Source organism: Streptomyces sp. NPDC001153 (assembly GCF_053598315.1).
Genome location: NZ_JBSFJZ010000022.1, coordinates 112928 through 165070, shown reverse-complemented (window position 1 = coordinate 165070; position 52143 = coordinate 112928). Strand labels below are relative to the sequence as shown.

47 protein-coding genes (1 of these 47 running past the window's edge) are annotated in these 52143 nt (G+C 71.2%); 22 read left to right on the top strand and 25 right to left on the bottom strand.

Features of this window, described 5'->3' with window-relative positions:
* Nucleotides 1–136: 136 nt before the first annotated feature.
* Nucleotides 137–532 carry a superoxide dismutase, Ni gene (sodN, locus tag ACWDEN_RS25250; RefSeq protein ID WP_351613554.1) on the bottom strand — a complete coding sequence of 132 codons (396 nt, stop codon included), beginning with the start codon at nt 530–532 and terminating at the stop codon, nt 137–139.
* A gap of 145 nt (nt 533–677) precedes the next feature.
* Between sodN and sodX the strand changes: the two genes are divergently transcribed.
* Complete coding sequence (sodX, locus tag ACWDEN_RS25245) at nt 678–1112, top strand: nickel-type superoxide dismutase maturation protease (protein WP_450860191.1); 435 nt, start codon at nt 678–680, stop codon at nt 1110–1112.
* On the opposite strand, the gene ACWDEN_RS25240 is transcribed toward sodX, so the two are convergent.
* Entirely contained in the window at nt 1016–1642 is a 627-nt protein-coding gene (locus ACWDEN_RS25240) for a CGNR zinc finger domain-containing protein (RefSeq protein WP_351613557.1), read from the bottom strand. The two genes, sodX and ACWDEN_RS25240, sit on opposite strands and share 97 nt — an antisense overlap.
* Nucleotides 1643–1739: 97 nt before the next feature.
* On the opposite strand from ACWDEN_RS25240, the gene ACWDEN_RS25235 reads away from it, so the two are divergent.
* The 5 genes from ACWDEN_RS25235 to ACWDEN_RS25215 all read left to right on the top strand — a co-directional run bounded on the left by ACWDEN_RS25235 (nt 1740) and on the right by ACWDEN_RS25215 (nt 6290).
* Nucleotides 1740–2498, top strand: coding sequence for a class I SAM-dependent methyltransferase (locus tag ACWDEN_RS25235; RefSeq protein ID WP_450860187.1), 759 nt, complete (start codon nt 1740–1742; stop codon nt 2496–2498).
* Nucleotides 2499–3040: 542 nt separating this feature from the next.
* Entirely contained in the window at nt 3041–4264 is a 1224-nt protein-coding gene (locus ACWDEN_RS25230) for an NAD(P)-dependent malic enzyme (RefSeq protein ID WP_450860186.1), read from the top strand.
* A gap of 171 nt (nt 4265–4435) precedes the next feature.
* Nucleotides 4436–5401 (top strand): zinc-binding dehydrogenase, encoded by a 966-nt coding sequence (locus ACWDEN_RS25225; protein ID WP_450860185.1) that lies wholly within the window; start codon nt 4436–4438, stop codon nt 5399–5401.
* 113 nt (nt 5402–5514) lie between these two features.
* Complete coding sequence (locus tag ACWDEN_RS25220; RefSeq protein WP_018571396.1) at nt 5515–5724, top strand: helix-turn-helix domain-containing protein; 210 nt, start codon at nt 5515–5517, stop codon at nt 5722–5724.
* Nucleotides 5724–6290 carry a Clp protease N-terminal domain-containing protein gene (locus tag ACWDEN_RS25215; protein ID WP_450860184.1) on the top strand — a complete coding sequence of 189 codons (567 nt, stop codon included), beginning with the start codon at nt 5724–5726 and terminating at the stop codon, nt 6288–6290. Before ACWDEN_RS25220 ends, ACWDEN_RS25215 begins: the two co-directional genes overlap by 1 nt.
* A 127-nt stretch (nt 6291–6417) precedes the next feature.
* Here ACWDEN_RS25215 and ACWDEN_RS25210 read toward each other — a convergent pair whose 3' ends face one another.
* The 7 genes from ACWDEN_RS25210 to ACWDEN_RS25180 all read right to left on the bottom strand — a co-directional run bounded on the left by ACWDEN_RS25210 (nt 6418) and on the right by ACWDEN_RS25180 (nt 15746).
* Nucleotides 6418–7476: a PadR family transcriptional regulator gene (locus ACWDEN_RS25210; RefSeq protein ID WP_351613569.1), complete on the bottom strand. Its 1059-nt coding sequence runs from the start codon at nt 7474–7476 to the stop codon at nt 6418–6420.
* Nucleotide 7477: 1 nt separating this feature from the next.
* Nucleotides 7478–8416, bottom strand: coding sequence for a DUF4097 family beta strand repeat-containing protein (locus ACWDEN_RS25205; protein WP_450860183.1), 939 nt, complete (start codon nt 8414–8416; stop codon nt 7478–7480).
* A gap of 229 nt (nt 8417–8645) precedes the next feature.
* Nucleotides 8646–8825: a DUF6104 family protein gene (locus tag ACWDEN_RS25200; protein ID WP_028420339.1), complete on the bottom strand. Its 180-nt coding sequence runs from the start codon at nt 8823–8825 to the stop codon at nt 8646–8648.
* Nucleotides 8826–8980: 155 nt separating this feature from the next.
* The gene (locus ACWDEN_RS25195) at nt 8981–12799 is read right to left on the bottom strand and encodes a multifunctional oxoglutarate decarboxylase/oxoglutarate dehydrogenase thiamine pyrophosphate-binding subunit/dihydrolipoyllysine-residue succinyltransferase subunit (RefSeq protein WP_450860182.1); all 3819 of its coding nucleotides are present in this window, start codon (nt 12797–12799) and stop codon (nt 8981–8983) included.
* 303 nt (nt 12800–13102) lie between these two features.
* Complete coding sequence (locus tag ACWDEN_RS25190; RefSeq protein WP_450860181.1) at nt 13103–14218, bottom strand: HAMP domain-containing sensor histidine kinase; 1116 nt, start codon at nt 14216–14218, stop codon at nt 13103–13105.
* The gene (locus tag ACWDEN_RS25185) at nt 14215–14955 is read right to left on the bottom strand and encodes a response regulator transcription factor (protein WP_351623052.1); all 741 of its coding nucleotides are present in this window, start codon (nt 14953–14955) and stop codon (nt 14215–14217) included. The genes ACWDEN_RS25190 and ACWDEN_RS25185 overlap by 4 nt, the downstream gene beginning before the upstream one ends.
* Nucleotides 14956–15068: 113 nt before the next feature.
* Nucleotides 15069–15746: a spermine/spermidine synthase domain-containing protein gene (locus ACWDEN_RS25180; protein WP_450860180.1), complete on the bottom strand. Its 678-nt coding sequence runs from the start codon at nt 15744–15746 to the stop codon at nt 15069–15071.
* A gap of 197 nt (nt 15747–15943) precedes the next feature.
* Here ACWDEN_RS25180 and ACWDEN_RS25175 point away from each other — a divergent pair, with 197 nt between their 5' ends.
* The 6 genes from ACWDEN_RS25175 to ACWDEN_RS25150 all read left to right on the top strand — a co-directional run bounded on the left by ACWDEN_RS25175 (nt 15944) and on the right by ACWDEN_RS25150 (nt 22374).
* Complete coding sequence (locus ACWDEN_RS25175; RefSeq protein WP_450860179.1) at nt 15944–16786, top strand: rhomboid-like protein; 843 nt, start codon at nt 15944–15946, stop codon at nt 16784–16786.
* Nucleotides 16787–16989: 203 nt separating this feature from the next.
* Entirely contained in the window at nt 16990–19410 is a 2421-nt protein-coding gene (gene lon, locus ACWDEN_RS25170) for an endopeptidase La (protein ID WP_450860178.1), read from the top strand.
* Nucleotides 19411–19530: 120 nt separating this feature from the next.
* Complete coding sequence (locus ACWDEN_RS25165) at nt 19531–20481, top strand: serine/threonine-protein kinase (RefSeq protein WP_351623063.1); 951 nt, start codon at nt 19531–19533, stop codon at nt 20479–20481.
* 203 nt (nt 20482–20684) lie between these two features.
* Entirely contained in the window at nt 20685–21281 is a 597-nt protein-coding gene (locus ACWDEN_RS25160; RefSeq protein ID WP_450860177.1) for a hypothetical protein, read from the top strand.
* 134 nt (nt 21282–21415) lie between these two features.
* The gene (locus ACWDEN_RS25155) at nt 21416–21847 is read left to right on the top strand and encodes a hypothetical protein (protein ID WP_450860176.1); all 432 of its coding nucleotides are present in this window, start codon (nt 21416–21418) and stop codon (nt 21845–21847) included.
* A gap of 14 nt (nt 21848–21861) precedes the next feature.
* The gene (locus tag ACWDEN_RS25150; RefSeq protein WP_351612641.1) at nt 21862–22374 is read left to right on the top strand and encodes a hypothetical protein; all 513 of its coding nucleotides are present in this window, start codon (nt 21862–21864) and stop codon (nt 22372–22374) included.
* 1 nt (nt 22375) lies between these two features.
* Here ACWDEN_RS25150 and ACWDEN_RS25145 read toward each other — a convergent pair whose 3' ends face one another.
* Nucleotides 22376–24751 carry a SpoIIE family protein phosphatase gene (locus tag ACWDEN_RS25145; RefSeq protein ID WP_450860175.1) on the bottom strand — a complete coding sequence of 792 codons (2376 nt, stop codon included), beginning with the start codon at nt 24749–24751 and terminating at the stop codon, nt 22376–22378.
* Between the two features lie 303 nt (nt 24752–25054).
* Entirely contained in the window at nt 25055–25897 is an 843-nt protein-coding gene (locus ACWDEN_RS25140; protein WP_351612646.1) for a lysozyme, read from the bottom strand.
* Nucleotides 25898–26134: 237 nt separating this feature from the next.
* Between ACWDEN_RS25140 and ACWDEN_RS25135 the strand changes: the two genes are divergently transcribed.
* A complete protein-coding gene (locus ACWDEN_RS25135; protein WP_450860174.1) occupies nt 26135–26626 on the top strand; it encodes a MarR family winged helix-turn-helix transcriptional regulator in 492 nt (163 codons plus the stop codon).
* A 119-nt stretch (nt 26627–26745) separates the two neighbouring features.
* Here ACWDEN_RS25135 and ACWDEN_RS25130 read toward each other — a convergent pair whose 3' ends face one another.
* On the bottom strand, nt 26746–27534 hold the full coding sequence (locus ACWDEN_RS25130) for a protein phosphatase 2C domain-containing protein (RefSeq protein WP_450860173.1): 789 nt from the start codon (nt 27532–27534) through the stop codon (nt 26746–26748).
* A gap of 452 nt (nt 27535–27986) precedes the next feature.
* Between ACWDEN_RS25130 and ACWDEN_RS25125 the strand changes: the two genes are divergently transcribed.
* From ACWDEN_RS25125 to ACWDEN_RS25105, 5 genes are read left to right on the top strand one after another with little or no spacing between them, the layout of a single operon-like run.
* The gene (locus ACWDEN_RS25125; protein WP_450860172.1) at nt 27987–31373 is read left to right on the top strand and encodes a nitrate- and nitrite sensing domain-containing protein; all 3387 of its coding nucleotides are present in this window, start codon (nt 27987–27989) and stop codon (nt 31371–31373) included.
* Nucleotides 31370–31882: a roadblock/LC7 domain-containing protein gene (locus ACWDEN_RS25120; protein WP_351612651.1), complete on the top strand. Its 513-nt coding sequence runs from the start codon at nt 31370–31372 to the stop codon at nt 31880–31882. The genes ACWDEN_RS25125 and ACWDEN_RS25120 overlap by 4 nt, the downstream gene beginning before the upstream one ends.
* Nucleotides 31879–32289, top strand: a complete 411-nt coding sequence (locus tag ACWDEN_RS25115; protein ID WP_351612653.1) for a DUF742 domain-containing protein — start codon at nt 31879–31881, stop codon at nt 32287–32289. The genes ACWDEN_RS25120 and ACWDEN_RS25115 overlap by 4 nt, the downstream gene beginning before the upstream one ends.
* Nucleotides 32270–32929, top strand: a complete 660-nt coding sequence (locus ACWDEN_RS25110) for a GTP-binding protein (RefSeq protein WP_450860171.1) — start codon at nt 32270–32272, stop codon at nt 32927–32929. The genes ACWDEN_RS25115 and ACWDEN_RS25110 overlap by 20 nt, the downstream gene beginning before the upstream one ends.
* 35 nt (nt 32930–32964) lie before the next feature.
* Entirely contained in the window at nt 32965–34218 is a 1254-nt protein-coding gene (locus tag ACWDEN_RS25105) for a styrene monooxygenase/indole monooxygenase family protein (RefSeq protein WP_351612658.1), read from the top strand.
* On the opposite strand, the gene ACWDEN_RS25100 is transcribed toward ACWDEN_RS25105, so the two are convergent.
* From ACWDEN_RS25100 to ACWDEN_RS25085, 4 genes are all read right to left on the bottom strand, one after another.
* A complete protein-coding gene (locus ACWDEN_RS25100) occupies nt 34191–35264 on the bottom strand; it encodes a C40 family peptidase (protein ID WP_351612661.1) in 1074 nt (357 codons plus the stop codon). The two genes, ACWDEN_RS25105 and ACWDEN_RS25100, sit on opposite strands and share 28 nt — an antisense overlap.
* 123 nt (nt 35265–35387) lie before the next feature.
* Entirely contained in the window at nt 35388–35690 is a 303-nt protein-coding gene (locus ACWDEN_RS25095) for a hypothetical protein (RefSeq protein WP_450860170.1), read from the bottom strand.
* Between the two features lie 4 nt (nt 35691–35694).
* The gene (locus ACWDEN_RS25090; protein WP_450860169.1) at nt 35695–36351 is read right to left on the bottom strand and encodes a TetR/AcrR family transcriptional regulator; all 657 of its coding nucleotides are present in this window, start codon (nt 36349–36351) and stop codon (nt 35695–35697) included.
* A 127-nt stretch (nt 36352–36478) separates the two neighbouring features.
* Nucleotides 36479–37417, bottom strand: a complete 939-nt coding sequence (locus ACWDEN_RS25085; RefSeq protein WP_351612669.1) for an AurF N-oxygenase family protein — start codon at nt 37415–37417, stop codon at nt 36479–36481.
* A 123-nt stretch (nt 37418–37540) separates the two neighbouring features.
* Between ACWDEN_RS25085 and ACWDEN_RS25080 the strand changes: the two genes are divergently transcribed.
* Entirely contained in the window at nt 37541–38650 is a 1110-nt protein-coding gene (locus tag ACWDEN_RS25080) for a ferritin-like domain-containing protein (protein WP_351612672.1), read from the top strand.
* Between the two features lie 650 nt (nt 38651–39300).
* Nucleotides 39301–40173: a hypothetical protein gene (locus ACWDEN_RS25075; protein WP_450860190.1), complete on the top strand. Its 873-nt coding sequence runs from the start codon at nt 39301–39303 to the stop codon at nt 40171–40173.
* 37 nt (nt 40174–40210) lie between these two features.
* Here the strand turns inward: ACWDEN_RS25075 and ACWDEN_RS25070 are convergent, their stop codons facing one another.
* The 5 genes from ACWDEN_RS25070 to ACWDEN_RS25050 all read right to left on the bottom strand — a co-directional run bounded on the left by ACWDEN_RS25070 (nt 40211) and on the right by ACWDEN_RS25050 (nt 45911).
* The gene (locus tag ACWDEN_RS25070) at nt 40211–41668 is read right to left on the bottom strand and encodes a penicillin-binding transpeptidase domain-containing protein (protein ID WP_351612761.1); all 1458 of its coding nucleotides are present in this window, start codon (nt 41666–41668) and stop codon (nt 40211–40213) included.
* Between the two features lie 52 nt (nt 41669–41720).
* Nucleotides 41721–43100 carry an FtsW/RodA/SpoVE family cell cycle protein gene (locus ACWDEN_RS25065; RefSeq protein WP_351612675.1) on the bottom strand — a complete coding sequence of 460 codons (1380 nt, stop codon included), beginning with the start codon at nt 43098–43100 and terminating at the stop codon, nt 41721–41723.
* A 108-nt stretch (nt 43101–43208) separates the two neighbouring features.
* Nucleotides 43209–44459 carry a HAMP domain-containing sensor histidine kinase gene (locus ACWDEN_RS25060; RefSeq protein ID WP_351612678.1) on the bottom strand — a complete coding sequence of 417 codons (1251 nt, stop codon included), beginning with the start codon at nt 44457–44459 and terminating at the stop codon, nt 43209–43211.
* Nucleotides 44456–45220, bottom strand: a complete 765-nt coding sequence (locus ACWDEN_RS25055) for a hypothetical protein (protein ID WP_351612680.1) — start codon at nt 45218–45220, stop codon at nt 44456–44458. Before ACWDEN_RS25055 ends, ACWDEN_RS25060 begins: the two co-directional genes overlap by 4 nt.
* Nucleotides 45221–45401: 181 nt before the next feature.
* The gene (locus ACWDEN_RS25050; protein WP_351612682.1) at nt 45402–45911 is read right to left on the bottom strand and encodes a protein-tyrosine phosphatase family protein; all 510 of its coding nucleotides are present in this window, start codon (nt 45909–45911) and stop codon (nt 45402–45404) included.
* A 100-nt stretch (nt 45912–46011) separates the two neighbouring features.
* Between ACWDEN_RS25050 and ACWDEN_RS25045 the strand changes: the two genes are divergently transcribed.
* On the top strand, nt 46012–46815 hold the full coding sequence (locus tag ACWDEN_RS25045) for a nuclease-related domain-containing protein (protein ID WP_450860168.1): 804 nt from the start codon (nt 46012–46014) through the stop codon (nt 46813–46815).
* Nucleotides 46816–46882: 67 nt separating this feature from the next.
* Here the strand turns inward: ACWDEN_RS25045 and ligD are convergent, their stop codons facing one another.
* The gene (gene ligD, locus ACWDEN_RS25040) at nt 46883–47770 is read right to left on the bottom strand and encodes a non-homologous end-joining DNA ligase (protein WP_450860167.1); all 888 of its coding nucleotides are present in this window, start codon (nt 47768–47770) and stop codon (nt 46883–46885) included.
* Between the two features lie 98 nt (nt 47771–47868).
* On the opposite strand from ligD, the gene ku reads away from it, so the two are divergent.
* Nucleotides 47869–48906 carry a non-homologous end joining protein Ku gene (ku, locus tag ACWDEN_RS25035; RefSeq protein ID WP_450860166.1) on the top strand — a complete coding sequence of 346 codons (1038 nt, stop codon included), beginning with the start codon at nt 47869–47871 and terminating at the stop codon, nt 48904–48906.
* A 51-nt stretch (nt 48907–48957) separates the two neighbouring features.
* On the opposite strand, the gene ACWDEN_RS25030 is transcribed toward ku, so the two are convergent.
* The 3 genes from ACWDEN_RS25030 to ACWDEN_RS25020 form a co-directional block, all read right to left on the bottom strand.
* Nucleotides 48958–49716 (bottom strand): hypothetical protein, encoded by a 759-nt coding sequence (locus ACWDEN_RS25030; protein ID WP_450860165.1) that lies wholly within the window; start codon nt 49714–49716, stop codon nt 48958–48960.
* Between the two features lie 419 nt (nt 49717–50135).
* Nucleotides 50136–50657, bottom strand: coding sequence for a hypothetical protein (locus tag ACWDEN_RS25025; protein WP_450860164.1), 522 nt, complete (start codon nt 50655–50657; stop codon nt 50136–50138).
* Between the two features lie 81 nt (nt 50658–50738).
* Nucleotides 50739–52143, bottom strand: the 3' portion of a protein-coding gene (locus ACWDEN_RS25020; protein ID WP_450860163.1) for an alpha/beta hydrolase. 425 nt of this gene lie beyond the right edge of the window; the window shows 1405 of its 1830 coding nt (coding positions 426–1830); its start codon lies beyond the right edge, outside the window — the gene reads right to left on this strand; its stop codon occupies nt 50739–50741.

The window sequence follows — 52143 nt, the reverse complement described above, 5'->3', positions numbered from 1 at the left end:
AGGGCCCGCACCCGCACCAGCCACTTCGCAGCACTCCGCCCCGCCGACCAGCCGGTCGACGGGGCGAAGCAAGGCCCGAATTAACCAACAGCGTCGGAGAAACCGGCCGGGCCCCTGCCAAGCAGGACAGAAAGCCTCAGGCCTTCTTGGTCTCCCAGAAGATCTTGTCGATCTGGGCGATGTAGTCCAGCGCCTTCTGGCCCGTCGCCGGGTCGGTGGACGCCTTGGCGGCCGACAGGGCCTTCAGGGTGTCGTTGACCAGCTGGTGCAGCTCCGGGTACTTCTCGAAGTGCGGGGCCTTGAAGTAGTCGCTCCAGAGCACGGAGACGTGGTGCTTGGCGAGCTCCGCGCGCTGCTCCTTGATGACGGTGGCACGCGCCTGGTAGTGGGGGTCGTCGTTGCCGGCCATCTTGTCCTGGATGGCCTTCACCGACTCCGCCTCGATGCGGGCCTGGGCCGGGTCGTACACGCCGCAGGGCAGGTCGCAGTGGGCGCTGACCTTGACCTTGGGGGCAAACAGGCGGGAAAGCATGGAGCATTCCTTCCTCGTGATCGTCTTCTCAGGTGCGACATTACTCCCTGAGGAAGGCGATTTCTCGGGTGCCCCCTAGGGCTTAGGACAAAAGTCCAGGGTCAGACTGAGACTGGTGGAGGAACGGACCGGGGAGGTGCCGGGGATGCCGGAGCTGTCGCAGGAGACCGAGCGGGGGAGGGCCGTGGCGCCGTTCGGAGTGGCGGAAGTGACCGGGCCGTCCATGGTGCCCACGCTCCGTCACGGGGACCGGCTGCTCGTGCAGTACGGCGCGACGGTCAGGGCGGGCGACGTCGTCGTCCTGCGGCATCCGTTCCAGCAGGACCTGCTCGTCGTCAAGCGTGCCGTGGAGCGCCGTGAGGGCGGCTGGTGGGTGCTCGGGGACAACCCGTACGCGGGCGGGGACAGTACGGACTACGGGGTCGTACCCGATGAGCTCGTTCTCGGGCGCGCGCGCTTCCGGTACCGGCCGCTGCCCGTCGGTCAGCGCTCGCCGCTCGCGCTGGTGCGCTGGGCGCTCTCGGCGGCGAGGCCGCTGCTGCCCGACCGGTCGGCCTCCAGGCGCTTGCGGGCCCGGTAGGCGGCCACGTTCGCGCGGGTCGCGCAGCGGTCGGAGCAGTAGCGCCGGGAGCGGTTGGTGGAGGTGTCGAGGTAGGCGTTGCGGCAGGGGGCGGCCTCGCACAGGCCGAGGCGGTCGACGCCGTACTCGGTGAGGTGGAAGGCCAGGCCCATCGCGGCGATCGCCGCGTAGCCCGCCGTCGCGTTCGACGGGTGATCGGCGAGGTGCATGTGCCACAGCGGGCGGCCGTCCTCGTCCCGGTGGTCGTGGCCCGAGATCTGGGGCGACACCGGGAACTCCAGCAGGAGTGAGTTCAGGAGGTCGACGGCGAGGGTCTCGTCGCCCTTGTCCGCCGCTTCGAAGACCGCGCGCAGACGGGCGCGCACCGAGCGGAAGCGCGTGACGTCGGCGTCGGTGGCGCGGCGGGCCGCCGACATGTCACCGAACAGGTCGCGGACGGCCTCGACCGAGGTCAGCGAGTCCTTGCCCCGGGCCGGTTCCTCGCTGTTGACGAGTCGGACGGCGTAATCCGAGTAATAGGCCAGTTCCACTTGTAGTCCTTACGGGGGCGCTTTATGGTCATGTCTGCGGTCGGGTAAGAGCCGGTCGTGCTTTCAGGGTATTACGCAGTCAAGGGGGACAGACTTCATGACGATGAGCACGGGTACCGACTGGGCCGCGTGGCAGGAGAGCTGGGACCGGCAGCAGGCGTGGTACATGCCGGACCGGGAGGAGCGGTTCCGGATCATGCTCGACATGGTCGAGGCGCTGGTCGGTACGGCGCCGCGCGTCCTCGACCTCGCCTGCGGCACCGGCAGCATCACCGCCCGGCTGCTGGCGCGCTTCCCGGAGGCCACCAGCACCGGCGTCGACCTCGACCCGGCCCTGCTCGCCATCGCGCGCGGCACCTTCGAAGGCGACGAGCGCGTCTCCTTCGTCACCGCCGACCTCAAGGACCGTGACTGGCCGGCGAAGCTGCCGTACGACTCCTACGACGCCGTCCTGACCGCCACGGCCCTGCACTGGCTGCACAGCGAACCCCTCGCGGCCCTCTACGGTCAGGTCGCGGAGCTGGTCCGCGACGGCGGTGTCTTCATGAACGCGGACCACATGATCGACGACCGCACGCCCAGGATCAACGCGGCCGAGCGCGCCCAGCGGCACGCCCGCATGGATCAGGCCAAGCGGGACGGTGTCCTGGACTGGGCCGAATGGTGGCGGCTCGCGGCGCAGGACCCGGTCCTCGCCGAGCCCACCGCCCGCCGCTTCGAGATCTACGGTGAGCACGCCGACGGGGACACGCCCTCGGCCGCCTGGCACGCCCGCACGCTGCTGGCCCGGGGCTTCACCGAGGCCCGGCCGGTGTGGTGCTCGCCGTCGGACACGCTGCTGCTCGCCGTGAGGTAGCCGTCAAGCGTGCTGGTCTGCTGTGGCGGTATGCGCAACGGCCGCCGGTGTCGGACCCCGTGGGTTTACCGCATCTTGTCGTGCGGACTGCGCCGTCCGGGGGTGCCGCCATGTCAAAATCGGATAACGGGTCACCCCCGAACCGCATCAGGCCGGTACATCCTCGGTCGTTCACCACCGGACCATCTGCGGAAACCCAGCTCTCCGGCCGGAGAATCTTCGGCATGTCTCACGATGTGGTCAGCGCGGGCGCCGGCGTACCAGCGGCTTTCACATCCCCGGCCCGCTTGTCAGCCGCGCGTCATCTCGCCGTGGCTTTGCGGTTCCGCGATGTGACCTTGCACCTAATGGACTCGTCGTGGGCACCGTCCGTCCGGTAAGAAGGTTCTTTACACCCCTCATCCGGGGCTCAGGGCGCGTGTGCGGCGCGCCCGTCGCGTATGGCCCGTACGTATCAGCAATCGGGCGGTACGCGGTGCCCGCCCACCCCTCACCAGGAGTGGTCGACCCTCAAACCATGCATACCTAAGGGGTACAACAAAGTGGCAGCGGAGATCGTCAATCCTCGCAGCGACAGCAATACGGATCAGGACGGCGGGGCCGAGCCCCTGGATTCCTTCGATCCGGTGTTCGCGCTGCACCGTGGCGGCAAGATGGCCGTGCAGGCCACCGTGCCGGTCCGCGACAAGGACGACCTTTCCCTCGCGTACACGCCCGGCGTCGCGCGCGTGTGCACCGCGATCGCGGAGCAGCCGGAGCTGGTCAACGACTACACGTGGAAGTCCTCGGTGGTCGCCGTCGTGACCGACGGTACGGCCGTGCTCGGACTCGGGGACATCGGTCCCCAGGCCTCCCTCCCCGTGATGGAGGGCAAGGCGATCCTCTTCAAGCAGTTCGGCGGCGTCGACGCGGTGCCGATCGCGCTCGACTGCACCGACGTGGACGACATCGTCGAGACCGTCGTCCGGCTCGCCCCGTCCTTCGGCGGAGTGAACCTGGAGGACATCTCGGCACCCCGGTGCTTCGAGATCGAGCGCCGGCTCCAGGAGCGCCTGGACATCCCGGTCTTCCACGACGACCAGCACGGTACGGCCGTCGTGACGCTCGCGGCGCTGCGGAACGCGGCGCGGCTCAGCGGGCGGGAGATCGGGCAGCTGCGGGCCGTCATCTCGGGCGCCGGCGCGGCCGGTGTCGCCATCGCCAAGATGCTGGTCGAGGCCGGCGTCGGCGACGTGGCCGTGGCGGACCGCAAGGGCGTCGTGTCGGCGGACCGGGAGGACCTGACCCCGGTCAAGCAGGAGCTCGCGGGCTTCACCAACAAGGCCGGCATCAGCGGCTCGCTGGAGGACGCCCTCGTGGGCGCCGACGTCTTCATCGGCGTCTCCGGCGGCACGGTCCCGGAGGAGGCCGTGGCCTCCATGGCCGAGGGCGCCTTCGTGTTCGCGATGGCCAACCCGAACCCCGAGGTGCACCCGGACGTCGCGCACAAGTACGCGGCGGTCGTCGCCACGGGGCGGTCCGACTTCCCGAACCAGATCAACAACGTGCTGGCGTTCCCCGGAATCTTCGCGGGCGCGCTGCAGGTGCGGGCCTCTCGGATCACCGAGGGGATGAAGATCGCCGCGGCGGAGGCGCTGGCCGCGGTGGTCGGGGATGACCTTGCCGCCGACTATGTGATTCCTTCGCCGTTCGACGAGCGGGTCGCTCCGGCGGTCACCGCGGCGGTCGCGGCTGCCGCGCGCGCCGAGGGTGTTGCTCGTCGCTGACGTTGCGTGGAAATGGCCCCGTCCGTGTGGGCGGGGCCATTTTTCTTGCCCACCCGCCCGCCCGAAAGACGTCCCGTCGGCCTGCGCCGCATGGGTGGCCCTGCGCAAGAGGGCATGTGTCACAGGTCCTCACGGTTCCGCTGGCTGATCAGCGCACCTATCGTCGGCTGCATGTTCGCTGTCTACGCCGCCCGAATCGACCGCGACCAGCCGCTCAACGGCCTGGAGTTGGGGGAGCGCCCGGCTCCCGAGGCCCGGCCCGGCTGGAGCACCGTCACGGTGCGCGCCGCCTCCCTCAACCACCACGACCTCTGGTCCCTGCGGGGCGTCGGCCTCGCGGAGGACAAGCTGCCGATGATCCTCGGCTGCGACGCCGCAGGCGTCGACGAGGACGGCAACGAGGTCGTCCTGCACTCCGTCATCGGCCAGACCGGCCACGGCGTCGGCCCCGACGAGCCGCGCTCCATCCTCACCGAGCGCTACCAGGGCACCTTCGCCGAACAGGTCGCCGTGCCGACCTGGAACGTGCTGCCCAAGCCCAAGGAGCTGTCCTTCGCCGAGGCGGCCTGTCTGCCGACCGCCTGGCTGACGGCCTACCGGATGCTGTTCACCAACGCCGGGGTGCGGCCCGGTGACTCGGTCCTCGTGCAGGGCGCGGGCGGCGGTGTCGCCACGGCCGCGATCGTGCTCGGCAAGGCGGCGGGTCTGCGCGTCTTCGCGACCAGCCGGGACGAGGCCAAGCGGAAGCGGGCCCTCGAACTGGGGGCCGTCGAGGCGGTGGAGCCGGGGGCGCGGCTGCCGCAGCGGGTGGACGCCGTGATCGAGACCGTGGGCGCCGCGACCTGGTCCCACTCGGTGAAGTCGCTGCGGCCCGGCGGCACGATCGTCATCTCCGGTGCCACCAGCGGGGACCGGCCCTCGCATGCCGAACTGACCCGGATCTTCTTCCTTGAGCTGAAGGTCGTCGGCTCCACCATGGGCACCAAGGAGGAGCTGGAGGACCTGCTCTCCTTCTGCGCCGCGACCGGGGTGCGGCCCGTCATCGACGAGGAACTTCCGCTGGACCGCGCCCGCGAGGGCTTCGAACGGCTCGCGTCGGGGGAGCAGTTCGGGAAGATCGTGCTCACTCATTCCTGAGGTCCTCGACCAGAGCGGTCGTCGGGCGGGTCCGGGTGTCCGGGCCCGCCTTTTGCGTGCCCGGCTTGTCAACGCCGGTTGACATGAGGGCGCTGTCAACGTAGGTTGACATCATGACCGAGGCAACCGATCTCGCCGAGCGCGCCGGCGACCGAGATCCGCGGGTCGGACTGCGGGCCGTGGCCGCGCTGCGCAGGCTGCTGGAGCAGCTGGAGGCGGTACAGGTGCGCAGTGCGCGCAATCAGGGCTGGTCGTGGCAGGAGATCGCCGCGGAGCTCGGAGTCAGCAGGCAGGCCGTGCACAAGAAGTACGGGAGGCAGTGATGTTCGAACGCTTCACCAAGGACGCCCGCGAGGTCGTGAAGGGCGCGTTCGTCCACTGCCAAGGCTCGGGTGAACAGACCGTCGGCGCCGAGCACCTGCTGCTCGCCCTTCTCGACCGGGAGGGCAGCCGCGCCTCCTTCGCGCTGGCCGCGCTGGGGCTCGGGGAGCGCAAGGCGTCCGTACGGCAGGAGTTGGAGGAGGCGCGGCGGCGGGGCGGGCTGTCACGGGCCGACTCGGACGCGCTGGCCGGGCTGGGCATCGATGTGTCGGAGATCGTCGCCCGGGTCGAGGAGGTGCACGGAGTCGGGGCGATGTCCGGCGACCCGGAGGACCGCCGCCGGTGGCCGGGACGGCGGCCGGGCTTCGGCCGGGGTGCCAGGAACGTCCTGGAGAGGGCGCTGCGGGTAGCCGTCGGGCACCGCGACCGGTACATCGGGGACGAGCACCTTCTGCTCGCGCTGACCGTCCTGCCCGGGGTGGTGGGAGAGGTGCTCGCGGACCACGGGGTGACGCACGCGTCGGTGACCCGTGTGCTGTACGGCGCGGGAGAGGCGCAGGCCGGCTGAGGCACCGGTCGGCTGAGGCACCGGCCGGATCCCGCCGCCACCCCGGACAGGACGGCCGGCCTTTCGGTGTCCGCCGTCCTGTTCCCGCCGGTCAGGCCTTCGGCGTCCGGCGCTCCGCTCTCGCCCGTCAGGCCTTCGGTGTGCCCAGGAGCGCGCCGATATGGGCCGCTGCCGTGGACAGGTGGCGGCGGGCCTCCCGGAGCTGGGTGGGGGTGACTCCGTGGTCGCGGGCCGCGTCGCGGATGTCGTCGCGGAAGCGGTCCAGGAGGCGGTCCAGGTCGCGGGCCGGGTCGCCGGTGGGGTCCTCGTGGGCCCAGGTGGGTTCGTACTCTGCCGGGAAGTCCTCGGCGGGAGAGACGTAGTGCGCGTCAGGCGGTGTCGTGGCGGCGGGCCTCGGGGCGGCGGGCTTCGGGGCCGGTTCCCCTGATGTGCGGGGGGAGCCCCAGTGCTTGCCGAAGTCGCCCAGCTCCCTGGCCAGTTCGGACAGACCCTCGCGGACGCCCGTCGGCCAGTCGCCCTGGGCGAAGTGGTCCTGCACGCGGTCCTGGACCTGGCGGGCGATGCGCTGCATCTCCTCCTGTGCCTGGGCCCGCGCCCGCGCCTGCGCCTCCTCGGCCTGGCGGCGGGCCCGCTGGGCCTCCTCGCGGGCCCGGCGGCTCTCGTCCTTGGCGCGGCGGGCCTGGTCCTTCCACTCCTGCTTGACCCGGCGCATCTCCTCCTTGGCGGCCCGCCAGGCCTCCTTGTCGCCGAGGTCGCCGTACTCCCCGACGGGGCCCGCGCCGCCCGCCTTCGTGCCCCGGCGGGCCTCGGAGGCGGCCGCGCGCATCTCGCGGCGCAGATCGCCGGCCGCGCCGCGCACGTCGGCCCTGATCTCGGCGGCCAGTTCCGCGACCGACTCGCGGATCTCCAGCTCCAGGTCGGCCAACTCCTCGCTGCGGTCGGCCAGTTCCGCGCGGCCCGCGTCCGTGATGGCGTACACCTTGCGGCCGCCCTCGGTGGTGTGCGTGACCAGGCCCTCGGCCTCCAGCTTGGCCAGCCGGGGGTAGACCGTGCCCGCCGAGGGGGCGTACAGCCCCTGGAAGCGCTCCTCCAGGAGCCTGATCACCTCGTAGCCGTGGCGCGGGGCCTCGTCCAGCAGCTTGAGCAGGTACAGGCGGAGACGCCCGTGGGCGAAGACGGGAGGCATGTCAGAGCACCTTCTTGTCGGTCGTGCCGTCGGCCGGGGCGTCGGCGGCGGGGGCGGTGCCGGGGTCCCGCGGGGCCGCGGAGGGGGCCGAGGGGTCTGTGGGCCGGGCCTCCCGCGGGGTGTCCGCCTCGTCCTCGCGCGGCGGGCGGCGCAGCAGGGCGATCGAGCCGGAGACCGTGGTGGCCCGGAGCCTGCCCGTGCCCGCGCCGAGGCGTCCGGTGATCTTGTGGGCGCCCCACTGGCCGTGCACCCGCAGTCCGTCGAAGGCGTTGGAGATCGTGCCGCTCGCGGTGTTCGCCTCCACCTCGGCGTCCGCCGGGTGCGGCAGGCGGATGGCGATCTCGCCGGAGACGCTGGTGAGGCTGACCTCCGTCGGGCCGTCCGGGTCCAGGTCGACGATCATGGAGCCGCTGACGGAGTCGGCGCGGACGGAGCGGCCGGAGCCCTCGACCACCGTCAGGTCTCCCGAGACCGAGTTGAACCGCAGGTCGCCGGTGACCGCCTGGGCCTCCAGGTTGCCCGACACGGTGTCCGCGCGGACCGGGCCCGAGACGCCGACCAGGGTCGTGTCGCCGGTCACCCCCTTGACCACCGCCGGGCCGCGGATGCCGGAGACGACCGCGCCGGCGCCGACCACGCCCACTTCCACGCGGGTGTCGGCGGGCACCGCCAGGGAGACGACCGCGCTGCGCCGCCAGCCCTTGCGGTCGAGCCACTTGAGGAAGCCCTTCCAGGGCAGGTCCTCGTAGGCCACCGTGAGGGTGCCGTCCTCCTGGGTGACCACGAGGGGCGGGCCTTCGATCTCCGAGATCTCGAGGCGGGCGGAACCTTCGTCCGTGCCCACCACGTTCACCGTTCCGTTGACGATGCGGACCTGGAGGTCGCTCACGCGGGCGTCGAAGGTCAGCTTCTGGGGCTCGTTGACGGACCACTCGGGCATGGGGACTCCTCGGCCTGGCACAGTCACACGACACGTCATATCGCGTCCTCTGGTGAACACGATATATCGTGGCTCGCGGAAGTCAAGGCACCCTTTCGTGTGAGCCCCGGGCTTCCTGCGCCGGGCGTGGGATGCGTTCCTGCGGGCCGTCTTCACGCGCGCGTGGGTCTTCCGCCCCGAGGGCTCCCGCGAAAAAAAGGGCGCCGCCAGGGCGCCCACACCGAGGTGGCTACTCGTCGTCCTCGTCGTCCAACCGGGCCAGCCACGTCGCGAGCCGCTCCACCGGCACCTCGAAGTCCGGATTCAGATCGACGAACGTCCGCAACTGCTCGGCGAGCCACTCGAAGGTGATCTCCTCCTCGCCGCGCCGCTTCTCCAGTTCTTCGATGCCTCGGTCGGTGAAGTACAACTCTTGCTCCTGATGAGGACGGGCTGACGCCGTCGACGTTACTTCTTCAGGGTAGGCGGTACCGTCCCGTCCACACGCCGTTCTCAACCAGCCCCCGGGCATGCCAGGGGCCCGGCACCGAGCAAGAACTCGACACCGGGCCCCTTGCCCAAGGCCTACGCCTCGAAGACCTCACGCACCAGCTGCTCCTGCTCGGCCTGGTGGCGCTTGGCAGAGCCCACCGCCGGGGACGAGGAGTGCGGCCGCGAGATGCGCCGCAGGCGGTCGCCGTGCGGCACGTCCGCGCCGACCGCGAGGTCCAGGTGGTCGATCAGGTTCAGGGCGATGAACGGCCACGCACCCTGGTTCGCCGGTTCCTCCTGTGCCCACAGGTACTTCTCGGCGTTCGGGTACTTCTTGATCTCCGCCTGGAGCTCGGAACCCGGCAGCGGGTACAGCCGCTCGAGGCGGATGATCGCCGTGTCCGTGGCACCGCGCTTGACCCGCTCGGCCTCCAGGTCGTAGTAGACCTTGCCCGCGCAGAAGACGACCTTGCGCACCGCGGCCGGGTCGACCGTCGAGTCGCCGATGACGGGGCGGAACTGGCCCGACGTGAACTCCTCCGTCTTCGACGCGGCGGCCTTCAGGCGCAGCATCGACTTCGGGGTGAAGACCACCAGCGGCTTGTGGTGCGGGTTGTGCACCTGCCACCGCAGGAGGTGGAAGTAGTTCGACGGCAGGGTCGGCATCGCGACCGTCATGTTGTTCTGGGCGCACAGCTGGAGGAACCGCTCGACACGGGCCGAGGAGTGGTCCGGGCCCTGGCCCTCGTAGCCGTGGGGGAGCAGGAGCGTGACGCCGGACGTCTGGCCCCACTTCTGCTCCGCCGCCGAGATGTACTCGTCGACGACCGTCTGCGCGCCGTTGACGAAGTCGCCGAACTGCGCCTCCCACATCACGAGCGCGTCGGGGCGGGCCAGCGAGTAGCCGTACTCGAAGCCCATGACCGCGTACTCGGACAGCAGGGAGTTGTAGACGTTGTAGCGCGCCTGGTCCTCGGCGAGGTACTGGAGCGGGGTGTACTCCTCGCCCGTCTCGCGGTCGATGAGAACCGCGTGGCGCTGGCCGAAGGTGCCCCGCTGGGAGTCCTGGCCGGACAGCCGGACCGGGGTGCCCTCCAGCAGCAGGGAGCCGATGGCCAGGGTCTCGCCCATGCCCCAGTCGATCGTGCCGTCCTCGACCATCGTCGTCCGGCGCTGCAGCTGCGGCAGCAGACGCGGGTGCACGGTGAAGTGGTCGGGGATGTTGACCTGGGACTCGGCGATGCGCTTCACGACCTCCGAGGAGATCGCGGTCGGCACCGCGACCGGGAAGCCGTCCTGCGGCGCCCGGGCGTCGACGACGGCCGGCTGGGACGTGGCCTCGCGGACCTCGGTGAAGACCTTCTCCAGCTGGCCCTGGTAGTCCTGCAGGGCCTGCTCGGCCTCTTCCAGGGTGATGTCGCCGCGACCGATCAGGGACTCGGTGTAGAGCTTGCGCACCGAGCGCTTCTTGTCGATCAGGTCGTACATCAGCGGCTGGGTGAAGGCCGGGTTGTCCGACTCGTTGTGACCGCGGCGGCGGTAGCAGATGAGGTCGATCACCACGTCCTTGTTGAACGCCTGCCGGAACTCGAAGGCCAGGCGGGCGACGCGGACGACCGCCTCGGGGTCGTCGCCGTTCACATGGAAGATCGGGGCCTCGATCATGCGGGCCACGTCCGTGGCGTACATGGAGGAACGCGAGGACTCGGGGGCCGCGGTGAAGCCGACCTGGTTGTTGATGACGATGTGGACCGAGCCGCCGGTGCGGTAGCCGCGCAGCTGCGACATGTTCAGGGTCTCGGCCACCACGCCCTGGCCCGCGAAGGCCGCGTCGCCGTGGATCGCCACCGGCAGGACCGTGAAGTCCGTGCCGCCCTTGTTGATGATGTCCTGCTTGGCGCGGGCGATGCCCTCGATGACCGGGTCGACGGTCTCCAGGTGGGACGGGTTCGCGGCCAGCGAGACCGTGATCTGCTCGCCGTCCAGGCCGGTGAAGGTGCCCTGGGCGCCCAGGTGGTACTTCACGTCGCCGGAGCCGTGCATCGACTTCGGGTCGAGGTTGCCCTCGAACTCGCGGAAGATCTGCGCGTACGACTTGCCGACGATGTTGGCGAGGACGTTCAGGCGGCCGCGGTGGGCCATGCCGATGACGACCTCGTCAAGGCGGGACTCGGCCGCGGAGTCGATCACCGCGTCGAGCAGCGGGATGACGGACTCGCCGCCCTCCAGCGAGAACCGCTTCTGGCCGACGTACTTCGTCTGCAGGAAGGTCTCGAAGGCTTCCGCCGCGTTCAGCCGGCGCAGGATGCGCAGCTGCTCCTCGCGCTCCGGCTTGGAGTGGCCGCGCTCGACCCGGTCCTGGATCCACTTGCGCTGCTTGGGGTCCTGGATGTGCATGAACTCGATGCCGGTGGTGCGGCAGTACGAGTCGCGCAGCACGCCGAGGATGTCGCGCAGCTTCATCATCGACTTGCCGGCGAAGCCGCCGACGGCGAACTCGCGCTCCAGGTCCCACAGGGTGAGGCCGTGCTCGACGATGTCCAGGTCGGGGTGCTTGCGCTGGCGGTACTCCAGCGGGTCGGTGTCGGCCATGACGTGGCCGCGGACCCGGTAGGAGTGGATCAGCTCGAAGACGCGGGCGGCCTTGGTGACGTCGTCGTCGTGGCTGGCGTCGATGTCCTTGAGCCAGCGGACCGGCTCGTAGGGGATGCGCAGCGCCTCGAAGATGTCGTCGTAGAAGCCGTTCTCGCCGAGCAGCAGGTTCGCGACCTGGCGCAGGAACTCGCCGGAGGCGGCGCCCTGGATCACCCGGTGGTCGTAGGTCGACGTGAGCGTCATGACCTTGGAGACGCCGAGCTTGTTCAGGGTGTCCTGGCTGGTGCCCTGGAACTCCGCCGGGTAGTCCATGGAGCCGACGCCCATGATCACGGACTGGCCGGGCATCAGACGCGGCACGGAGTGGACGGTGCCGAGGCCGCCGGGGTTGGTCAGGGAGACCGTGACACCGGTGAAGTCGTCCATCGTCAGCTTGCCGTCACGGGCACGGCGGACGATGTCCTCGTAGGCCTGCCAGAACTCGAAGAAGTTCAGCGTCTCGGCCTTCTTGATGGCCGCGACGACCAGCTGGCGGTCGCCGTTGGGCTTCACCAGGTCGATGGCCAGGCCGAGGTTGACGTGCGGCGGCTTGACGAGGGTCGGCTTGCCGTCCTTCTCGCCGAAGGACCAGTTCATCGACGGCATGGCCTTGATGGCCTGCACCATCGCGTACCCGATCAGGTGCGTGAAGGAGATCTTCCCGCCCCGGGCGCGCTTGAGGTGGTTGTTGATGACGATCCGGTTGTCGAACAGCAGCTTCACCGGGACGGCGCGGACCGAGGTGGCGGTCGGCAGCTCCAGCGAGGCGTTCATGTTCTTCGCGACGGCGGCGGCGGGGCCGCGCAACGTGACCAGCTCCGGGCCCTCGGGGGCCGCGGCGGCCGGGGCGGGGGCGGCCTTCGGCTTCGGCTGGGCCGGCGCCTGTGCGGGCGTCGCCGGCTTGGCCGGGGCCGGGGCCGCGGCCTTCGCCGCGGGAGCCGGGACCTGCGCGGGGGCCGCGGCGGGCTTCGGTGCCGCCGGAGCGGCCGGGGCGGCGGCCTGGGGGGCCGGTGCCGCGGGCTGGGCCACAGGGGCCGTGGTGGTGGTCTCTGCGGCCCCCGCGGCCGCAGTACCCGCCGCAGCCGGGGTGGCAGGAGCGCCCGGCTTGTAATCGGCGAAGAAGTCCCACCAGGCGCGGTCTACCGAATTCGGGTCCTGGAGGTACTGCTGATAGATCTCGTCGACGAGCCACTCGTTCGGACCGAACGCGGCAGCGGGGTTCTTCCCGGCTTGGTCGTCGGTCGAGACGCTCGGGTTACTGGGGGACTGTGGCGACACGGCGGCAACCGCCCTCTTCCGCTTCACAAGGTGATGGACAGCGGAAATAAAGGCTACGCCTCCACAGCCGGGAAGGTCAGGTCGAGCAAGGTCATCGTCGCGTAAGTCACATCGGAAATCTTGTTTCAGGGCTTGATATGGCGGGAAACAAGCGTGGTTCCGCATGGAGGAGGGTGCACCGGTCCCGGCCCGGCGCGCCTTCGTTCGACGGGTGGCGCGGGCCTGCTCCTGATCACACGTGTCCAGCTGCGCGGGAACGGCAGCGACCGTCGTGGATCTTGTGCTTCCGGTTCGGACCCTACGTCAACTCGGGACGGAAGTCAGTCCCGGAAGAGTGACGATGATCCGGCAGCCGCGCTCGGATTCGGCCACACCGATCCGGCCGCCGTGCAGATCCACCGCCCAGCGGGCGATCGCCAGGCCGAGTCCGGTGCCGCCGTCGCTGCCCGGCCCGTGCGGCCGGGTCACCGCGCCCCGGTTGAACCGCTCGAACACCCGGTGCCACTCCGACCGGGGAATGCCGGGGCCCTCGTCCAGGACCTCCAGCTCCAGCGACTCGGGCTGCGGCCCGCGCCGCGCCTTCACCGTCACCCGGCCGTGCGGCGGGCTGTGCTTGACCGCGTTGTCGATCAGGTTGGCGACGACCTGGTGGATGCGCTCGGGATCCGCGTGCGCGGTCAGCTCCGGCGGGGAGACGTCCAGGTGCAGATGGACGTCGGTACGCGTGTGGCTGCCGGAGCCGGAGGCGATGCCCGCGCGCGCCGAGGCCACCATGTTGGCCTCCTTCAGCACGCCCGAGAGGTACGGCCACACCTCGAAGCGCCGCATCTTCAGCGGTACGACGCCGTTGTCCAGCCGGGACAGGTCCAGCAGGGTCTCCACGAGCCGGCCCAGCCGCTCGGTCTGCTTCAGGGCCGTCCGCATGGTCTCCGGGTCGGCCTCGGTGACCCCGTCGACGATGTTCTCCAGCACCGCGCGCAGGCCCGCGATCGGGGTGCGCAGCTCGTGGGAGACGTTGGCGACCAGCTCCTTGCGCTGGCGGTCCTGGGCCTCCAGCTCGTCCGCCATGACGTTGATCGTCTGGGCCAGGTCGCCCAGCTCGTCCCGGCGGCCGTCGCTCACCCGGCGGGTGTAGTCGCCCTCGGAGATCGACCGCGCCACCGCGTTCATCTCGTCCAGCGGCATGGTGAGCGAGTGCGCCACGAACTGCGTGATCAGCAGGGTGGCGATCATGGAGAAGACCGTGATGAAGCGCAGCTCGGTCTTGGTGTGCACCGCGATCATCGACAGACCGGTGGTGATCAGCACCGAGATGACGACGAGCGCGCCCAGCTTGGTCTTGATCGAGAACGGGCGCACGCCGCCCCAGGGATCCTCCCCGGGGCTTCTCCGCGCGGCCTGACGCCCGTCGACGCTCATGGCGTGGGCGTCTCCAGCGCGTACCCGACGCCGTGCACCGTACGGATCCGCTCGGCGCCGATCTTCCGGCGCAGCGCCTTGATGTGGCTGTCGACCGTACGGGTGCCGGAGGCGTCCGCCCAGTCCCACACCTCGGCCAGCAGCTGCTCCCGGGAGAGCACCGCGCGCGGGGTGTTCGCCAGGCACACCAGCAGGTCGAACTCGGTGGGCGTGAGATGGACGTCCTCGGACTTCACCCGCACCCGGCGCTGTGCGTGGTCGATCTCCAGCTCGCCGAGCCGCAGGATGCCGGAGCGCGGGGTGGCCGCGGCCAGCGCCGCCCGCTCCACCCGGCGCAGCAGCACGTGCACGCGTGCGGCCAGCTCCCGCATCGAGAACGGCTTGGTCATGTAGTCGTCCGCGCCGACGCCGAGACCGACCAGCATGTCCGTCTCGTCGTCGCGCGCGGTCAGCATCAGCACCGGCACCGGGCGCTGCGCCTGCACCCGCCGGCAGACCTCCAGGCCGTCGAAGCCCGGCAGCATGATGTCGAGGATCAGCAGGTCGGGCTGCCAGGCCTCGGCCGTGTCGACGGCGGCCGGGCCGTCCGTCGCGGTCTGTACGAGAAATCCCTCGGCACGCAGCCGGGCCGCGATGGCGTCGACGATCGTGGGGTCGTCCTCGACGACCAGCACCCGGCGCTGTGCGCCCGGGGTGGTCGTCGCCGCGCCGCTCTGGGAGGTGTGTGTCTGCTCCATCGCCCGCCCCTGCTTGTTGCTTTCCGGAACCAGTGGGGTGATCCCATGTCTGCGATTGACGCTTGAATGATCCGCGTCAGGGCAGCACATTACGGGGATCCACCGTGCTGTCGCTATCCAGGGCGGACGCCGAGGTGCACGGCGTCCGGAACGCCCCGGGCAACGGGCACCTCTTCGGTACGCACCTGCTGGAACCCGGCATTCCGCAAGGTACCTTCAAATTCCGGAGACGGTTCGGCGGACCACACCGCGAGCACCCCGCCGCAAGTCAACACCCTTGCGCAGGCGGCGAGTCCGGCGGGTGAGTAGAGGGTGTGGTTGCCGTCCGTGACCGTCCAGCCGGGACCGTTGTCGATGTCCAGGCAGAGCGCGTCGAACGTGTCGGATGTCTCATTGACGAACGCCACGAGGTCATCCTGCACGACCTCGGTGCGCGGGTCGGCGAGCGCCGTGGCGGAGACCGCCGCCAGCGGCCCGTCCCGGTGCCAGTCGATGACGGCGGGCTCCCGCTCCACGACGGTGATCCGCCCCCACCCGGGGCTCGCCGCGGCATGTGCGAGTGAGAACCCCACGCCCAGCCCGCCGATCAGCACGTTCGGCTCCGGCCGCCCGTCCAGCGCCCGGTACGCGGCGTCGACCAGCAGCCGCTCCGAGCGGCCGTCGGAGGTGTCCATCAGGAAGCAGCCGTTGGCGATGATCTGCAACAGTGCTCCGTGCCGGCGCAGCACCACCTCGCCGTACGGGCCGTCGCGCCGGTCGAGGATCACGGGGGAGTCGTACACGGCAGTCATGCACCCATCCTCCTTGAACACACCTTGACCTTCACGGGAATTAGAAATGTCGCACTGATGTGCACCCTTTCGGTGCGGGGCGAGGACGCGGCCGGAACGTAGGAGGTTGCTGTGAATCGGCTCTCGCGTGGCGTCGGTCATAGACAGCGGCCCCCGGAAGCCGAAGGGTTGGGGCAGAACGGAAGGAGTGCCACAGCGTGGAACGGACCGCGACGGGCCCTGCGGCGGCCGCGTCCCCGCCCCTGACGGGCGCGCCCTTTCCGGACGGCCTCGGCGCCGTCCCGGTGCCCGCGATCGCGGACCTGCTGGACGGCGTGCCACGCCAGCGGCACGCCACGCCCCTCGCTCCCGCTCCCGGACCCGCCCCCGTCGAAGGGCGTCCGGCCGCACCGCTCCCGCTCTCGCTCCCCTTTCCGCTCTCGGTTCCGCGGCTGTGGCGGCTGCTGCCCACCCCCGCGGGCACCCCGTTCACCTTCGCCTACATGGCCGTCCTGGCCGTCACCTCCGTGTTCGCGACCCTGGCCGACCCCGCCCTGGTGCAGGCCCTCTACCAGGACTCCAGCACGGACGTGGCCCACCTGGTGCGCACACCCGCGGTGGTGCTGCTGGCGAGCGCGCTGTGGATCGCGGGCGGTGTCCTCTCGCCGTACGCGGTGGCGTTCGTGCTGGTGCTCACCGCGCTGGAGCGGCGGATAGGGGGCGCGCGTGCGGCCTGCGTCTTCCTCGCCGGGCACGTCCTGGCCACGCTCGCCACCGAGATCCCCGTGGGCCTCGCCGTCCTGGTCGGCCACCTTCCGCCCACCTCACTGCACCGCCTCGACTACGGCATCAGCTTCGGCGTGGCAGGCAGCATCGGCGCCCTGTCGGGCCTCCTGCGTCCCTGGCTCCGCTGGCCCCTTCTCGCCCTGACGGCCGCCGAACTCGTGAGCGACCTGATCGCCTTCGTGGACCCGATGACGAACTGGGGCCACCTGATCGCGCTGACGATAGGTGTGGCGAGCTGGCCTTTTGTACGCCGGTGGGTTGACGCGCCCCGATAGGGGCGCGGGACTGTACCGATGTGCGGCTCCGCCGCGCGGGCGCGCGAAAGCGCCGCGCACCCGCACCCTCACCCGCGAACGCACCTTCCACGGCACCCCCTTGGGCGAACGTGATCGCTGAGAGCGAACAGACAAGGGGAACACCAGCCCTCCCCTCAACGGTTGAGTCGGCATAGCTCAACTTGACTGCCGAAGGGGAGATCATGGCTACTGAGTCACCGGCGTTCACGCTCGTCCTGCCCGTGCTGCCGCTCGACGACGAGGTCGTGCTGCCCGGCATGGTGGTTCCGCTGGACCTGAGCGACGCCGAGGTACGGGCCGCGGTGGAGGCCGCGCAGGCCGCCGCCCGGTCGGAACCGGGCAAGCCCAGGGTGCTGCTGGTGCCCCGCATCGACGGCACGTACGCGAAGACCGGTGTGCTGGGCACGGTCGAGCAGGTCGGCCGGCTGGCCGACGGTGACCCGGGGGCTCTGATCCGCGGCCGGAGCCGGGTGCGCATCGGCGCCGGCACCACCGGTCCCGGCGCGGCCCTGTGGGTCGAGGGCGCCCGCATCGACGAGAGCGTGCCGGACCCGCTGCCGGGCCAGGTCGCCGACCTCGTCAAGGAGTACAAGGCGCTCGCCACCGCCTGGCTGAAGAAGCGCGGCGCCTGGCAGGTCGTGGACCGCGTCCAGGCCATCGACGACGTCGCCGCGCTCGCCGACAACTCCGGATACTCGCCGTTCCTGACCATCGAACAGAAGGTCGAACTGCTGGAGACCGCCGACCCGGTGGCCCGGCTCAAGCTCGCCGCACAGCAGCTCCGCGACCACCTCGCCGAGCAGGAGGTGGCCGAGACCATCGCCAAGGACGTCCAGGAGGGCGTCGACAAGCAGCAGCGCGAGTTCCTGCTGCGCCGCCAGCTGGAGGCCGTCCGCAAGGAACTGCGCGAGCTGAACGGCGAGCAGGACGGCGAGGAGTCCGACGACTACCGCGCCCGCGTCGAGGCCGCCGACCTGCCGGAGAAGGTCCGCGAGGCCGCGCTCAAGGAGGTCGACAAGCTGGAGCGGTCCAGCGACCAGTCCCCGGAGGGCTCCTGGATCCGCACCTGGCTGGACACCGTCCTGGAGATGCCCTGGAACGAGCGGACCGAGGACGCCTACGACATCCAGGGCGCCAAGGCGGTCCTGGACGCCGAGCACGCGGGCCTTCAGGACGTGAAGGAGCGCATCACCGAGTACCTCGCGGTGCGCAAGCGGCGCAGTGAGCGCGGGCTCGGCGTCATCGGCGGCCGGCGCGGCGGTGCCGTACTGGCCCTGGTGGGTCCGCCCGGCGTCGGCAAGACCAGCCTCGGTGAGTCGGTCGCGCACGCCATGGGCCGCAGGTTCGTCCGCGTCGCCCTCGGCGGCGTCCGCGACGAGGCCGAGATCCGCGGCCACCGCCGTACCTACGTCGGCGCGCTGCCCGGCCGGATCGTGCGGGCCGTCAAGGAGGCCGGGTCGATGAACCCGGTGGTCCTGCTGGACGAGATCGACAAGGTGGGCTCCGACTTCCGCGGCGACCCGGCCGCGGCCCTGCTCGAGGTCCTGGACCCGGCGCAGAACCACACCTTCCGGGACCACTACCTGGAGGTCGAACTCGACCTGTCGGACGTGGTGTTCCTGGCCACCGCCAACGTCCTGGAGGCCATCCCGGAGGCGCTCGCCGACCGTATGGAGATCGTCCGCCTGGACGGCTACACCGAGGACGAGAAGGTCGTCATCGCCCGCGACCACCTGCTCCCGCGCCAACTGGAGCGGGCGGGACTCGGCAGGGAAGAGGTCGTTCTGGAGGAGAGCGCCCTGCGCAAGCTGGCCGGCGAGTACACGCGCGAGGCGGGTGTCCGCACCCTGGAGCGCTCGATCGCACGCCTGCTGCGCAAGGTCGCGGCCCAGCACGAACTCGGCGAGCGGGAGCTGCCGTTCACCGTGAGGGACGCCGACCTGCGCGATCTGATCGGGCGCCCGCACCACGTGCCGGAGTCCGCCCAGGACCCGGCCGAGCGCCGTACGTCGGTCCCCGGTGTGGCGACCGGTCTCGCGGTCACCGGCGCGGGCGGCGACGTGCTCTACGTGGAAGCCTCCCTGGCCGACCCGGAGACGGGCGCCGCGGGCCTGACCCTGACCGGTCAGCTCGGTGACGTGATGAAGGAGTCGGCGCAGATCGCGCTGAGCTTCCTGCGCAGCCACGGAGCCGAACTGGAGCTGCCCGTGGGCGACTTGAAGGACCGGGGTGTGCACATCCACTTCCCGGCGGGCGCGGTCCCGAAGGACGGCCCGAGCGCCGGCGTCACGATGACGACGGCCCTGGCGTCCCTGCTCTCCGGCCGCCTGGTCCGCACGGACGTCGCCATGACCGGCGAGGTCTCGCTGACCGGCCGGGTGCTGCCCATCGGCGGCGTGAAGCAGAAGCTGCTCGCCGCCCACCGCGCCGGGGTGACCACCGTGATCATCCCCAAGCGCAACGAACCCGACCTGGACGACGTCCCGGCCGAGGTGCTGGACAAGCTCGACGTCCACACCGTGACCGACGTCCGCCAGGTCCTGGAACTGGCACTCGCGCCCGCGACGAACGGCGCGACGCCGGAGGTTCCCCTGGCGGCGTGACGGACGCCACGGGATGAGTGAAGGCCCGGGTCCCCTGAGGGAGACCCGGGCCTTCGCCCTGTGCGCGTACAGCAATCCGCGCACCGCGCCCATATCGGCACAGGTCGATAGAATTCAGGCGTGAGTTGGCCCCCCAAGACCCCCTCCGGTCTGATCGGGGCCGAGATCGCGGGCTACCAGGTGGAGCGCGAGCTCGGTCGTGGGGGCATGGCCGTCGTCTACCGCGCCAGGGACCTGCGCCTCGGCCGGACGGTCGCCCTCAAGCTGCTCGCCCCCGAGTACACCAGGAACGACGCCTTCCGCCGCCGTTTCGCCCAGGAGTCCCGGGTGGCCGCCGCCATCGACCATCCCAACATCGTCCCCGTCTTCGAGGCCGGCGAGTTCGACGGGCTCCTCTACATCGCCATGTGCTACGTCTCCGGGCAGGACCTGCGCGCCCTGATCGACCAGGAGGGCCGGCTGCCGGTGCCGGTCGCGCTGCGCATGACGGCCCAGCTGGCGTCCGCCCTGGACGCGGCCCACGCGCGCGAGCTGGTGCACCGGGACGTCAAACCCGGCAACGTCCTGGTCGCCAAGGTCGTCGACAGCGATCACCCCGAGCACGTGTATCTCACCGACTTCGGACTGGCGAAGAAGTCGCTGTCGCTCACCGGGTTCACCACCGCGGGCGAGTTCGTCGGCACCCTCGACTATGTGGCGCCCGAGCGGATCGCCGGGCGCCCGGTGGACGGCCGGGCCGACCTGTACAGCCTGGCCTGCGTGGTCCACGAGATGCTCGCGGGCGCCCCGCCCTTCCAGCGGGAGGACCAGCTGGAACTGCTGTGGGCCCACCAGTACGACCCGCCGCCCCCGCTCAGCAAGGAGCGGCCGGACATCCCCGCCGCCGTCGACGACGTACTGATCAAGGCCCTGGCGAAGGCCCCCGGCGACCGTCACGGCACCTGTCTGGAGTTCGTCGCGGCCCTGCGGGACGCCGTCGCCGACCGCGTTCCCCGCCGCCGTACGCCGACCGTGGTGGACCGTGTTCCGCCACCGGATCCCCCTGCCTGGGCCCGGCCGCTCCTCGGCTGACCCGCGCAATTTGAGCGGCTTTTACCCGACGCCTGTGAGTGCGTCAAGTCCCGAGTCCTCGGAACGTGACCCCGATTTCCCGTTCGGGCTTACTTGAAGCACGGCCTCACCGGAAAGGAAATGAGGCGGTCCGGGGGACGGAAATCCTCCGGAAATCCCCGGTAATCCTCTCGGGAAATCCTCACAGCAATGGGAGAAAGCTCATGACTCGTAATGTTCACACCCACGACGACGCCCGTGCGAAGCGCCGAGGTCTCCGTTTCGCGACCCTCGCCGCCTCCGCCGCACTGGTCACCGGAGGTGTCCTCCTCCCCGTCTCCGGCGCGATGGCGGCCCCGATGCCCACGTCGACCGTGGCCTTCGTCCATGGCGGCGGTGCCGGTGGCGCCGGTGGTGACGGCGGTGGCGGCCTGGTCGGCGGCGGCGGTGGCGCCGGTGGATCCGGTGGCGGCAGCGTCCTCGGCACCGGCGGTGCCGGCGGCAAGGGCGGTAACGGCGGCGACGGCGTCCTGGCCGGCGGTGGCGGCGGTGGCGGCGGTGGCGGCGGCGAAGGCGTCATCGGCGGTAGGGGCGGCGACGGCGGCAACGGCGGCTTCGGCATCCTCTCCGGCGGTGGCGGCGGCAGCGGCGGTGGCGGGGGCGACGGCACCCTCCTCGGCGGCCAGGGCGGCAACGGCGGCAAGGGCGGCAACAGCATCTTCAACGGCGGCAACGGCGGGAAGGGCGGCAAGGGCGGCTTCGGCGGTCTCCTCGGCGGCGCCGGTGGGTCCGGCGGGGCCGGTGGCGCCAGCTTCTTCTGACCGTCTCCCCCGACCGTCGACGGGGTGGAGGCCGTCAAGGCCTCCACCCCCTCTCCGAAACCCTCACGCCACTTTCTTCGAACTGAATTTCTTTGAGCTGAATCGAACCGAATCGAACCGGAACGGAGATCCCGATGTTCATCAACCCCTCCCGGCGTCCCATCCTCCTCGCGGCGGCCTCCGTGGCGCTCGTCACCGTCACCGCGTGCGGCGCCCAGGCAGCCACCCACACGGCCCCGGCCCCCACCGGCTACACGGCCCTGGCCCACCGGTCCGGGCACTGCGGCGAGGGGGGTGAAGGCGGCAAGGGCGGCGCGCCCGGCCAGCCGGGTCAGCCGGGCGAACCCGGCAAGCCAGGCTGCTTCTCGCTCCACGACCTGCCTGACAAGCCGAAGTCGGAACTCTCCCTGGCGGACCGCGCACGGATCGCGCTGACCGTGCTGACCGGCCGGGCGACCAAGGCCGAAGTGGCCAAGAAGTACAAGATCTCGGAGAAGGAGGTCGACACATGGGAGCGTCAGGTTCTGAACGGCGACTGGCTCGGACTTCTGGACGGCGTCACGTGAGAAAGGGAAATCTCATGCGCAGGAATTCCTGGAAATTCGGTATCGGCCTCGCGGTCTCGACCGTGGTGATCGCCGGGGGTGCGACGGCCCCGGCCGCGATGGCCGACACCGGCCCCGTCGGCAGCGGATCGGGCAGCGGCCCGCCCAGCCTGAGCAGCGTCCATGTGGGCAACGGCAGCGTCCGCATCGGCGACTCGATCTGCGCGGGCAACTGCAACGGTACCGTCAACGGCGCCAAGGGCGCGGACGGCGGCATCTGCGCCGGGCTCTGCAACGGCAGCGCCAACGGCGGCGACGGCACCGCCGGCGCACCGGGCCGGGCCGGCGGCAGGGGCGGCAACGGCGGGATCTGCGTCGGCGTCTGCTCGGGCAGTGTCAACGGCGGCAACGGCGGGAACGGCGGCGACGCGGTGGGCACGGGCGACGGCGGGAACGGCGGGCGGGGCGGCAACGGCGGGATCTGCCTCGGCGTCGGCTGCGAGACCAGCGGCAACGGCGGCCGCGGGGGCAACGGTGGCAACGGCTGACTCAGCCGGCGGCCTGGGCCAGCGACTGCTCCGCCCACACCGTCTTGCCGACCCGGTCGTGCCGGGTGCCCCAGCGTTCGGCGAGCTGGGCGACGAGCAGCAGGCCCCGGCCGCCCTCGTCGAAGATGCGGGCGCGCCGCATGTGCGGGGTGGTGCCGCTGGAGTCGTACACCTCGCAGATCAGCGTCGAGTCCTGGTGGATCAGCCGGAGCTGGATGGGCGGGCGGCCGTAGCGCATCGCGTTGGTGACCAGCTCGCTGACCATCAGCTCGGTGGTGAACGCGGCCTCGTCCAGCCCCCACGCGGACAGCTGGTCGCAGGTCAGCCGGCGGGCCCGGGAGACGTCCGTCCAGTCGCTCCGCAGCTCCCAGGCGGCGACCCGGTCCTCGTGCAGGACCCGGGTGCGGGCGACGAGCAGGGCGATGTCGTCGTCGGGGCGGTGGGTCAGCAGCTCGGTGAGCACATGGTCGCAGACCGCGTCCAGCGAGGGCGCCGGCCGGACCAGCGCGGCGAACATCTTGTCCAGCGCCTCGTCGATGTCGTGGTCGCGGGCCTCGAACAGCCCGTCGGTGTACAGGGCGAGCATGCTGCCCTCGGGCAGTTCGGCCTCGATGGCCTCGAACGGCAGCCCGCCGAGCCCCAGCGGCGGCCCCGCGGGTACGTCGAGGAAGCGCACGGCACCGTCCGGAGTGACCACGGCGGGCGGCGGGTGGCCGGCCCGGGCCAGGGTGCACCGGCGGGAGACCGGGTCGTAGACCGCGTACAGACAGGTGGTGCCGATGCCGCCGGCGGTCTCGGCGGCCGGGTCCGTGCTGCCCTCGTCGGCGGCGAGCCGCAGCACCAGGTCGTCGAGGTGGGTGAGGAGTTCGTCGGCCGGCAGATCGACGTCGGCCAGGGTGCGCACGGCGGTGCGCAGCCGGCCCATCGTGGCCGAGGCGCGGATGCCGTGGCCCACCACGTCGCCCACCACGAGCGCCACCCTGGCCCCGGACAGCGGGATCACGTCGAACCAGTCGCCGCCCACCCCGGCCCGGGTCGCGGCGGGCAGATAGCGCGTGGCGATCTCCAGGGCCGCCTGGTCGGGCAGCGTGTGCGGCAGCAGGCTCTGCTGCAGGGCCATGGTGGTGGTGCGGGCCCGTGTGTAGGTGCGGGCCTGCCGGATGCCGGCGGCCGCCTTGGCCGTGAACTCCTGGGCCAGCCGCAGGTCCTCCGGGCCGAACGGCTCCCGGCCGGGGCGCCGGCCGAACAGCGCCACCCCGAGCGTGCTGCCCTGGGCGAGCAGCGGCACCGCCAGCAGTGAGCGGGCGCCGGACGCGCGCAGCCATGCCGCGCCCGGGTCCACCGCCGCCCACTCGGCGACGAGCGGGTCCGCCGTGTCGTACAGCAGTGGCCGGCCCGCCGTCAGACACCGGACCGGAGGCGAGTCCGGCGGGCAGACGACCGCCTCGCCGACGCCGCTGCCGTAGGCCGGTCCGACGCCGTCGGGCATGGCGCGCAGCGCGGCGCGGCGCAGGACGACCGGGCCGGGCTGCGGGGCGGGTTCCTCGCCCGCGTCGCAGGGGGCGTCGAGCAGGTCGACCGCCATGACGTCGGCGAGCCGGGGGACGGTGACCTCGCCGAGCTCCTGCGCGGCGCGGGCCTGCTCGGAGGCCGTGCCGACGCGCGAGCCGCTCTCGCCCGAGGGGCGCTGCCGGGCGGCGGTGTCCTGCGCGGGCGGCTGCGTGGACAGACAGACGGCACGCACCCGGCCGTCGGCGTCCTTCAGCGGGGTGAGCGCGGCGGCGCGGCCCAGTTCCGCGCCGAGCCGGGCCCGGGCCTCCTGCGGCCGGCCGGTCTCCAGCGCGAGCCGCATCGACCGGTCGGCCTCCTCGCTCGCGCCGCCGGGCATGATGTGCGGCAGCCGCAGTCCGCGCATCGCGGCCTCCGGCAGGGCGAGGGCGTGCTCCATCCGCCGGTTGGCGCGCACGAGCCGCAGCTCGGCGTCGAAGATGGCCAGCGGGAAGGGGGACTGGAGGAAGGTCCACTCCTCCAGGGGCTCGCCCCGGGGCGGCTGCGCGCGTGCCGTCACGGCGCTCACCACGAGCCAGTCCGTGACTCCGGTGTCCGAGGTCCGGCGGTGCGCGAGCACGCCCAGCTCCAGCAGCCGGCCGTCGCGGTGCCGCAGCGGGACGGTGCCGTTCCAGCGGTCCCGGCCGGCGACGATCCGCCGGGCCGCGGAGCCGTCGGTGGCGAGGAGCGCCGTGGCGGGCCGTCCGACGACGGCCGGTGAGTCGTAGCCGAGCAGCCGCTCGGCGCCTTCGCTCCAACCGGTGAGAATGCCCTGTTCATCGATGGTGGCCGTGGCCGTGTACGTCGACTGTCGCTCCGGTCGCTCCATCGCCGCTCATCTCGCCCTTGTCGCCCTTGCTCGGCAGGCTCTCCTGACCAGCATGATCCCGGGCGGCGCGGAGCACCAACGCAGGGCCGCGGGAAGAAAACCGCGGTCGTCCGCAACCGGCCGGGGGCTTCCCGGTATGAAGGAGACAAATGCCCATATTGCGGCATTACCCATCCTGCTGGGGGGTGACAACAGGGAGGACTCGATGACCGGCGTCACGGTCCGGCCGCATCCGCGCCGAGCTCGGCCACACCGGTACGGCCGAGCTGACGCGGATCGCGATCTCCCTGGGTCTGTGCGGGCTCAGCCGTTGGCCAGGGCCTGCACCCGGTCCAGGGCCCCGTTGAACTTGTCGTGGTCGCCGACGGCCGGGCCGGAGGAGGTGTACTGCCACATCGTGTAGTACGACCAGCCGGCCGGCAGCGTCCCCGGGTCCGAGGCGTAGCGGGCGATCCACAGCGGGTTGTTCGCCGCGAAGCCGCCGTAGTTGCCGGTGCAGTCGCTCCACCAGCTGGTCGCCGTGTAGATCACGGCGTCCCGGCCGGTGAGGGACTTGTAGGTGTTCAGGAAGTCGGCGATCCAGCCGACCATCTGGCTCGCCGACTTGCCGTAGCACTCGGCGCCGTACGGGTTCCACTCGATGTCGAGCGCGCCGGGAAGGGTCTTGCCGTCCCTGGACCAGCCGCCCCCGTGGCCGACGAAGTAGCTCGCCTGGGCGGCGCCGCCGGCGGTGTCCGGGGTCGCGAAGTGGTAGGCGCCGCGGATCATGCCGATGTTGTACGAGCCGTTGTACTGCTGGGCGAAGTACGGGTTCGTGTAGTACGTGCCTTCCGTCGCCTTCGTGTACGCCCAGCGCACCCCGCTGTTCCACAGGGTCGACCAGGCGACGTTGCCCTGGTAGCCGGCGACGTCCACGCCCTCGGTCTGGGTGACGGCACCGAGGGCGGGGGTGCCGTGCCGGCCGTCGTGCGCGGGCACGCCCATGCCCATGTGGGCGGAGCCGCGGGCGGGCGCGGTCGCGGCGCGGGCGGAGGTGAGGGGGAGGGTGAGGGGGAGCGCCGCGAGCAGGGCCGTGACCAGGACGGCGAGGGGACGCGGGCGGAGGGAGCGGGCGGAGCGGTCGGAGCCGGGTCTGCGCACGGGCATGACGTGCCTCCGGGGAGTGGGGTGGGGAGAACGTGGCTGTGACCGTGTACCGGATGCCGCACTGGCGTGGGCATGCCATTGATGTGCCTGGTAGGGAAGCTACGCACGTAGATACGACGGGGGAAGGGGGTCCGGGCTCCGCCGTTGGTCTAGCCCTGCGAAATACTTACAGAGCTGCGGCAATGACGACTTTTGGCAGAAACTTTCAGGATCGCGAAACCGAGCAGGGGTGCTGACGTGCACGAGGACGGAAACGGCGACGCACATCGCGCCGCCCAGAAGATGACGCCCAGTGGTGCAGACCAGGAATTCCTGGCACTGGAACGGGAGTTGACCGTGCTGCTCCGCCGGGCCCGGGCCAACCAGGGCGAGATGGCCCGCGAGGTCCATCCCGACCTGGAGTCCTCCGCGTACGGCCTGCTCATCCGCCTGGACGAGTGCGGCGGCCAGCGGGCCACGGACCTCGCCGCCTACATCGGCGTCGGCAAGGCCACCATGTCCCGCCAGCTGCGCGCCCTGGAGGAGCTCGGCCTGATCGCCCGCGAACCCGACCCCGCCGACGGCCGCGCCTGGCTCGTCACCCTGACCGAGGAGGGACGCGGCCGGGTCGGCAAGGTCCGCGAGGCGCGCCGCGCCCGCTACGTCCGGCAGCTCGCCCACTGGGACCGCCGTGAGGTCGCCGAACTCGCCCGCCTCCTGAACCAGTTGAACGGCGTCATGGAGAAGTAGGGCACCCGGAAGGGCCCGAGCGCTCACGGCCGGAAACGGCGAGGGGCTCTCGGCCGGAATCGGCATGAGGCGCACGGCCGGAATCGGCGAGAGGCGCACGGCCGGAAACGGCGAGGGGCTCACAACTGCGCGTAGACCACCGTCGCGTCGTCGTGCGTCTTGCTCCGGCCCAGGAACGCCCGCTCCTCGCGGTCCGCCGCCTCCAGCTCCCGCACCCGCTCCACCAGGGACCGGGCGCCCTCCTTCGCGACCGTCTCGAACAGGGCCTGCCAGTCGCCCTCGTGGAACTTCTCCGTCCAGCGGGTCGCACCGTCCGTCAGCGCGGCCAGGGCGCGGACCTCGCCCCGAGGCACGGTGCCGGTGACCGCGCGGGCGGCCACCGAGGGATCGGCGGCGGCCGTGAAGAAACCGCCCTCCTTGTTGCGCAGGGTGGCGTCCACCAGGGCGTCGGTGGCGAGCGCGGAACGCGGGAGGCGGGCCAGCCGGTCGTCGAGGACCGGGGTGACCGTGCCGTCGGGGCCCTGCAGCAGCAGCGCGGAGTCGGACAGCACCAGGTACTCGACGGTGCCGGCGGACCAGCGGGCCAGGGCGACAGTCGCCTGGGGGGTTCGCGGGTGAGAAAGTTCACAGGTCTGCGCGTGGGCCTCGGCGGTGCGGCCGATCGCCCGCGAGAGAATCCCCGGGAGCGTCAGATCTCCGCGCGAAACGGTCAGTTCGGTCAGCGCGCCGCCGAGCCGGGCGGTGAACCAGGGGACGGAATGCAGACACCCCGTCTCACCCCGCGGCGGAGTCACCCCGTCCAGGACGATTACACAACCTCCCTGTCCGGAGGCGGGTAGTCCGACAGCGGCGAAGTCCTCGTTGGGTCGGTTCGCGTCGCCGGGTTCCGAAACGAGATCAGTTCGCATTCGGCCAGTCTGCACGAGGCCTTCACAGGATGCGCCAAAGGCTGGCAACCGCCGCCGAATTGGCACGACTCCGCAGGTCAGGCGCCTGATTTGGCATGGAATGATCCACTCCGGCAAGGCGTGGTGGCGAATACTGCCAAAGCCTGCCCCGCGCGTCCAACCGGCATGCCGCACGGCAGCGCCCCACGCGCCACGGGAACTTGCCCGCCAACTCCCCTCCGATGTTCACTCCTTCGGGTGGCGGGTCAGGTGATGCGCGACCACTGCTCACCGGCGCTGGGAGGGTCGGGAACCGTACGAACCGGGTGTACGCACCACTTGGCACCGATATGACGGGGCGCCACCCGGACCCTGGGTAGACGAGTTCAGGAATGCGAGCACCGGTGCAGATGAAGCGGCCTCGGCGCACAGGCAGGCAGACGGACCCCACGGGGACCGCCCAGCAGACCCCCGTGGGCACCGGCCGCCCCACCCATGTGCGCACCCGGCTGATCGTCGCCGTCGCCGTGGTGGCCGCCGCGGTCGCGGGAGCCGGCGCGCCCTCCGTGCTCACCGGATCCCAGGACGTCAGCGACTCCCAGGACCTGGTGACGCTGGCCGCCCGCACCCAGGACGCCCTCGCCCTCGCGAACTCCCTCGCCGACGAGCGCGACGAGGTCACCTCCTACATCGCCGCGGGCCGCCCCAGGTCCAAGGCCCCCTCCGAGGACCGCAGCGCCCGCGTCGACCGGCAGGTCGAGGACCTGCGCGCCGAGGAGGACACCCCGGCGAGCCTGCGCGGCGACCTCGACGGCATCGCCGCCGTCCGCCGGGCCGCCCTCACCGGCCAGAGCACGGCCCTCCAGGCCCACCAGGCGTACTCGGCGGCCATCACCGAGCTGCACCGGATCGCCGAGCAGCTCGCCGACCAGACGCCTCCGCGGGCCGGCTCCGGCGCCCACGCGCTCGCCGAGCTGGACACCGCCGTCCAGCAGTCCGCCGCCGCCCGCGGCCTGCTGCTCGCGGCGCTGAACGTGCCGTCCTCCACCCGGACGGTGATCAGCCCCGTCACCGGCCTGCCCACCACGACCTCCACCACCTCCGAGGCCGACAGGAAGCAGCGCGACGCTCTGTCCGCCGCCGCCCAGCAGGCCCGGCTGCGCGCCGACGCCGCCCTCGCCGACTTCCGCGCCACCGCCCCCAAGGCGGCCGTCGACTCCTACGACTCCACGGTCACCGGCACCGACGTCAACTCGGCGGAGAAGTACCTCGCCACGCTCACCGGCCGGCCGACGCTGGCCGACAGCGAGCTGACCACCAGCACCAAGAAGCTGGACGCGGCCCTGTCCGCGCGCGTCGACCTGATGCGCGGCGCGGAATCGGCCCTCTACGAGCACCGCACCAAGGACCTGGCGAAACTCCGCGACGACGACGTCACGGCGCTGGAGATCCGCATCGCCGTGCTCGGCGCGCTGATGCTGGTCGCGGTGGGCCTCGCCACGGCCATGGCCCGCACCCTGACCCGCCCCCTGTCGGTGCTCCGCCGCGGCTCGGCCCGCCTGGCGGAGTCCGGGGACCCCGCCGGCCAGGAGCCGATCGCCTTCACCGGCCGCAACGACGAGTTCGCCCAGGTCGTCCGCTCGGTCAACGCCCTGCACGCGCACGCGGTCGCCCTGCGCGAGCAGACCATCGCCGCGGGCGAGCGGGTCGCCACCCTGGAGACGGACCGCAAGCACCTGGTCGGCCAGCGGCAGAAGATGGCCGACGCCCGCGAGGCCCTCCAGGCCGAGCTGATGCAGTCGGCCGACATGCTGGAGCGGATGCGCACCAGCATCGGCGGTACGTTCGTCAACCTGGCCCTGCGCACCCTCGGCCTGGTCGAACGCCAGCTCGCGGTCATCGAGGGCCTGGAGGAACGCGAGCAGGACCCCGAGCGGCTCGCCACGCTCTTCAAGCTGGACCACTTCGCCACGGTCATGCGCCGCCACAGCGAGAACCTCCTGGTCCTGGCCGGCGCCGAGCACGTCCAGCAGCACCACGGCCCGGTGCCGCTGGTCGACGTGGTCCGGGCGGGCGTCAGCGAGATCGAGCGCTACGAGCGGGTCCGTATCGCGGCCCTGCCCCCGCACGCGCACGTGGCGGGCTTCGCAGCGGACGACCTCTCCCATCTCCTGGCCGAACTGATGGAGAACGCCACCTCGTTCTCCCCGCCGGAGATGCCCGTCGAGGTCTCCGGCTGGCTGCTGGAGAGCGGCGAGGTCATGCTCTCCGTCCAGGACGAGGGCATCGGCATGGCGGCCGACCGCATGGACCGCCTCAACGTCCGCCTGGCCGACTTCGACCCCGAGTCCGCCTACGACCACGAGGGCGACGCCGGTCTCGGCCTCGGCCTGTACGTCGTCGCCCGCCTCGCCCACCGCCACGGTGTCCGTGTGCAGCTGCGCGAGCAGAAGCAGGGCGGCGTCGCGGCGGTCGTCGTCCTGCCGGCCACCCTCCTCGCCGATGCCCTGCCCCCGCAGACCTCGTCCGGAAGCACCACCGGCACCTTCTCCCTCCCCGGCGCCGACGCCGAGGCCAACTCCAACGTCCTCCACGCCCGCACCAAGGACACCGACCCACTGGTGGCCCTCGCAGAACAGGCACTCCGGGACACCACGACCTCGGACGGTACGGCCGTGGCCTCGGACGGTGCGGCCATGACTTCGGGTGGTTCGGCCACTGATTCCGGCGGTCGGGCCGGCGATTCCGGCGGTGCGGCCACTGTCCCGGGCAGTGCGGCCATGCTCTCGGGTGGTTCGGTCACCGACCCGGGCGGTTCGGCCACCGATTCCGGGGGGCGGGCCGACGACTACGGCAGTCCGGTCACGGCCTCCGGCGGTGCGCCCACGGTGTCGGGCGGTGCGCCCATGGTCTCGGGTGGTTCGGCCGCCGACTCGGGCGGTCGGGCCGGCGACTCCGGCGGTCAGGCCACCCATTCCCGCGGTTCGGCCGCGGTCTCCGGCGATCGGGCCACGACCTCGGGCGGTCCGGCCATCGATTCCGGCGGTCGGCCCACCGACTCCCGCGGTCCGGTCACGGCCTCTGGCGGCTGGCCCACCGACTCGACCGGTGCGGCCACCGACTCCCGCGGTTCGGGCGCCGCCCCCGGCGGTCCGGCCGATGAGATCGACAGCCCGGCGCAGCCGACGGTCGTGACGCCTGCGGGGGAGACCGCGACCGCCTTCGGCACGTTCGCCGAGGAGACCGCCTCCGCCGAACGGGCCGGGGAGACGGAGGGTGCCTTCACCGGACGGGCCGGGGAGACGGCGGGCGCCTCCGCCGCACCGGCCGGTGAGACGCACAGCGGCTTCGGCGGGCCGGGTGCTCAGGCGGAGGGCGCGGTGTGGGATGCGTTCGGCGGCCGGGCCGGAAAGCCGGTGGAGCAGGCGGTGCATGAGCAGGCCGGCCCGGCCGCCCAGGACGCGGAGACCCGCCCGAAGGCCCCGGCGGAGACGTTCGCCGAGACGACGATGGAGCTGCTGCTCCCGGACCTGACGCAGCCCCCCATGGTCCCGGCGGCCGCCGCCGGCGAGGACGCCCCACAGGGGCCACCCGCACCCGGCCACGAAATCCCCGCCGAAGGCGAGGCCGAGGCGGAGGAGCAGGTCACCAGCAAGGGCCTCCCCAAGCGCACACCCAAGATCACCGTACCGACCCAGGCCCCACGCCAGCGGACCCGCTCTGTGGACGCCGAAGCCCTCCGCAGGAGGCTGGGCGGCTTCCGCCAGGGCGCCCAGGCCGGCTACCGCGACGTAGAGGCAGAGATCACAGCACGTACCGAAAACGCCACGGGGGGCACAGCCGAGGAGGCAAGCAGTTGACCGCGCCCAGTACCTCCAGTACCTACGGACTGAGCAGTGAAGCCCGCAACCTGCACTGGCTGCTGACCAACCTGGTCGAGGAAGTCCCCGGCATCCAGTCCGTCGCCGTGGTCTCCTCGGACGGTCTCCTGCTCCTCTCGTCCGACCCGGGTCACACCGAGCAGTCCCGCAAGGCCCGCCCGGCGAAGGGCCCCCGCGGCTCCTCCGCAGACCTCGCCACCATCGTCTCCGGCATCGGCAGCCTCACCGTCGGCGCCGCGAAGCTGATGGACTTCGGCGGCGTCAAGCACACGATGATCGCGATGGAGGAGGGCAGCCTGTTCGTGATGTCGATCAGCGACGGCTCGCTGCTCGGCGTGCACGGTTCCGCCGAGTGCGACATGAGCGTGGTGGCGTACCACATGGCGCTGTTCGTCGGCCGCGCAGGCCACGTCCTGACCCCGGAACTCCGCAGCGAGTTGCGCAAGTCCCTGCAGGCCGAGGCGGAGTCGGCGGGGAGCGCCCGATGAGCGGACCCGGAAGGAAACTCCCCGTGCGCGGCGGCGACCGCAAACCCGCCCGGGTCCGCCCCTACTCGCTCACCGGCGGCCGTACCCGCTTCGGCCACGTCCTGCTCGTGGAGACGTTCGTGGCGGCGCTGGAGGCCCCCGAGGAGCGCAAGGAACTGACGAACGGTTCCCTCAGCACCCGGGTGATGCCCGAGATGCAGGCCATTGTCGAACTGTGCCGCCGTATGCGTACGGTGGCCGAGATCGCCGCGCTGCTGAAGATGCCGCTCGGCGTGGTCCGCGTGCTCCTGAGCGACCTGGCGGACCAGGGAAAGATCCGTGTGTACGGCACCGGCACCGGTCACGGCACCGGCCGCCCGGACCGTGCGCTGCTGGAAAGGGTGCTGAGTGGACTCCGTCGTCTCTGACGCCGCCGCCTCCGCCGTCGGAGGCGCCCCTCTCGTCGCCGGATTCACCGAGCCCGACGAGGACCTGAGGTCCTGGCAGATGGACCGCACCCGCGCCCCCATCGCCACGAAGATAGTCGTGGCGGGAGGCTTCGGTGTCGGCAAGACAACCCTCGTCACCTCCGTCTCGGAGATCACGCCCCTGCAGACCGAGGCGCTGATGACCGAGGCGAGCGAGGAGACGGACGACCTCACCGCCACGCCGGGCAAGCTCACCACCACCGTGGCCATGGACTTCGGCCGCATCACGCTCGACGACGACCTGGTGCTCTACCTGTTCGGCACGCCGGGCCAGCAGCGGTTCTGGTTCATGTGGGACGACCTGGTGCGCGGTGCGATCGGCGCGGTCGTCATGGCCGACACCCGCCGGCTGAAGGACTGTTTCCCGGCACTGGACTACTTCGAGAGCTGCGGACTGCCGTACGTCGTCGCGGTCAACCACTTCGACGACAGTGAGCTGTTCGAGCCGGAGGACGTACGGGAGGCACTGACGATCCCCGCGCACGTCCCTGTCATGATCATGGATGCGCGGCGTCGGATCTCGGTCATCGAGACACTGCTGGCCCTGGTCGGCCACGCGCTGGACGAAACCCCCGAGTAGTCCCCGAGCAGTACCCGTTAGGAGTCCCCACCCGCATGCGGAAGATACTCGTCGTCGGAGCCGGCCAGTCCGGTCTCCAGCTCGCCCTCGGCCTGCAGTCGCACGGCTACGAGGTCACCCTGATGTCGAACCGGACCGCGGACGAGATCCGCACCGGCCGGGTCATGTCGACGCAGTGCATGTTCCACACGGCACTGCAGCACGAGCGCGATCTGAAGCTGAACTTCTGGGAGTCCCAGGCCCCGAAGATCGAAGGACTCGGCGTCTCGGTCGCGGCCCCCGGCTCGCACGACCCGGGCCCCACCCAGCGGGCCATCGACTGGGTGGGCAGGCTGGACGGGTACGCGCAGTCGGTCGACCAGCGGGTGAAGATGGCCGGCTGGATGGAGACCTTCGCACAGCGCGGCGGCCAGCTGGTCATCCACGGCGCGGCCGTCGGCGACCTCGACTACTTCTCCCGCACCTACGACCTCGTCCTGGTCTCCGCCGGCAAGGGTGAGCTGGTCCAGATGTTCGGCCGCGACGCCTCGCGCTCCCCGTACAGCGAGCCGCAGCGCGCGCTGGCGGTGTCGTACGTCCACGGGCTCGGCCCCCGCCCGGAGCACCCGGACTTCGCGGCCGTCCGCTGCAACCTGGTCCCCGGTGTCGGCGAGCTGTTCGTCATGCCGACGCTCACCACCTCCGGACCGGCCGACATCCTGTTCTGGGAGGGCATACCCGGCGGCCCGCTCGACGTCTTCAACGGCGTCAAGGACCCGGCGGAGCACCTCTCCCTGACCCTGGAACTCATGGAGAAGTTCACGCCCTGGGAGTACGCGCGGGCGACCGAGGTCGAACTGACCGACGCGGGCGGCACGCTGGCCGGCCGCTACGCCCCCACGGTGCGCAACCCCATCGGCCGGCTGCCCGGCGGCGGCCTGGTCCTGGGCGTCGCGGACGTCGTCGTCGCCAACGACCCGATCACCGGCCAGGGCTCCAACTCGGCGTCCAAGTGCGCGGCCGCGTACCTCGCGTCGATCCTGGAGCAGGGTGACAAGCCGTTCGACGAGGAGTGGATGCAGGCCACGTTCGACCGGTACTGGAACACCGCGCAGCACGTCACCAAGTGGACGAACGCGATGCTCATGCCGCCGCCGGAGCACATCCTGAACCTCATCGGCGCGGCCGGCGGGCTCCAGCCCGTGGCCGACCGCTTCGCCAACGCCTTCGACGACCCGGCCGACTTCGAGAACTTCTTCTACGACCCGGAGAAGACGGCCGCCTATCTGGCGTCGGTCGCGGGAGCCTGATCGTCCGGTCGTACGGCACCGAGCACCGGGTTGGACGCCAGCGGTGACAGCTGGACGTTCGCTCCGGGCCTCGGTGCCTGTACGACCTTGCCGTCGCCCACGTACATCGCCACGTGGGTCGCGTCCGGGAAGTACACCACCAGGTCACCGGGGCGGAGGTCGCCGAGCGGGATGTGCTTCAGGCGCCGCCACTGCTCCTGGCTGGTGCGGGGGATGGATCTGCCCGCGTACTGCCAGGCCCCGGAGGTGAGGCCCGAGCAGTCGTAGCCGTCGGGGCCCTCCGCACCCCACATGTACGGCTTGCCGAGCTGGTACAGGGCGTAGCGCACCGCGCGGGCGCCCTCGGCGGAGGCGGCGCGGTTCGCGGGGAGGGAGCCCGCGGTGACGAGCTTGTGCTGGGCCTCGGTGACGCCCCGCTGCTCCAGCGCGGCGACCGCGGCCAGCTGGCCCGGGGTCAGGGTGGCCAGCAGCCGCTCCACATCGCCCAGCTTGCCCCGCACCTCGTCGCGCTGCTTCTTCTGCTGGTCGGCGAGGGTGAGCTGGGCGTCCAGGGCTTTGCGGGCGGCCCGGGCCAGGGTGTCCCGCTGCTTCTCCGCGGCGGTCAGCCGGTGCACCGTGCGGGCCTGCACACGGGCCAGTTCGCCGATGACATGGCTCTCGTCCAGCGCGTCCTGCGGATCGGGCGCGAGGAGCAGGCGGACGTACGGGCCGAGACCGCCGGTGCTCTGGTACTGCCGGCGGGCCAGCCGGCCGGCGTCGGCCCGGCTGTCCTGCAGGGCGAGCCGGGTGCGGGCCAGTTCGCCGTCGAGGCGGGCCACCTCGGCGCGCTGACGCTTCAGCTTCTCGGCCGTGGCGTTGTACGTCTCGGTGGCCTGTTCGGCCTGGCGGTACAGCTGCTGAAGGTCCGTCAGCAGCTGGGACACGGACCTCTGCGGACCCGCACCGGGCCGCTGCGGGTCCGGTGCGGCCGCGGCGGGTGCGGGCACGAGCACGGCCTGGGCCGCCAGCGCGGTCGTACAGGCCAGGCGCACGAGCATTCCTGACACGTGATCACCTCGGGTGCGGGGAGGGATTCCCGGCGGGCGGGCTGGTCGCCTCCTATCGCACCGCGATAATCAGATGTATCCGTGCGGGGCGCGCTCCCGGCGTGCGCGGTTCGGCGCAAGCTGTCACTCGTTCGTGGCGTCCGGTTCACCGGGCGGCGTGGCGGTGGGCTTCGACCAGGGCCACCTGAGCCGTCCGCCGGAGGTGTCGTCCGGGTCGTACTGGTACTTCCATCCCTGGATCAGCCCCAGCCGCTTGCTGTGCCCGCGCGGCACCCTGCGGTAGACGAGCACGGTGGGCGGGCCGCCCTCGGGGTCCGGGACGGGGATGCGGTACGTCTTCGGCGGGTGTCCGGTGGGGCCGACCATGACCGGCAGCACGCGCCCGTCCATGGGGCCGCCCTCGAAGGGGGTTTCCTGACTCTTCACCGCTTCAGTCTCGGCCATCCTCGCCGACCGCGCCGACGACGGCGGCCGTCTGCTCGTCCCGGGCCGCGGTGACGGTGAGTACGGCCACGAACTGCTCCACCAGCCAGGCGCGCAGCTCCTCCACCGGGGGCTGCTTGTCCTCGTCCAGCCAGATCAGGGAGGCCGCCTCGACGGCCGTGATCCAGGTCCGGACGGTCATCCGCAGCCGCGGGCCGGGCTCGGCGACGCCGAGGTGGCTGTAGATGTGCTCGGCGGCGGCCCGCCGGACCCCGTCGACGATGGCCGTGGTCCGCGAGGTCTCCACCACGCTGCCGCCCTGGAGCAGCGCGCTGAACCCGGTGTCGTGCTCGTCGACGAAGCTCAGATACCGGTCCAGGGCGCGGGACAGGCGGGGCAGCAGGGGCCCCTCGCGGGCCTCGTCGAAGCACAGCTGCAGCTCTTCGGCGGCCGAGCGCAGCGCGGCCTCGTACAGCTGCTGCTTGCCGCCCGGGAAGTACCGGTACACCAGGGGGCGTGACACTCCGGCGGCCTCCGCCACGTCGTCCAGCGACACGTCCTCGGGGGCGCGGTGGGCGAAGAGGCCCAGGGCGGCGGCGAGGAGCTGGCTTCGCCGCTCCTCGACGCTCAGGCGGCGGTAGGCGGGGGTGGCGGCGGGGGTCATGGACCGCAGCCTAATCGCTCCGCTCGGGGGGCGGTCTTTTGTCTGCCGGTCCGTTGTGGCTGGTCGCGCCCGCGCGGCGGAGCCGCACGTCGATACGGCCCCGCGCCCCTCACGTCGGCACACTCGCCTACGCCAGCAGGCCGGACGACCTCCACAGCCGCCGTCCCACTCCCCGCAGCACACCGATGTCGTCCAGAAAGTCCGTCAGCCGCTTCGCGCCCGTCTGCATGACCTCGCGGCGGTGCCCGCTGGCCTTCACCTGGGCCATGGCCTCCCGCTTGTCCAGGCCCACGTTCGTGTAGACGTCGGGGTTCACGAACGCGATCGAGAACACCCGCGCGAACTCACCGGACGTGATCCTCGTGAACTCCTGGGACCACTTCGGCGCCGTCACCATCTGGCGCCGCAGTTCCTCGCGGGCGTACCGGACGTGCCGGGCCTCCTCGACGACGTGGATGCGGGTGACGCCACGGATGAGGGGCTGGATCCGCTCGTCCGGGAAGGTCAGCCGCTGCATCCAGTCCAGCACCTCCTCGCCGAGCAGCGTGGCGGTGAAGGAACCGGGGGTCGTGGAGATGGTCTTGAAGAGGCGGCCGAGGTTCTGGTGGACCTTGCCGACCGGGTACCAGGGCGTGCCGCCGTGCGAGATCAGGCGCGCGAACATCTTGGAGTGCCGGCACTCGTCCTCGATCTCGGTGAGGGCGTAGCGGACATGGGCGCTCGTCGCCGCCTTGTCGTAGATGTGCCGCACCAGCAGCTGCATCAGGATGATCTCGAACCAGATGCCGAGGGAGGCCAGTGCCGCCGCCTCGTGCTGGGAGAGCAGGATCCGCTGCTCCTCGCTCATCCGCTTCCACATCGGCGTGTCGTAGAGCGAGACCAGTTCCGGCGGCCAGAACCACTTGCCTTCCTCGAAGGGCGCGTCCCAGTCCAGTTCCCTGTCCGGGTCGAAGGAGTGCTTGGCGGAGGACGCGAGCAGCCGTTCGGCCACCTGCTCCCGGTCCTTGAGCAGGCCGAGCGCATCGCGCAGACCGTCCAGCGCGTCCGCTTCCGTCAGGGTCGTCATGGCTCCCTCACCTCGTTACCCGGGGGTAGTCGTCCTGTCTCTTATGAGACTGCCTGTCAGCAAGACCGTCAATCCCTTGCGCATGACTTGTTGACTTCGCGTCTACGTGTGAGCCTGCGGGGTATGCCGACCCATGACCTGTACGCCAACGACCCCGGAGACTCCCCCTGGCAGGTGCCCGCGAGCGGCGCCGCCCGGTTCAGCTGGGAGTACGACGACGGCCGCGAACGCCTGCTCGCCCTGTACCAGAAGGGCAAGGACAAGCAGTGGGACGGGCAGCAGCGCATCGACTGGGACCTGGAGGTCGACCCGTACGACGCGCTCGGCACGCCCGAGGAGGCCATGACCCTGTACGGCACCAGGTACTGGGACAGGATGACGGAGAAGGACAAGGGCGAGCTGCGGCGGCACTACGCCTCCTGGCAGTTCAGCCAGTTCCTGCACGGCGAGCAGGGCGCGATGATCTGCGCGGCCCGGATCGTGGAGTCGGTGCCCGATCTGGACGCCAAGTTCTACTCCGCGACCCAGACCATGGACGAGGCCCGGCACGCCGAGATCTACGGCCGGTTCCTGCACGAGAAGATCGGGCTCGTCTATCCGATCAACGACAACCTCCAGTCCCTGCTCGGCGACACCCTGCGCGACAGCCGCTGGGACATGCCCTACCTCGGCATGCAGGTCCTCATCGAGGGTCTCGCGCTGGCCGCCTTCGGAATGATCCGGGACACCACCGACAAGCCGCTGCCCAAGCAGATCCTGACCTACGTCATGCAGGACGAGGCCCGGCACGTGGCCTTCGGCCGGCTGGCGCTGCGGGACTACTACAAGCAGCTCACCGACGCCGAACTGCGCGAGCGCGAGGAGTTCGTCATCGAGGGCTGCTATCTGATGCGCGACCGGCTCCGGGGCGTGGAGGTCCTGGAGAACTTCGGCATCCCCAAGGCCGAGGCGGAGGCCCTCAGCGAGCGCTCGGAGTTCCTGCAGCTGTTCCGCAAGCTGCTGTTCAGCCGGATCGTGCCCTGCGTCAAGGACATCGGGCTGTGGGGCAAGCGGCTCCAGCAGGCCTATGCGGACATGGGCGTCTTCGAGATGGGCGACGCCAACCTGGATCTGCTGATGGCCCAGGACGAGGAACTGGCCGAGCAGTTGGACGCCCAGCGCTTCGCCACCGAGGAACGCGAGCGGATCGCGGAGGTCCGGGAGGCGATCGAGTCGGGGGCAGCAGAGGCCTGACGGGGTGGCGGCCGAGATGGCGGACGGCTGAGGCGATGGAGGGCCGGGGCCCACCCGCCGTTCGCCCGACGCCTGGCCGCCCCACGCCTTTCGGTTGGACCCCGGGCGCCCCCGCTCCCTTCCGCCGGCTCCCGAGCCCCGCACGCTTCGCCCCGCCGGCCGGGGGGAGGGCTGGGGCAGCGGAGGCCTGACGCGGGTGGCGGCCGACCCTTCCGCCGGCTCCCGAGCCCCGCACGCTTCGCCCCGTCGGCCGGGGGGAGGGCTGGGGCAGCGGAGGCCTGACGCGGGTGGCGGCCGAGATGCCGGACGGCTGAGGCGGCGGTAGGCCGGGGCCCACCCCGTTCGCCCGACGCCCGGCAACCCCACGCCTTTCGGTTGGACCGTAGCCGCCCCACGCCGTCCGCCCGACGCCCAGCAGCCCCACGCCTCTCGGTTTTGCTGCAGCCGCCCCACGCCGTTCGCCCGACGCCCGGCCGCCCCACGCCTTTCGGCCGGGCCCCAGCCACCCCCCTCCCTTCCGCCGGCCCTCAGCCCCGCACGCCCCCCGGCTCGCCGGGCGGATGGCTGAGGTGGGTGAACTGGTGGGGCGGTGGAGGGATGAGGTGGCTGTCGGGGCGTTCACCCGTGTGCAGTAGCGTGCTGGCGTGTCCATGCCTCCGCCCCCGCAGCAGCCGTACCCGAACGGCCCGTCGTACCCCGCCGGCCCCCAGCAGCCGCCGAACCCGTACGGCCCGCCCCCGCAGGCCGCCGCCACCGGTCCGTACGGCCCGCAGCCCCCGCAGGCCGCCCCCGGCCCGTACGGCTCCCCGTACCCGCCGCAGCAGCCGTACCCGCCCCAGCAGCCCTACGCCCAGCAGCCGTACCCGGGCTGGGGCGCGCCGCCCATGGCCCCGCTGCCGAGGAAGCGGCGGGTCGGGCTGATCCTCGGCATCGTGGGCGGCGTCGTCGTGGCGGTCGTCGTGGTGCTCGTCCTGATCGGGATGGCGGTCGAGAGCGGCTTCCCCGAGGCGAAGAACAAGCTCACGCTGCCCCAGACGCTGCTCGACGGGAAGTACCGGCTGGCCCAGGACCTCTCCGGCTCCGAGGGCAAGAAGATCGAGGACGAGGCCCACGGGGCCTGGGACGCCAAGGACCTGCACGGTGTGGTCGGCACGTACAACGTGGACGGCGACGCGACCAAGGGCACTCTGGTGGTCTCGGGCATGTACGGCCGGTTCAAGAACACCGACGCGGCCCGCAGGAACATGATGACGGGCGCCGCCGAGGGCGCCAACGGCAAGATCGCCGTGCCCGCGAAGGACTTCGACCTGAGCGGCGTGACGATCAGCTGCGAGGTCGTGACGCAGGAGCAGGTGGGCACGAAGTTCACCGTGCCCATGTGCGCCTGGGCCGACGGCAACACGGGCGCCACGGTCGCCACCGTGACGCCGCTCGCGTCGCAGAGCCCGTCGGACATCGACCTGGAGGCGGCCGCGAAGGACACCCTCAAGGTCCGTTCCGAGGCGGTCAAGCCGATCGGCTGACCTCCGCACTCCGTTCAGGACGCGACGCGGGCGGTGCTCACCGGCCGAGCACCGCCCGCATCACGTCCCGCGCGATCGGTGCCGCGTTCCCGCCGCCGCTGATCTCGCCCCGGTTCGCCGAGGCGTCCTCCACCACCACCGCGACCGCCACCTGCGGGTCCAGGGAGTTGTCGGCCTGCGCCCAGGAGACGAACCAGGCGTACGGCACACCCGCGTTGCCGACCCCGTGCTGCGCGGTGCCGGTCTTGCCGCCGACCAGGGCGCCGGGGATGGCCGCCCGGGTTCCGGTGCCCTCCCGGACCACGTCGGCCATCAGCTCCTTCAGCCGTTCGGCCGTCGAGGGGTTGATCACCTGCCGCACCGGATGCGCCCCGTTCCCCGCCACCGTCTCGCCGTTGCGCCGGGTCGTCCGCTCCACCAGGTACGGCGACCACAGCTGCCCGCGGTCCGCGACGGCCGCCGCGACCATCGCCATCTGCAGCGGAGTGGCCCGCGTGTTGTACTGCCCGATCGAGGCCAGCGCCAGCTGAGCCCGGTCCACGTGCGGGTCGAAGGTGCTGGGCGCGACGGAGAAGGGGATCCGCAGCCCGGTGTCGTTGAACCCGAACGCCCCCGCCGTGGCCGCCATGCCCTTCACCCCGACGTCCACACCGAGCTTGGCGAACACCGTGTTGCAGGACCACTCGAAGGCCGACCGCAGCGAGGCGTCCCGGCAGCCGTCGGCCTCGTTGGTCAGCCGCGTCCTGGTGCCGGGCAGCCAGTAGGGGTCGGGGGAGTGGGTGTGCGCGTCCACGTCGGTGACCGCCCCCGCGTCCAGCGCCGCCGCCGCGGTGACGACCTTGAACGTCGACCCCGGCGGATAGGTCTGCCGCACCGCCCGGTTGAGCATCGGCTTCTCCGGGTCGTGGTTGAGCCGCGCCCACGCCGAGGTCACCGCCTCGCCGTTGCCCGACAGCACCCCGGGGTCGTACGACGGACTCGACACCAGCGCCAGGACGCGGCCCGTGGTCGGCTCGATCGCGGCCACCGCGCCCTTGCGCCCGGCCAGCCCCCGGTACGCCGCCTCCTGCGCGCGCCGGTTCAGCGTGGTCACGACGTTGCCGGCCGGACCGGGCCGGCGCGTCATGTCGTTCCACAGCGGCAGCGGCCACAGCAGCGGGTCCGTGCCGGAGAGCACCCCGTCCCCGGCGTGCTCCAGGAACGTGGTGCCGTACGACTGCGAGGCGAAGCCGGTCACCGGCGCGTACAACGGGCCGTTCTTGTAGGTGCGTTCGTAGCGCAGCTGCTCGCCGGTGTCCACGGAGCCGGTGACCGGCTCGTCGCCGACCACGATGTCGCCGCGCGGATGGCCGTAACGGGCGATCTCGGCGCGCCGGTTGGCGGGGTTGTCGTCGTAGACCCGGGACTGCACCACCTGCACGCGGGCCGCGTTGACCAGCAGCGCCGCCAGCAGCAGCGCGCAGAACGCGCAGGCGTGCCGGATGTAGCGCGCCATCGGCCGCCCACCGCCGTAGTCGCTCACGGTGCCTCCTCTACGGCGTACTCGCTCACGGTGCCTCCCGCCCGTCGTACTGGCTGCGCGCCGAGTCGCTCACCCGGATCAGCAGCGCCACGATCGTCCAGTTGGTGACCACCGAGGAGCCGCCCTGGGCGAGGAACGGCATCGCCATGCCGGTCAGCGGGATCAGCCCGGTGACCCCGCCCGCGATCACGAACACCTGCAGCGCCAGGATCGACGCCAGCCCGACCGCGAGCAGCCGGCCGAAGGGCTCGCGCAGGGCGAGGCCCGCCCGGTAGCCGCGCTCCACCAGCAGCGCGTACAGCAGGAAGATCGCCGCGAGCCCCGCGAGCCCCAGTTCCTCGCCCGCCGTGGCCAGGATGAAGTCCGACTTGACGGCGAAGCCGATGAGGACCGAGTGCCCGAGCCCGAGCCCGGTGCCGAGCATCCCGCCGGCGGCGAAGGCGAACAGCGACTGGGAGAGCTGGTTCGGTCCCCGCCCGGCCTCGATGGTGGCGAAGGGATGCAGCCAGTCCTCGATCCGCTGGTTCACATGCGGCTCCATCCGCCCGACGGCCACCGCACCGAGGACGGCGAGCAGCAGGCCGACCGCGATCCAGCCGGTCCGCCCCGTGGCGACGTACAGCAGCACCACGAACAGCCCGAAGAACAGCAGCGAGGTGCCCAGATCCCGTTCCAGGACCAGCACCCCGACGCTCAGCAGCCAGATCGTCACGATCGGCCCGAGCACCCGCCCGGTCGGGAACTGCAGCCGCCACAGCCGGCGGCCCGAGTACGCGAGCGCGTTGCGGTTGTCGGCCAGGTAGGCGGCGAAGAACACCGCGAGCAGCACCTTCGCGAACTCGCCCGGCTGGATGGAGAATCCGGCGATCCGGATCCAGATCCGGGCGCCGTTGACCGCCGGGAACAGGATCGGCAGCGCGAGCAGCCCGAGCGCGGCGGCCACGCACACATACGCGTACCGCTGGAGCGCCCGGTGGTCGCGCAGCACCAGCACCACCCCGATGAACAGCCCGATACCGAGCGTGGACCACACGAGCTGGGCCGGGGCCGCCTGGTCGTGCGGGGTCTCCCGGTCCAGCCGGTAGATCAGGACCAGCCCGAGCCCGTTGAGCAGCACACCGATCGGCAGGAACAGCGGGTCGGCGTACGGCGCCCGGATGCGCACCGCGATATGCGCCGACAGCGCGAGCACACCGAGCCCGGCGCCGTAACCGACGGCCCCCGGCGGAACGGTACCGGTCCGCGCCAGCCCCACCGCGCAGTAGCCGTACACCGACAGCAGGACGGCCAGCACGATCAGGGCGAGTTCGATGCCGCGGCGCCGGGGGAGACGTACGACGGCCGCGGAAGTCCGCGCCGCCGCCACGGTGGTTCCGGTGGTTCCGGTGGTTCCGGCCTTGGTCATGCCCGGAACCTACCCAAACCGGGCAGTGCGCCCCAAAGGCGCGCGGGGAACCACGGGAGAAACCACGAACGACCCGCACCCGGCGGACCACCGGTGGCCCCGGGCTCTCTACCGCCTCGCCACCGCGGGCAGGACCAGCGTGGCGACGGCCCCGCCGTCCACCGCGTTGGCGAAGAACAGCCGCGCCCCCAGCACCTCCGCCTGCCCCATGGCGATGGTCAGCCCCAGCCCGTGCCCGGTCGCCCCGCCCTCCGTACGGAACCGCTGCGGCCCATGAGCCACCAGGTACTCGGGATACCCCTCCCCGTGATCCCGTACGGTCACCACCGCGCCGTTCACGGTGAGCACCACCGGCGCCCGCCCGTGCTTGTGCGCGTTCGCCACGAGATTCCCCAGCACCCGCTCCAGCCGCCGCCGGTCGGTCTCCACCCGGGCGTCGGCCAGGACGCGCACCTCCGTGTCGGTGCCGGAGGCCCGTACCACCCGCTGGGCCAGCGCCGCCAGGTCCTCGGTGTCCACCGCCGGCTTCTCCCGCCCGGTGTCCAGCCGGGAGATCTCCAGCAGGTCCTCGGTGAGGGTGCGCAGCGCCGCCACCCGGTCCCGCACCAGCTCCGTCGGCCGCCCCGGGGGCAGCAGCTCCGCCGCCGCGTGCAGCCCGGTCAGCGGGGTGCGCAGCTCGTGCGCCACGTCCGCGGTGAACCGCTGCTCGCTCAGCAGCTTGCTCTGCAGGCTCGACGCCATGGAGTCCAGCGCCGCCGCCACCGCGGCCACCTCGTCCTGCGGACGGGACGGATCCTTCGTACGGGGGTCCTCGACGCGCGCGTCCAGGTCGCCCGCGCTGATCCGCCGGGCCACCCGGGCCGTGCCGTGCAGCCGCCGGGTCACCCGGGTCACCCCGAACACGCCGACCAGCACTGTCGCCCCGATCGCGAGCACCGACGACCACAGGATCGAGTTGTCGAGCCCGCTGATGGTGCGGGACTGCTGCGAATAGTCGACCGCCACGGCGAGCGCCCGGTGCCCGGCCACCGGGCCCGCCGCCCACATGGTCGGGCGTCCGTCGTGCTGGGAGACCATGGTGCCGCGCGCGCCGGCCGCCGCCAGGGCGCGCAGCGGCGCGGGCAGCCCCGGGGGGTCCACCCCGGCGTTCGGCATCAGCGTGTCCCCGGCCTCGTACGCCGCGGTGGCGTCCGCGAGGCGGGACAGGGCCCTGCCGCGGGCCTGGCCGACGGTCTGGTTGGTCACCGAGACGTGCACCAGGACGCCGAGCAGCGCGGCCAGGGCACAGCACATGACCGTGATGAACACGGCCGCCTTCACGGCGAGCGGCCCGGCCCAGCGGGGCAGCGCGAGCCTCACCGCGCGCCCGCCGAGGAGGAGGTGGACGGCGAGGGAGAGAGCGTGGGCCTGGGCGAGGGCGTGGGCGAAGGCTTCTGGGCGTGCCGGCCGTTGCCGGTGTGCAGGTACTCGTCGCGGGAGAACACCATCGCGCGCTGCCCCGGGTCCCACACCCAGGTCGTGCGGTACTCGTAGCCGGAGATGTCGGCCGGCGAACGCTCGATCAGTGACCGGCCGGCCAGCTCCACGCCGAGGATCGCGTCGTTGTCGGCCAGCACCTGCACCAGCTTGTGCTTCTCGACGGTGTAGACCCGCACGCCCGTCTGGTTGGTCGGGTAGAGCCGGAAACCCAGCGTCATGTCGTCCCGGCCGTCGCCGGTGAGATCCCGGTAGTACGGCTTCAGCAGCGGGCAGCGGGCCCGGTCGCCGCCGGCCCGGCAGTCCTTCAGCCGGTCCACGGTCGCGTGGTACGCCCCCTTCGAACCGTAGTCGTCCGGATGCGCCTTCACCTCGGCCTCGACCACGTCCACCGGGTCCACCTTGCGGATGTCGTCGCCGGGGACCGTGATGCCCTTGACGACCTCCCTGGTCGCCACGTCGTAGGGGTACGCCGGGCTGGACGCCGGGCGCAGGTCCGGCCAGAGCTTGGCGGGGCTGACGGCGGCCGGAGTGGCGCCCGCGCTCCGCAGCCCGCCGGCGTCCCCACAGGCCACCGCCGTCACCGACAGCAGGGCGACGGCGGCCGCGGTGAGGGCGGTGCGCGCGGGACGGCGGGCTGGCACGGTGCTCCTGGGGTGTCGGGGTCACTGGGGTCGCTCGGGCCCCGTACACCCTATGCGTAGACGAGTAAATTCCCATGTAAGTACTTTTTGCATCCATGGGAGTGACGCTGGAGGAGAGGCTACTCGGGGCCTCTCGGCCTGCCCAGAGAGGCTCCTCCGCGGTCCTCCACGGGCGTCAGGGCTACTCGGCCAGCTCCTCCAGCAGCCGCACCGTCGCCAGGCCCGCGCGCAGGTACTCCACGAACAGCTCGTTGTGCAGCGCCCACGCCGAGCGCCGGGCCCGGATCAGCCGGATCACCTCGTCGGGCGGGGCATGCCCGCGCTGGGCCAGCGCGTGCGCGACGACCAGACCCGAGCGGTTGTACCCGTGGTAACAGCGCACGAGGACCCGGCGCCCGGCGTCGAGCGCCTCGTTCGCCGCCCGGGCCAGCCGGATCACCCCGGCGAGCTGCGTGCCGTCCAGCGGGCCGTCCGGTATCGGCCACACATGGTGCTCGACCGCCGGATCGGGGCCGTACCCCGGCAGCCGCAGCAGCGTCTGCACCACATCGAACTCATCATGTACGACGGCGAGCTCCGGCCGTCCCGAGCGGCCCCGGAACTCGTGCCCGCCCATCCACAGGCCGGGCACGATCTCGTTCCACGGGCTCTCCGGAACCGGTACGTCGGGCTGCTTTCCGCGGTTCCGCAACGGCGCCTCCCCAACTCCCCCTCGCGGGGCCGCCCTCCACCGTAACCGGTCTTGCCCCGGGAGCACCCCTCCTGTTCCCATGGTCGAGGGGTGATGGCGCATGAGCGCACTGCGCGTGGTGCCGGCCTATCGGCACGGCCGGGAACGGCTGTACGTCTGCCGCCCGGACGGAAGCAATGTCGCCTGGTACGACCGTGAGACGGGCCGGGTCAACCTGCTCGGCCAGGACGCCAGGGACGACGTACTGGACGCCCTGAAACCGTTCCTGACCGGCCCGGTCACCGTGGGCCCGCCGCCGGTCCCGACCCCTGCGGAACTCGCCCGGCTGACCCTGCACCCCGACGACGACCTGGCCCCCAACCGCCCCGGCGAGGCCCTGCTCGTCGCCCTCGACCGCGACCCCGGCCCCGCCCGCCGCCTGCGCCCCGACCCGCGCCGGCGCGCCCTGACGGCCGAGGAGACCGTCGGAGCGGCCCTGGACGGCCTGGAGGGCGCCGGCTGGCACACCCTGCACTCCATATCCCTGCCCGGCGGCGACCGCATCCACCATCTGCTCCTCGGCCCCGGCGGCGTGTTCGCCGTACACGCCCTGTACGCCCGTAAGGCCCGGGTCCAGGTCGCCGACCCGATGGTCACCGTCGGCCGCCGCGAGGCCGAGCCGCTGCTGCGCCGGCTGCGCTCCGTCGCCGACCGGGCCTCCTACGCCCTGACCGCCGAGGTCCGCCCGGTACTGGCCCTGGCGGGTCCGGCCGAGGTGACGGTGACCGCCCCGCCGCGCTCGGTACGCATCCTGCAGGACACCGAGCTGACGGGTCTGGCCCGGCTGGGCGGGGTGCTGAAACCAGCGGACGTGGAGGCGTTGCACGGGATGGCGCGGGACCGGAACACGTGGGGGAGGGTGTAGGCGAAGGCGTTGATCAGGGGAGGGGTGCGGATCAGGGGAGCGGCGTGGAGCAGGGAAGGGGCGCGAATCAGGGGAGCGGCGCGGCTGTTTCCGGATCCAGCAGTCCGGCCATGAGATCCCCGAGGTCCTGCAGCCGCGCCGCGATGTCGCCGGCCAGGAACTCCAGCTGACCAGGGCTGCGGCAGCCGGCGACCTCCTCCCAGGTCACCGGTGCGGAGACGAGCGGGGCCGGGCGGGCGCGCAGGGTGTACGGCGTGGCCGTGGTCTTGCGGGCCGCGTTCTGGCTCCAGTCGACGAACACCTTCCCCGGCCTGAGGCTCTTCGTCATCCGGTGCACCACCAGCCGCGGCATCGCCCGCTCGGCCTCCACGGCCAGCGCCTTCGCGTACTCGCTCGTCCGCTCGGAGGACGAGCCCCGGACGGAGGCCAGCAGGTGCAGCCCCTTCGAGCCGGCCGTCTTCGGGTACGCCTCGATGCCGTCCGCCGCGAGCCGCTCGCGCAGCCACAAGGCCACCTGGCAGCAGTGGACGATCGTCGCGGGCGCGCCCGGGTCGAGGTCGAAGACCAGCCGGTCGGCCTCGTCCGGGGTCTGCACCAGCCACTGATGGGTGTGGAACTCGGTGACCAGGTTCGCCGCCCAGACCAGGCTCGCCAGATCCTGCAGGACCACCATCCGGGCCGGGCTGTCCGCCGAGGACCGCGGCACCTCGGCGGTGGTGACCCACTCGGGCGTACCCGGAGGCACGTTCTTCGTGAAGAACACCTGCCCCTCCGGTCCGTCCGGATAGCGCAGGAAGGACACGGCCCGGTCGCGCAGGTGCGGCAGCAGCACGTCGGCGCTGGTCGCGTAGTAGTGGACCAGCTCCGCCTTGGTGAAGCCGGTCCCCGGATACAGCACCTTCTCCAGGTTGCTGAGCGCGACCCGCCGCCCCTCCACCTCTGTGATAGGCGTCATACGATGACAATCCCAGAAATACCGGTGAAACTCGTGAAGCCCAGGGAACCAGGCGGAACCGGTCAACCTGCGCAATCGGCAGAGGAAGGGTGCGGCACGTGCGATCCATATGGAACGGCGCCATCTCCTTCGGGCTCGTCAGCATCCCGATCAAGCTGGTGAACGCCACGGAGAGCCACTCGATCTCCTTCCGCCAGATCCACACCGAGGACAACGGCCGCATCCGCTACCGCAAGGTGTGCGAGCTGGAGGACCGCGAGGTCAGCCAGGCCGAGATCGGCAAGGCGTACGAGGACGCGGACGGCACGATCGTCCCGATCACCGACGACGACCTCTCCCACCTGCCGATCCCGACCGCCCGCACGATCGAGATCGTGGCCTTCGTGCCGACCGACCGGATCGACCCGCTCCAGATGGGCGCGGCGTACTACCTGGCGGCCGGCGGGGCCCCCGCGGCCAAGCCGTACACCCTGCTCCGCGAGGCCCTGAAACGCAGCAACAAGGTGGCCATCGCGAAGTACGCCCTGCGCGGCCGCGAACGCCTGGGCATGCTCCGGGTCGTCGGCGACGCCATCGCCATGCACGGCCTGCTCTGGCCGGACGAGGTCCGCGCCCCCGAGGGCGTCGCCCCCGACGCCCACGTCACCATCCGCGACAAGGAGCTCGACCTCGCCGACGCGCTGATGGACACCCTCGGCGAGGTCGACCTGGAAGACCTGCACGACGAGTACCGGGAGGCCCTGGAGGAGGTCATCGCCGCGAAGGCCTCCGGCGAGGCCCCACCCCAGGCCCCGGAGCCGGCCGCCGGCGGCAAGGTGCTGGACCTGATGGCCGCACTGGAGAACAGCGTGCGAGCGGCCCGCGAGTCGCGCGGCGAACAGCCCACCGGGACCGAGGCCGAGGTCAGACCCCTGCCACGCCGGGCCGCCCCCAAGGCCGCGGGCGGCAAGAAGTCCACGTCCACGGCGAAGAGGACGCCCACCGCGAAGAAGCCGGAACCGGCGCGCAAGTCGACGTCCAAGGCGGCGTCCAAGACGGCGTCCAAGGCGGCGTCCAAGACGGTTCAGGGGGCGAAGAAGACGACGGCGAAGAAGACGACGGCGAAGAAGACGGCATCCCGCAAGCGGACGGCATGAGGACCGGGCTGGAACTGGTCAGTCGGTCCAGATCACCCATCTCTCCGGTGGTCAGCCAGATACAGGTGGCGTGGACGATGTCGATGACTGTGACCTGAGGGGCCCGTAGTCGAGCCACGGGTCCTGGAGGAACTCGTTTCGATGGGAGGCGTGGTCCAGAGCGCTGATCCGGAAGTACAGCGCACGTCGCGTCTGCTCGGATGCGTAGTTGCCGCCGATGTTGTGCCCGAGGAGGTAGTGCGCGAGCAGCAGGTCCCCCGCCCGTCCCTTGATCTGCTCGGGCTCGGGCAGGTCGATCGGCGGGTAGGCACAGAACATCTGAGGGCCGTGATCACGGAAGTATGCGGCGTGGGTGAGATGCGTGCCCGGCCAGACCCAGAGGTTGCCGGAGTTCTCCGTGAGCTGGTCGGACATCAGGACACCGGCCAGGAGCGTGAACGTGCCGCGGACCGGCTCGCCGGTCGGCTCCGGGTTGCCGGCATCGATGTGAGGAAGGCCGGGACGGTGCGAGTACGGCGGGATGTTCAGCGCGACCTGGACCTGCCAGGGGACCTCCAGTGTCCCGGTCCCGGCCAGTTCCTCGGCGAGACCGAAGGCGGGGCTGCCGGTCAAAGGCGCCATCAGCGCCGGCTCGTCCTCGGTCCGGAGAAAGTAGAAGTGGCTGCCCTGCTTGCCGGCGGCGGGTGGATGGGCGGCGATGACCTCATCGATCCGCCGGGCCGCCCGGTCCAGAAGATCGTCCTGCACCACCTGCGGAACCACGACGAAGCCCCGCTCGGCGAACTCGTTCATCTGACTGTCGCTCAGCACTCGAGCACCCTAGAGCGACGGCGGCCGTGGCGGCGAAGGGATTTCTGCGTGAAGCCGGTCGTTGAGAGGCGTGGCGGACGTGGTCGAGCGGTTCGTTCCTGATGAGTTGCGGTCGCTGTTTCGACGCGTGCCGGTCACTGAGATCAAACGGCCGTGGCGTGGCCGCCGAGGTCGCGCCGGGGACCGCGGGACGCCGGCCGCGATCATCTCTGTGGCCACCTCGATGACAGCAGCCTGAAGAACCGGTGGCCGAAGAGGCCCGGCTCGCACCGATCCCGCCCCAGCTCCGTGAAGTTGCGGAATTCCTCAGCCCGCTTCATTCCGGCCGGGTCTTCCGGAAGCGGCCGGAGTCTCAGCCTGACTCACCATCACTCTACGCAGGTCAGATACGTCCCTTGAGGCACTCGTACCAGCCGCCCTCAGAAGTGTTGGACCTTCTGACCGTCCGGGACCCTGTAGCAGCCGGACACGACGGTCAGGCTCAGCTTTGGCGGATCGTTCTTGAGCATTTGAACGATGTTTACGCCGACCTTCTTCTCATCATTGTCTGCGGTCAGGCTGATGTCCCTGGCCTTGCTGTTGTTCGGACCGTATTCAACGATCTTCCAGCCATGTTTCTTGAGTTCCGTCTTGAGGTTCTTCATAGCCTTTTCAAGGTCGCCCGGCGAGGCTGGGTAGAAACTCCACGGATGAAAGATTTTGAAGTATTTATCCGGGTCCTTCCCGGAACATTCCAAGACCCCTGACTGACTGTCGGACGCCTTTCCCTTGACGCCGATCAAGTCGTATATTCCACTGGATACTTTTTCTGTTGCATCGGCGGCGTCCAATGAGGTACTCGTGCCGACGGTCGAGGATTCATCGGAGTTCATGCTGCATCCCGTGATAGTGATGAGTGCAAGGGGTGCGGCGAGCACAAGGGTGCTCAGCTTGTCCTTCATGACAGGAGCCTTATTTCGTCGGACTGGACTATTAGTCGGTCATTGCGTCGTCTACATGTCGGCGCCTGCATATCGGCAATACTATTTTTCCCACACGGTGTGCGGTGTATATGGCCTGGTTGGCTCCGGTGCTGCCACTACGTGATCGTATTTCCCGACCACCACCAGAGCCTGATTTTTCAGGCTCTGGGAGCCCTCGTCCCAGTAACCACCGTGCCCCTGGGTGTCCGTCGACATCTGGTTGGCGCCGAAGCTCGAATCGGCAGGAATTTCACGCCCGAAACCGCCGCCATGGATCACGCGGCCGAGCTCTGGAACCGGGTCCCCGTCGGCGTACTCGTTCCACACGTGCCCCTTCGGGACGTCCAGTTGATCGGCGTTGGAAACCTCCACGCCTGGGCTGCCTGCGAAGACGATGTCGTTGGCGTGGAGATCGCCCGTCTGGGCCGCGGCGCCCACGAGGCTCGATCCGTACGAGTGGCCGATCACGGTACGGTGCGGTGCCGAATCGCCGGAATGCGATGCGTCGAGTCCATCGAGGAACTTATTGAAGTCCGGTGCGCCGTCGTATGCGTAGTGAGTGAAAGTCGCGTCTTTCACGACGTCGTTAGGTGCGTCGTAGCCGAGCCAGGTGATTGTGGAGACGGATTTCCCATCCGCTTCATCATGGGCTGCATGCCAGACATTGACCATCCGGTTGATGTTCCCCTTGATGCTGTCCAAATCGGAGGTCGTACCCGGAACGTAGACAGCCTGGTGAACCGCGGTGTCCGGGTTCCCGTTGGCGATGATCGCGCGGCCGTCTCCGTCGGCGCTGAAGCCCAGTAGGTACGCCTCGGGCAGTCCTTTGGTCCCCGTCGTGTCGAAACGCTCCTGTATCGCGTCCATGCCGTCAATCCCCTTGTGCATCTTCTCCCGTTCGGCTTCCCATTCCTCCCACGCCGGGAGTTCCTCCTTCCCCTGCTTCACCCCGGTGTGCATGTTGATATGGTCCTGGTACCGCGGAGGCTCAGGGTGATCCTGCAACCAGGCGTCGTATCTGACCTGTGCGACACCGTGCGCCTCGGAGAGCACTGTCCGGTTGGCCTCATCCCGAACCGTGGCAGGGAGTCCGTCGAGCGCGCCGACCGAGTCGGGACGCATGGAGATCCACGCGGCCTGCTGCTCCGGACTGAGCCCCTTCCACCACTTCGCGTTGTCCGCCGGTCTGCCGTTCTTGGGCGGTTGCGGCAGCGAGTCGAGGTACTCCTTGCCCGCGTCGCGCACCCCGCTCGTGTCCGAGGACGCGTCGGCAAGGTCCTTGTCGGAGACGGTGAGATCGTCGTCCGCCTTCAGCGCCCGCAGCTTCGGCGCCCACTTCTCGTCGGACTCCGTCGCCTCCTTGAGGGCGCAGGCGATCTCATCCGCGTAGTCCAGGGCGAGGCGGTGGTTCGGATTGGGGTCTAGGTTGGCGGACTGACGACTCACTGCCGCGACCATGCCCTCG

Coding starts and splice junctions, on each gene's coding strand:
- ACWDEN_RS25180 (WP_450860180.1), bottom strand. CDS start 15,746: ATGACTGCCGTGTACGACTCCCCCGTGATCCTCGACCGGCGCGACGGC.
- ACWDEN_RS25220 (WP_018571396.1), top strand. CDS start 5,515: ATGACCGAGGCAACCGATCTCGCCGAGCGCGCCGGCGACCGAGATCCG.
- ACWDEN_RS25145 (WP_450860175.1), bottom strand. CDS start 24,751: ATGGAGCGACCGGAGCGACAGTCGACGTACACGGCCACGGCCACCATC.
- sodX (WP_450860191.1), top strand. CDS start 678: ATGCCGGAGCTGTCGCAGGAGACCGAGCGGGGGAGGGCCGTGGCGCCG.
- ACWDEN_RS25185 (WP_351623052.1), bottom strand. CDS start 14,955: ATGGAGCAGACACACACCTCCCAGAGCGGCGCGGCGACGACCACCCCG.
- lon (WP_450860178.1), top strand. CDS start 16,990: ATGGCTACTGAGTCACCGGCGTTCACGCTCGTCCTGCCCGTGCTGCCG.
- ACWDEN_RS25215 (WP_450860184.1), top strand. CDS start 5,724: ATGTTCGAACGCTTCACCAAGGACGCCCGCGAGGTCGTGAAGGGCGCG.
- ACWDEN_RS25115 (WP_351612653.1), top strand. CDS start 31,879: ATGAGCGGACCCGGAAGGAAACTCCCCGTGCGCGGCGGCGACCGCAAA.
- ACWDEN_RS25085 (WP_351612669.1), bottom strand. CDS start 37,417: ATGACGACCCTGACGGAAGCGGACGCGCTGGACGGTCTGCGCGATGCG.
- ACWDEN_RS25105 (WP_351612658.1), top strand. CDS start 32,965: ATGCGGAAGATACTCGTCGTCGGAGCCGGCCAGTCCGGTCTCCAGCTC.
- ACWDEN_RS25075 (WP_450860190.1), top strand. CDS start 39,301: ATGCCTCCGCCCCCGCAGCAGCCGTACCCGAACGGCCCGTCGTACCCC.
- sodN (WP_351613554.1), bottom strand. CDS start 532: ATGCTTTCCCGCCTGTTTGCCCCCAAGGTCAAGGTCAGCGCCCACTGC.
- ACWDEN_RS25070 (WP_351612761.1), bottom strand. CDS start 41,668: ATGGCGCGCTACATCCGGCACGCCTGCGCGTTCTGCGCGCTGCTGCTG.
- ligD (WP_450860167.1), bottom strand. CDS start 47,770: ATGACGCCTATCACAGAGGTGGAGGGGCGGCGGGTCGCGCTCAGCAAC.
- ACWDEN_RS25025 (WP_450860164.1), bottom strand. CDS start 50,657: ATGAAGGACAAGCTGAGCACCCTTGTGCTCGCCGCACCCCTTGCACTC.
- ACWDEN_RS25130 (WP_450860173.1), bottom strand. CDS start 27,534: ATGCGAACTGATCTCGTTTCGGAACCCGGCGACGCGAACCGACCCAAC.
- ACWDEN_RS25210 (WP_351613569.1), bottom strand. CDS start 7,476: ATGCCTCCCGTCTTCGCCCACGGGCGTCTCCGCCTGTACCTGCTCAAG.
- ACWDEN_RS25045 (WP_450860168.1), top strand. CDS start 46,012: ATGAGCGCACTGCGCGTGGTGCCGGCCTATCGGCACGGCCGGGAACGG.
- ACWDEN_RS25190 (WP_450860181.1), bottom strand. CDS start 14,218: ATGAGCGTCGACGGGCGTCAGGCCGCGCGGAGAAGCCCCGGGGAGGAT.
- ACWDEN_RS25065 (WP_351612675.1), bottom strand. CDS start 43,100: ATGACCAAGGCCGGAACCACCGGAACCACCGGAACCACCGTGGCGGCG.
- ACWDEN_RS25235 (WP_450860187.1), top strand. CDS start 1,740: ATGACGATGAGCACGGGTACCGACTGGGCCGCGTGGCAGGAGAGCTGG.
- ACWDEN_RS25090 (WP_450860169.1), bottom strand. CDS start 36,351: ATGACCCCCGCCGCCACCCCCGCCTACCGCCGCCTGAGCGTCGAGGAG.
- ACWDEN_RS25155 (WP_450860176.1), top strand. CDS start 21,416: ATGTTCATCAACCCCTCCCGGCGTCCCATCCTCCTCGCGGCGGCCTCC.
- ACWDEN_RS25150 (WP_351612641.1), top strand. CDS start 21,862: ATGCGCAGGAATTCCTGGAAATTCGGTATCGGCCTCGCGGTCTCGACC.
- ACWDEN_RS25225 (WP_450860185.1), top strand. CDS start 4,436: ATGTTCGCTGTCTACGCCGCCCGAATCGACCGCGACCAGCCGCTCAAC.
- ACWDEN_RS25080 (WP_351612672.1), top strand. CDS start 37,541: ATGCCGACCCATGACCTGTACGCCAACGACCCCGGAGACTCCCCCTGG.
- ACWDEN_RS25140 (WP_351612646.1), bottom strand. CDS start 25,897: ATGCCCGTGCGCAGACCCGGCTCCGACCGCTCCGCCCGCTCCCTCCGC.
- ACWDEN_RS25205 (WP_450860183.1), bottom strand. CDS start 8,416: ATGCCCGAGTGGTCCGTCAACGAGCCCCAGAAGCTGACCTTCGACGCC.
- ACWDEN_RS25160 (WP_450860177.1), top strand. CDS start 20,685: ATGACTCGTAATGTTCACACCCACGACGACGCCCGTGCGAAGCGCCGA.